The following is a 54,756-nucleotide window of genomic DNA, read 5'->3' on the forward strand; positions in this document are numbered from 1 at the left end:
CGAACGGAGACGTCCCTTGGCACGCATTACCCTTCGGCAACTGCTGGATCACGCAGCTCACCACGGCTATGCCGTTCCGGCGTTCAACATCAACAACATGGAGCAGGGCCTCGCGATCATGCAGGCGGCGGCCGAGGTCGATGCGCCCGTCATCATCCAGGCCTCGCGCGGCGCGCGCAGCTATGCCGGCGACCTCATGCTCTCGCACATGATCGACGCACTGGAGCGGACCTATCCGGACATCCCGCTCTGCATGCACCAGGACCACGGTAATGACGAGGCGACCTGCGCCAGTGCAATCGCCCATGGCTTTACCTCCGTCATGATGGACGGCTCGCTCAAGGCCGACGCCAAGACAGCCGCCGACTACGACTACAACGTCGCCATCACTCGCCGCGTCGTCGACCTCGCGCACTGGGTCGGCGCCTCCGTCGAAGGCGAGCTCGGCGTGCTGGGCTCGCTCGAGCATGGCGGCGGCGAGCAGGAGGACGGTCACGGCGTCGAGGGCAAGGTCGGCCACGACCAGTTGCTGACCGATCCCGACCAGGCCGTCGATTTCGTCCGCGCCACCAAGGTCGATGCGCTGGCGATCGCGATGGGCACCTCACACGGCGCCTACAAGTTCAGCCGCAAGCCGGATGGCGACATCCTGGCGATGCGGGTGGTCGAGGAGATCCACCGCCGGCTGCCGAATACGCATCTTGTCATGCACGGATCTTCTTCGGTGCCGCAGCCGCTTCAGGACATGTTCAACCAGTTCGGCGGCGAGATGCCGCAGACCTGGGGTGTACCGGTGGAGGAGATCGTTCGCGGCATCAAGAGCGGCGTGCGCAAGGTCAACATCGACACCGACTGCCGCCTGGCGATGACCGCGGTGTTCCGGAAAGTGGCCACGCAAGCGCGCTCTGAGTTCGACCCGCGCAAATTCCTGAAGCCTGCCATGGACGCGATGCGCGACCTCTGCCGAGAGCGCTTCGAGCAGTTCGGCACCTCAGGCCACGCCAGCAAGATCAAGGTCATTCCCATGAGCGAGATGGCGCGGCGGTACCGTGCCGGCGAACTGGACCCGCGCATCGACACCCGCGAATCCGTCGCGGCCTGATCAATCAAAGAGCAGAGAGAAGAACAGGAGAGAGACATGAACGCACATGCAGGCACGGTCCGCGGCAAAGAGCGCTATCGCTCGGGCGTCATGGAATACAAGCGCATGGGTTATTGGGAGCCCGACTATGTGCCGAAGGACACTGACGTCATCGCGCTGTTCCGCGTGACGCCGCAGGAGGGCGTCGACCCGATCGAGGCTTCGGCGGCCGTGGCCGGCGAATCCTCGACCGCGACGTGGACGGTGGTGTGGACCGATCGTCTGACCGCGGCGGAGAAATATCGCGCCAAGTGCTATCGCGTCGATCCGGTGCCGGGCACGCCGGGCTCGTATTTCGCCTATATTGCCTACGACCTCGACCTGTTCGAGCCGGGCTCGATCGCGAACCTCTCGGCCTCGATCATCGGCAACGTCTTCGGCTTCAAGCCGCTGAAGGCCTTGCGGCTCGAGGACATGCGCTTCCCGGTCGCCTATGTGAAGACGTTCCAGGGGCCCGCAACCGGCATCGTGGTCGAGCGCGAACGCCTCGACAAGTTCGGCCGGCCGCTGTTAGGGGCAACGGTGAAGCCGAAGCTCGGTCTCTCGGGCCGCAATTATGGCCGCGTCGTCTATGAGGCGTTGAAAGGTGGGCTCGACTTCACCAAGGACGACGAGAACATCAACTCGCAGCCCTTCATGCATTGGCGTGACCGCTTCCTCTACTGCATGGAGGCTGTCAACCGCGCGCAGGCCGCCTCGGGCGAGGTGAAGGGCACGTACCTCAACGTCACCGCCGCGACGATGGAGGACATGTATGAGCGCGCGGAGTTCGCCAAGGAGCTCGGCTCGGTCATCGTCATGATCGACCTCGTGATCGGCTACACCGCGATCCAATCCATGGCGAAATGGGCGCGCCGCAACGACATGATCCTGCATCTGCACCGCGCCGGTCACTCGACCTATACGCGGCAGAAGAGTCACGGTGTGTCGTTCCGCGTCATCGCCAAGTGGATGAGGCTTGCCGGTGTCGACCACATCCATGCCGGCACGGTGGTCGGCAAGCTCGAGGGCGACCCCAACACCACGCGCGGCTATTACGACGTCTGCCGCGAGGACTTCAACCCATTGAGGCTCGAGCACGGCCTGTTCTTTGACCAACCCTGGGCGAGCCTGAACAAGATGATGCCGGTCGCTTCCGGCGGCATTCATGCCGGCCAGATGCACCAGCTCCTCGATTTGCTGGGTGAGGACGTCGTGCTGCAATTCGGCGGCGGCACGATTGGTCATCCCATGGGGATTGCGGCGGGCGCGACAGCCAACCGCGTGGCGCTGGAAGCGATGATCCTCGCCCGCAACGAGGGTCGCGACTACGTCCATGAAGGGCCGGAGATCCTGGCCAAGGCGGCACAGACTTGCACGCCGCTGAAGGCCGCGCTCGACGTCTGGAAGGACGTCACCTTCAACTACCAATCCACCGACACGCCGGACTTCGTGCCGACCGCGCTGGAATCCGTTTGAGGAGACATGAGATGAAGTTGACGCAAGGGTGTTTTTCCTTCCTGCCTGATCTCACCGACGATCAGATCTACAAGCAGGTGCAGTACTGCCTCGCCAACGGCTGGGCCGTGAATATCGAGTTCACCGACGATCCGCATCCCCGCAACACCTATTGGGAGATGTGGGGCCTGCCGATGTTCGATCTTGCCGACGCCGCCGGTGTGATGATGGAGCTCGCCGAATGCCGCAGGGTGTATGGCGATCGTTACATCCGCATAAGTGGCTTCGATTCCAGCCATGGCTGGGAATCGGTGCGGATCTCGTTCCTCGTGAACCGGCCGAAGCAGGAGGCTGAATTCGAGCTGGTGCGGCAGGAGGGACGCGCGATCCGGTACACCACCGTCCGCAAGCCGGTTGAGCACGCTTCGGCCTAGACAGCATTCGTTTCCGCGCGGAGCTCTCCCTGCTCCGCTCCCTTGGCGGACAACTGCTTCGCCGCCTGTTCGCGGCGAAGCCCCTTTCTTCGAGATGCCCATGCTTGATGTGCCGCAAAAGACAGAGACCAGTGAAGCCGCATTCGATCTCCGCAAGGAGGCTGAAGCCGCAGGAATCACCGAGACGCTGCGCGAGCTCGATCAGGAGCTGATCGGGTTGAAGCCGGTCAAGAACCGCGTGCGTCAGATCGCCTCGCTCCTCCTCATCGAGCGGATACGGCAGCGTGCGGGCCTCGTCGCCGCGCCGCCGACCTTGCACATGTCCTTCACCGGCAATCCCGGCACCGGCAAGACCACAGTCGCGCTGCGCATGGCAAAGATCCTTCACGGTCTCGGCTTCGTGCGGCGCGGGCAGGTGATCTCGGTAACGCGCGACGATCTCGTCGGGCAATATATCGGCCATACTGCGCCGAAGACCAAGGAGATATTGAAGAAGGCGATGGGCGGCGTGCTGTTCATCGACGAGGCCTACTACCTGCACCGGCCCGACAATGAGCGCGACTACGGCCAGGAGGCGATCGAGATCCTGCTCCAGGTGATGGAGAACCAACGTGAGGACCTCGTGGTCATCCTCGCCGGGTATGGCGAGCGGATGACGAATTTCTTTGCCTCCAATCCAGGCTTCCGCTCGCGCATCGCCCACCACATCGAATTTCCCGACTATTCCGAACAGGAATTGCTCTTTATTGCGGACTTGATGTTGCAGGAGCGGGGATATCGCTTCTCGACTGCCGCGCGCGAGGCTTTCGAAAAGTATATCGCGCTGCGCCGAACGCAGCCGTTCTTCTCAAATGCGCGCTCGATCCGCAACGCCGTCGACCGCATCCGGTTGCGCCAGGCCGACCGGCTGGTTGCCGATCTCGACCGCATGCTGGGGGTCGCGGACCTCGAGACCATCGATTCCTCGGACGTGCTGGCCAGCCGCGTGTTCAGCGGCGGATCTGACGCGCGGAGCGCAAAGCCATGACAAGGGAAATCATCATTGCGCCGTCGATCCTGGCGGCGAATTTCGCGAGGCTCGGGGAAGAGATCGCTGCGATGGATGCGGCCGGCGCCGACTGGATCCATTGCGACGTGATGGACGGGCATTTTGTACCCAATATCAGTTTCGGTGCCGACGTGATCAAGGCGATCAGGCCGTTTACGAGCAAGACGTTCGACGTCCATCTGATGATCGCGCCGGCGGATCCCTATCTCGAAGCTTTCGCGAAAGCCGGTGCCGACATCATCACGGTCCATGCCGAAGCGGGGCCGCATCTCGATCGCTCCTTGCAGGCAATCCGGGCGCTCGGCAAGAAGGCCGGCGTGAGCCTGTGCCCGGCAACGCCGGAATCAGCTATCGAATATGTGCTCGATCGCGTCGACCTCATCCTTGTGATGACGGTCAATCCGGGCTTCGGCGGGCAATCGTTCCTCGGATCGCAGATTACGAAGATCCAGCGCATCCGCGCGATGATCGGCGACCGGCCGATCCGGCTCGAGGTCGATGGCGGCGTCACGCGCGACAACGCGGCCGCCGTTGCGGCTGCCGGCGCGGATACGCTGGTGGCGGGATCGGCGGTGTTCCGCGGCAACGGCAGCGCCGACTACGCGAACAACATCGCCGCGATCCGCGTTGCTGCGCAAGCTGGCCGGGTTCCGAAGCTGCAACTGGGTTCGGCTTCGCTGGCGCGGGCTGGCGAGAGCGAATTGGTTCGATAACCGCGGGTCACGCGACGCCTTCGGGGCGATGCAGGGCTACTTGGTCGGGCATCCACGTGATGGAAAGGTATTTGGATGCGATAGACGCGATCGCCGCGCTGCAACAGCGCCGTCACGGCCATCACCGCTCCAAATGAAAAAGCCGCCGGTTCCGGTTCCGTGCGGCTCGAGAAGTCGCGAGCTGCGTGCCTGTCGCAGCACCAGTGTACCGCCGTTACCTTGTTTGCGGCCATACGGAGGAACTCATAGCCAAAATTGCTGCATTTGGCTGTGACTTGCCCCACAGATGCCGCAACTTTGTGGCATGATCAAAATACAGTCTCGGCGAAACTTTCCCCAAAGTTTGACCCAGGGCAATGCCAACGGGCCGATGTCCGCGTTAACTCTTTCAAGGAAAGAGTGGTCCACGCAGCAAATGTTTCGCACGAGTGCAATCAGTGTGACGCAAACCGGCGAAATAAGCCGGGCGTAGCCAAGGTGGGAGATTCTCATGGAGAACGTGCGTCGGTACCGTGCTCTGGCGTCCTTGTGCCGTCAGCAGGCGGCATATCGACCCCTGCAGAGCTGGGATCTTCTCGGCCAGGCCGAGCATTTCGAACATCTCGCCGAAGCGGAGCTGAAGGCTCACTTCGACGCCTGCAATACGCAAGGCGCTGACGACGCAGCAGCCCCGGCAGAGTGGCAGCACACTGCCGCCGCGTGAAGCGCAAAGTTCGCGCTAATGCGACATCAGCGTCGGGATCGTCATAGTTTGCAGCATCGCGCGGGTGACGCCGCCTAGCACGCGCTCTTGCAAGCGCGAATGGCCATAGCCGCCCATCACCAGCAGATCGAGGCTCTCGTCGGCCGCGAGCGACAGGATCGTCGGCTGAATGTCGGCGCGGCTCGCCGACAGGCTGACGATGCGGGCTTCCAGCCCGAGCCGTGCCAGATGTCTTGCAAGCTGATCCGCCGGAGCCGCGCCCGGCGCTGACGTCGCCTCGTTCACCGTCATGATGACGATCTCCGCGGCCCGCGACAGGAACGGCATCGCGTCGCGCACTGCGCGCGCCGCAACGCGGCTGCCATCCCAGGCGATGCCGATTCGCCGTGTCTTGAAGGTGCCGCGGAAGATATGTGGCAGGAACAGCACCGGTCCGCCCGCCTGGAACAGAATCTCCTGCGGCAGGTCGCTGTCGAAGGATCCATGATCTGCATCGGGCTGCAGCACGACGCTGAGATCGTGGAGCCGTGCCATCGCGCCGACCATGTCGATCGCATCCGCCGGGATCGCACCGACCGGGTGGCAGCTATGGGAAATGCCGGCATGCCCGGCTTCCGTCTCGAATACCGCGAGCGCCGTCTCGGCGCGCTCCGTCGCTCGTTCGCGCTCCATCTCGAACACCGCGGCCACGGCCGCGCCGCCTTCCATCACATAGGCCGTGCTGGTTGCGACATAGCCGACCGAGACCGCATCGAGATGAGCGTTGAAGCCGGCGGCGAGCGACACCGAGCCATCGATGACCGGGCGCATGGGTCGTTCGGTCGGGATGTGGACGAGAATGTCCTTGATCATGGCGGCGCCTCCGGCGGAGATCATTTCCACGCCGTAATTTTTCACCGATCCCTCGATGTGCGTTGACCTGCATCAAGCGCCGTCACCCGCGGCTGCTCGTCGCAGCTTTCTTTGCCAAGAATTAATCGCGTGGACGGGACGTCGTAATGTTGTGTCGTCAATGTTGGGAGCAAGGCGACTGCTACCAACATGGACATTTCGACATGAACGATCACATCAATCCCGATTCCGCCAGGCCGCGTGCGATCCTGAAACCCCGGCGCCTCGCGCTGCTCGGTACCGTGGCCGCGCTCGGCGTTGCCGTGCTTGCCGGTGCTTCGAACGGATACTCGCCGTTTGCCGGCGCGTCCTTCACCTCGCCAGCGCTCGCCGCCGAGACGACGCCGACCCCACCCGGTTTTGCCGATCTGGTGGCCAAGGTGAAGCCCGCCGTGATCTCGGTGCGCGTCAAGATCGACCAGACCGACAAGAATGCGATGCTGCAGCAAAACCGGATGGATTCGGATGAGGATTCACCTTTCGATCAGTTCCCGAAGGAGTTCGGCTTCCGCCTGCCGAAGGGCATGCAGCAAATGCCCAACGGCATGCCGCAGCGCCACCGCGTGATCACCGGCGAAGGCTCGGGCTTCTTCATCTCGGCCGACGGCTATGCGGTGACCAACAATCACGTCGTCGACCACGCCCAGTCCGTGCAGGTGACGGCGGACGACGGTACGATCTACACGGCCAAGGTCGTCGGCACCGATCCGAAGACCGACCTCGCGTTGATCAAGGTCGACGGCAAGAAGGATTTTCCGTTCGTAAAATTCTCCGAGCAGCGCCCGCGGATCGGCGACTGGGTGGTTGCCGTCGGTAATCCGTTCGGCCTCGGCGGCACGGTGACGGCGGGTATCGTCTCGGCCAACGGCCGCGACATCGGCGCCGGCCCCTATGACGACTACATCCAGATCGACGCGCCCATCAACAAGGGTAATTCCGGCGGTCCCGCCTTCGACATGAACGGCAACGTGATCGGCGTGAATACTGCGATCTTCTCGCCGTCCGGCGGCTCGGTCGGCATCGGATTCGACATCCCGGCCAACACCGCAAAGCTCGTCGTCGCCCAGCTCAAGGACAACGGCTCGGTCACGCGTGGCTGGCTCGGCGTCCAGGTGCAGCCGGTGACGGCTGATATCGCCGACAGCCTCGGGCTGAAGGAAGCCCGCGGCGCGATCGTCGATACCCCGCAGGACAACAGCCCGGCGTCCAAGGCCGGAATCGAGGCCGGTGACGTCATCACCGCCGTCAATGGCACCGCGATCAAGGACTCCCGCGATCTCGCCCGTACCATCGGCACGATGGCGCCGGGCAGCTCGGTGAAGCTCGACGTCTGGCACAAGGGCGAGAGCAAGACCGTGAGCGTGAATCTCGGCGAGCTCCCGAACGAGCGTCAGGCCAAGGCGAATGGGAAGGCGAATGACAAGGCGGACGAAGGTCAGTCGACCGCCGGAACGCCGCGTCTCGGCCTCAGCCTCGCACCGGCCGGCGACGTGCAGGGCGCGGGCCAGAAGGGTGTCGTCGTCACCTCCGTTGATCCGGAAGGCCCGGCGGCAAGCCGCGGCATCCAGACCGGAGATGTCATCCTCAATGTCGGCGGCAAGGCCGTCGCCAGCATCGATGACGTCCGGACTGAGTTGAAGCAGGCGAAATCCGCTGGCAAGCGCAGCGTGCTGCTGCAGGTGAAGAGCGCGGAGGCGACGAAGTTCGTCGCGGTGCCGCTCGCCTAAGCAAAGAGAGATCACGCAACAATAAAAGAGGCGGCCTCGCGGCCGCCTCTTTCGTATCGGCTGTGCTTACTAACAGCGGTGTCGCAAGCCGTCTGGGCCTATATAGGTCATGCCGGGTTCGCAATACCCGCCGCGGAACGGTGCGGTCGCAATCGCGCCTGCCGTTCCGATCGCGCCGCCGACCACGCCGGCGGCTACGTCGCCCGGCCAAAAGCCTGAGCCCTCATGATAGTAAACCTGCCCATGGTGCCTTGCGCTCATCGATCGCGCGTGAGGCTCCTGCGCCAATGCAGGCGCCGCCATTGCGGTGGTGAGGACTGCGGCTGCGGCCAATCGTTTCCAGTTCATGTGCTGTCTCCGTTGTCTTCACACGGCAGGTCAACACCTGCCGCGGACAACCGTTTCGGGAACGTCACGAGTTTCATCCGGAGATTGGCCCGCGTTCCGCGACGGTCGCGCGAACCTGCGGAGAGCCGTCCATTTGAGGGGATAAGCCGGCACCGCCCGATAACATTCGCGTTAACGGATCTGTTGCGGACAGGGTTCGGCCCAAAAATTCACATTCACTCAAGCAGGTCGTGAGTCGCCTTTTGCGGCTCGACGGGCGAGGATGGTTGCATCAGCGGAACTCCAAGAGGGGGGGGCGCTTTGTGGAACCGGACCTCGTCAGGAATCGGTGCCAACGATGGATCGATTGAAGGCCTTCAGCAGGGGCGCGTTACTGCTGGTGCCGCTTGTGCTCTGCACCCAAAGTGCGCTGGGTCGCGACGACGGACGTTATACGGATTCCCCGCTCAAGCCATGGTTCGACAGCCTGCGCAGCCACCTCGGTCCATGTTGCTCAGATGCCGATGGCGTGGCGGTCGCTGACCCCGATTGGGAATCGTATGGGGGGCACTATCGCGTGCGCATCGACGGTCAGTGGGTCGAGGTGCCCGATGAGGCCGTCATCACCGAGCCCAATCGGGCCGGGCGAACCATGGTATGGCCCGTGAAGACTGCGTTCGGGATTTCGATCCGCTGCTTCATGCCCGGCACCATGATCTAAAGGACACGTATCGACCTCGGGCGGCGCACGGGAGCTTCGCGCGCCACCGAATTTCGTCTCACCGGGAGCGCTTCTTGCTCGACTTCTTCTTCGAGCCCTGCGCTTCGACGTCTTCTTCTTCGGGACCTTCTTGCCCTTCTTGCGCGCCTTCGACAGGCCGATTGCGATCGCCTGCTTGCGGCTCTTCACGCGTCCACCGCGTCCGCCACGACCGCTCTTGGCCGTGCCTTTCTTGTAGCGGCGCATCTCGCTTTCGACATCCTTGCCGGAGCTCCTCGAATAGCGCCGTTTCTTTGCCTTGCGTGCCATGAGCATCCTCCCATGGCGAGAGAACCGCTTTCGCCTGCGCATGGTTCCTTGTCACTTGCCTAGAGCATGATCCGGAAAAGTGTGAAGCGGTTTTCCGAAAAGATCATGCTCAAACAATAACCTAAAGCGCGATGACGATTCAGCCCAATCTCATCGCGCTTTAGCCGGACGCGGTGACAGGATTCCTCAATAGCGACAACGACACGCGTGACTGCCGGCGGCTGACGCGCGACAGAGAACAAAATCACCCCGCGGGGAACGGACTGGCAGCAGCGCGAATTGTTCGCCATGGTCACGATCAATATCCTCGACAAGCCGATCGAACGCATCCGCGAGACCTGCGAGATGATGGGCGCGCGCGACAAATTCGAACGCACCCTCCCTGAGCTCGAGACCTTCCTCGAATCAGAGATTGCCAGAGGCGAGACCGGCGAGGCGCGGCTCACCTATGACGGGCTCTGCTTCCTCAAGGGAGCCTTTGCGCGGAAGTGATCCGGCACCTCAGAACGAGTTGGCAAGCTCGATCTCGGCCTCCAGCGCCTGGATGCGTTTTGCGGCCTCGTCGAAGCTGAGATCCCTCGCATACTGGCTTGGCTGATAGGCCTCCTCGCTCAGCCGCCGCAGCCGCAGGACCTGGGCCCGCGTCATCTGCGCGGCGAGGAAATCCTTGGCGTCGTATTTACCTTCCACTCGCATTTCCACTCTCCATCCCTGAATCGTGACTTGACTATATGTTCTTATTTTGTTCTAACAAGCCATGGACAACAGAATTAATGAAATTCGTCGTAAAATCAGTACATTAAGGTCCGAGATGGTGGACCTTGAGGCGTCGGTGCGCGACCTCGTCAACCGTGATCGCGATTGCAACGAAAGCGCGCTTCGATTGCTCGGACTGCGCCAGGACATGAAGCGGCTGATCGCTGACTGGAAGGCGGCCGGCGGCGGCGATCTCCTGCCCAATATTGGCGAGCGGATGAGTCTCCGCGCGAACGTCAAGAACGATCCCAAGAAGAACGGTCACAAAGCGGCCCACATGGCCGTGCGCCGGTGAAGCCGGGGGCTCGCCGTGGATGAGGACCCGGACGCGTACCGGATTCTGAAACTGCGCGCCGAGATCCTCGAACTTGGGTTGGCCATCCGCCAGTTGCAGCGTGCCGGCCTCGACGATGCCGCAGCCCAGCTTTTGATCGCGCGCAAGCGCGCGATGCTCGAAACGCTCGTGAAGCGCGAGCCGCAAAGCGCAGCGCAGGACCGATCCGGCCTTAACATTCCTGACATCCGACGCGGCTAAGTCAGACACGTCACGCGACGTGCCGGAGCCTTCCGATGTCGGATACCGAGACGACAGCTCTGCTGCGCGCGGTTCTTGATGAGGTCTGCACGGACATCCCCACATCCGAGACGGCCGCGCGCGAGCGCGTCGCCGCGACAGTTCTCGAGATGATCCGGATGGGGTGCTGCTCGGCCGACGACCTCAGGCGAGCTGGCCGCGATGCGCTCAACCGCGCGCCGACGATGTGGCGCTAGCGGCGTCGCTCGCATCCGCCGATCAAGAAGAAAGCCCCGCGGCGCGCGGGGCTTCTCAAAGGCGTAAATGGGCTCACTTGCTGGGCATGCTGCCGGCTTGATTGGTGCCCGGGCCGACATTGCCCTGGCTCGACGGATTGGCGGCACCGCCGCTGGACTTCATGTTCGCACCGGTCGTGGTCTGCGACGACGTCATGGACTTATGATGCTTGGTCTTGTTGGACATCGCCTCGGCGGCAAACGGCGCGGCGGCGAGGCCGGCTGCCACGATTACGGCTAAGCCGAGATGGGTCTTCTTCATGCGCGGAACTCCCTTGAGTTAAATTGACGCAGGGAGCCAACAGCGATTGGGTGCGAGAGTTCCAGCGCGAGCGCGACATGCGCCGTTGCGCGTGCTTCAAGTTTCCTTGTCATCCATCAAAACGAACACGGCGCCCGTCAGCGTTGCGCCGATCGCAAAGCTCGTCACGAGCGTGATGACGAACACGAAAATGGTCGGGCTTCCGCCAGCCTTGAGCAGCGCCGCAACGGCAGGATTGATGAGCACCAGCGCGAGGCCAAAGATAAGCCCGAGGGCCGCACCCATCATCGCCTGCGTCATCAACGTGATGGCGCCTGCCGTCGAAACCAAACGTGGCGATTTTCGCGCTCGCATTGCCGTCCTCGACAATCATCCTGAAAACGCACCGGATCATCGCGAGTTCCTCGAACACCGCATCTTCCTGAACAAATATTCATAGTGCGCGATCTTCAGCTGGCGTTCATGCGAGGTCTGAGAGGATCGAGACTGAAGCAACGACATGGAAAGCTCGATCATGGGAAAGGTGATCTTTCTGTACCGCTCGCTTGCCTATCGCAACGCGGCGGCGGAAATGTTGCGCAAGGCGCGCACGCTGCCGCGTGGCGCGGAGCAGCGCGCAGCGCGATGCTATGCGATGGCCTTGCGCGATCTGGAACGGAGCGAAGCCTGGCTCGAGGGGCGCATCGCGGATGCGCCGTTGCAGATGCAGGCGGTAAGGGTGCGCGCCCGCCGCTAGCCTGAGGCGCGCTGCAATTCGCCGGCGATCGCAGCGTCGAAATTTTCGGCCGCCGGCAGTGTCGCCTTTCGCGTCAGGGGCACTTCGAGGCGGCACAGCAGGCCCTCGGCGCGCCAATCGAATTGCGCCTGTCCGCCGAGCTGGGACTCTACGCTCGCGAGCAAGCTCTTGGTGCCGAAGCCGCGCGCCTTCGGCTGCCTGACCAGCGGCCCTCCGGATTCCTCCCAGGTCAGCGCGAGCATCTCGCCATTCACCTCCCAGCCGATCGCAAGCCTCCCCGACCGCGTCGACAGCGCACCGTATTTGGCCGAATTGGTGAACAGCTCGTGCAGCGCCAGCGCCAGCGTTTGCGCGGTAGCAGGCACGAGCTGCACTTCGGGACCCGATAGACGGATCTGGCCGCCGAGCGAATAGGGCGCGAGCTCCTCCTCGATCAGCTTGCTGATCTCGGCGCCTTGCCAGCTCGACAGCGACAGAATGGTGTGCACGCGTGCCAGCGCATTGATGCGTCCTTCGACGGCATTGACGTAGGTCTTGACGTCGTCGGCGCGGGTCAGCCGGACGATTGATTGCGCGAGTGCCAGGGCGTTCTTGGCGCGGTGATCGACTTCGCGGGCGAGCAGGTTCTGCCGCTCCTCGGCGCGCTTGCGCTCGGTGATGTCGACCGTGACGCCGCTCACCCGCACCACGCGACCGTTTCCGTCCAGCGTTGCCGCCGCCGTTCCGACACACCAGCGCACCTCACCATCCGGCCGCTGAATGCGGAATTCGGCTTCATAGGCGCGCGCGCCCGTGTTGAATTCGGCGATCGCCTTGCGGAATTGATCGACATCGTCGGGGTGCAGCAGCGCCTGCACGTTGGCCGAGGTGACGTCGAAGGTCTCCGGGCTGACGCCGAAGATGCGATACTGGCCTTCGTCCCACATCCAGTCGCCGTTGATCCAGTCCCAGTCCCAGGATCCCATCTTGCCGGCGGCGATCGCCATGCTGCGCCGCTGCTCGCTCTCGAGCAGCTTGGCGGTGGAGCTTTCGAGCTCGGCGGTGCGTGCGCGAACGCGATCCTCCAGCTCCTGGTTCAGCCGCTCGAGCTCGCGTGTCTTGCGATAGAGCTCGGCGAATACCTTGATCTTGGCGCGCAGCACCTCCGGCACCACCGGCACCGGAACGTAGTCGACCGCGCCCATCTCGTAGCCGCGCAGGCGATCGATGTCGGACACCTGGATTGCCGAGATGAAGATCATCGCGATCTTCTGGAAACGCGGATGCTCGCGGATCATCGCCGCGAGCTCGAAGCCGTCGAGCTCGGGCATGCAGACGTCGACCAGGATCACCGCGATTTCGCTCTTCAGCAAAATCTCCAGTGCCTCGCGACCGGACGAGGCGATCACGAGGTTCTCGCCGAGGTCCTTCAGGATCACCTCATAGGCGAGCAGCTTGGCCGGCTGGTCGTCGACAAGGAGAATGTTGACCTTTTCGTGGTCCATACTCGGATCCCACTCAGCGATGCAGCCACATGCGGATCGCAAGCAGCAATTGATCGGTGTTGACGGGTTTGGCGAGATAGTCGGAAGCGCCCGCTTCCAGACATTTCTCCCGGTCGCCCTTCATCGCTTTCGCAGTCAGCGCGATGATCGGCAGGCGCAAAAAGGCCGGGTTCTCCCGGATCACGCCGATGGTCTGATAGCCATCCATCTGCGGCATCATGATGTCCATCAGCACGATCGCGATATCCGGATTGGACTGCACGAGCGCCACTGCCTCGCGGCCGGTGGTGGCGGTCAGCACCTTCATGCCGCGCCGTTCCAGCACGCTCGACAGCGCGAAGATGTTGCGGGCATCGTCGTCGACGAGCAGCGCGGTCTTGCCGATCAGGTCCTCGTCGGAACTGTTCAGCTTCTCCAGCATGCGCTGCTTTTCGGTCGGCAGCTCGGTGATCACCCGGTGCAGGAACAGGGCGGTCTCGTCGAGCAGGCGTTCGGGCGACTCCACGCCCTTGACCACGATGCTGCGCGCCATGGTGTGGAGCTCGGCATCCTCTTCGGCCGATAGTTCTCGACCGGTGAAGACCACGACCGGAATGTTCGACAGTGCCTCGTCGCTGCGGATCTGGTCCAGCACCTCGAAGCCGCTCATGTCCGGCAGACGCAGGTCCAGCACCACGCAGTCGTAAGGAGCGTCGCGCAGCGTCGAGAGCGCGCCGGCACCGGTTTCGGTCGCCACGATCTCGATGTCGTCATGATGCAGCAGCTCGCGGATCGAGAGCTGCTCCGCCTCGTTGTCCTCGACGATGAGGAGCCGCTTGCGCCGCGGCCTTGCATATTCCTTGATCTGGGTCAGCGCGGCGGAGACGCCCTCGGTCGTGGTCGGCTTGTTGATGAAGGAGAAAGCGCCGCGGGCGAGCGCGTGCTGGCGATCCTCGTCCAGCGTGATGATCTGAACGGGGATGTGGCGGGTCAGCGGATTGTGTTTGAGCTGGCTTAGCACCGTCCAGCCCAGCATGTCCGGCAGAAAGACGTCGAGCGACACCGCCGTCGGTTGATATTGCTTGGCGAGCTCCAGGGCTTCAGCGCCGCGTGCCGCGACCAGCACCTTGAAACCCTTGTCGCGGGCGAGATCGACCAGCACGCGAGCGTAATGCGGATCGTCCTCGACGATCAGCAGAATGGTATCCCCCGGTTCGAGATTGAGCCGGTCGTCGGGCAGTTGCTCGATGACGCGCTCGGGCGCAGTTGCCTGCACCTGGAGCGCGGGCGGCTGGTTGGCCGCGGGCGCGGTCCGTGGCGCGAGTGTCGGTCCTGAATATTTGAGCGGCAGGTACAGCGTGAAGGTGGAACCCTTGCCGGTCGCGCTGCGCAGGTGGATCTCGCCGCCGAGCAGGCTTGCGAGCTCGCGGCTGATGGCGAGCCCAAGGCCGGTGCCGCCATATTTGCGGCTGGTGCCGGCGTCGGCCTGCTGGAAGGCCTCGAAGATCAGCTTCTGCTTCTCCAGGGGAATGCCGATGCCCGTATCGGTGACCTCGAACGCGATCACTGCCGGCGCAGCGTTGAGCACGGGATGATCCGGCGTCCAGCCGCCTAGCGCGCAGGCGACCTTCAGTCGTACGCCGCCGTCGGCCGTGAACTTGAAGGCATTCGACAACAGGTTCTTCAGCACCTGTTGCAGCCGCTTGGAGTCGGTGACGATGCTGCGGGCGAGGTTCGGATCGACTTCGACGTTGAAGGACAGGTTACGGTTCTCCGCCTCGTGCCGGAACGGACGTCCGACGGTCTCCAGCAGGTTCGCGGTCAAGATCTCCTCCGCGTCGACGGTCACCGTGCCGGACTCGATCTTGGAAAGATCGAGAATGTCGCTGATCAGGTTCAACAGATCAGTGCCGGCACCGTGGATCGTGCGGGCGAACTCGACTTGCTTGGCCGAGAGGTTGCCATCCGGATTGTCGGTGAGCTGCTGGCCGAGGATCAGGATCGAGTTCAGCGGCGTGCGCAGTTCGTGGCTCATATTGGCGAGGAATTCGGACTTGTACTTCGAGGTCAGCGCGAGCTCGGTCGCTTTTTCCTCCAGCGCGCGGCGGGCCTGTTCGATCTCCTGGTTCTTGCGCTCGACTTCCACGTTGCGTTCGGCGAGCTGCTGCGCCTTCTGCTCGAGCTGATCGTTGGTCTGCCGCAACTCGCGCTGCTGGGCCTGGAGCTCGCCGGCGAGCTGCTGCGACTGCTTGAGCAGGCCCTCGGTCTGCATCGTTGCCTCGATCGAGTTGAGCACGATGCCGATGGAGTCCGTGAGCTGCTCCAGGAAGGTCATTTGCGAGGTCGTGAATGAGGCGAGCGAGGCGAGCTCGATGACCGCCTTGACCTGGCTCTCGAACAGCACCGGCAGTACCACCAGGTTCTTCGGCACCGCGCGCAACAGCGCCGAGTTGATCGGCACCACGTCGGTCGGGATGTCCGCAACCACGCGCGGGCGCTTGTCGAGGGCACATTGCCCGGCGAGACCGTCACCGAATTGCAGCACCTGCGGATAGGGATAGGCACCGTCGCCGGCATAGGAGGCAAGCAGGCGGAGCTGCGGGCTGTCCTCGTTCTCGATCTGGTAGATCACGCCGGTATGGGCGTTCACCAGCGGCGACAGCTCGGAGAGCAGGAGACGGCCGACGGTGGTGAGGTCGCGCTGGCCCTGGAGCATGTTGGTGAATTTGGCGAGGTTCGTCTTCAGCCAATCCTGCTCGGTGTTCACGTCCGTGGTGAGACGCAGATTGGTGATCATGGTGTTGATGTTGTCTTTCAGCTCCGCGACCTCGCCGCGGGCATCGACCTGAATCGACCGGGTCAGGTCGCCCTTGGTCACGGCAGTTGCGACCTCCGCGATGGCGCGCACCTGCGAGGTGAGGTTCGCTGCCAGCAGGTTGACGTTGCCGGTGAGATCCTTCCAGGTGCCGGCGGCGCCCGGCACGTTGGCCTGGCCGCCAAGGCGTCCCTCGACGCCGACCTCGCGCGCCACCGACGTCACCTGGTCGGCGAAGGTCGCCAGCGTCTCGGTCATGTTGTTGATGGTGTCGCCGAGAGCGGCGACCTCGCCCTTCGACTTCACGGTGAGATTCTGCTTGAGGTCGCCGTTGGCGACGGCGGTCACGACCTTGACGATGCCGCGCACCTGCTCGGTGAGGTTCGCCGCCATGAAGTTCACGGTGTCGGTGAGGTCCTTCCAGGTGCCGGCGACGCCGGGCACCTGGGCCTGGCCGCCGAGCTTGCCTTCGGTGCCGACCTCACGCGCCACGCGCGTGACCTCGCCGGCGAAGGCGTTGAGCTGGTCCACCATGGTGTTGATGGTGTTCTTCAGCTCGAGGATCTCGCCCTTCACGTCGACGGTGATCTTGCGGGACAGGTCGCCGCGCGCCACGGCAGTCGTGACCTCGGCGATATTGCGCACCTGCGTGGTGAGGTTTGCGGCGAGCAAGTTGACGTTGTCGGTGAGGTCCTTCCAGGTACCACCGACGCCGGGCACCACGGCCTGACCGCCGAGCCGTCCCTCGGTCCCGACTTCGCGCGCCACGCGCGTCACTTCGGCAGCGAAGGAGCGGAGCTGCTCGACCATCGTGTTCAGCGTGTCCTTCAGCAGCAGGATCTCGCCGCGGACGTCGACCGTAATCTTCTTCGAAAGGTCACCGCCCGCGATCGCAGTCGCCACCTCGGCGATGTTGCGGACCTGCGCGGTCAGGTTGGACGCCATGAAGTTGACGTTGTCGGTGAGGTCCTTCCAGGTGCCGGCAACTTCAGGCACTTGCGCCTGGCCGCCGAGCTTGCCTTCGGTGCCGACCTCGCGCGCGACGCGCGTCACTTCCGATGCGAAGGCATTGAGCTGGTCCACCATGGTGTTGATGGTGTTCTTCAGCTCGAGGATTTCGCCGCGCACGTCGACGGTGATTTTGCGGGACAAGTCGCCGCGCGCCACGGCAGTCGTCACTTCGGCGATGTTGCGGACTTGGGCGGTGAGGTTGCCCGCCATCGAGTTCACGCTATCGGTGAGGTCCTTCCAGGTTCCGGCGACGCCGGGCACGTTGGCCTGGCCGCCGAGACGGCCTTCGGTGCCAACCTCGCGCGCCACGCGCGTCACCTCGCCCGCGAAGCGGTTGAGCTGGTCGACCATCGTGTTCAGCGTGTCCTTGAGCTGAAGGATCTCGCCGCGCACGTCGACGGTGATCTTGCGCGAGAGGTCGCCGCCTGCGATGGCAGTCGCCACCTCGGCGATGTTGCGGACCTGGGCGGTGAGGTTGCCCGCCATCGAGTTCACGCTCTCGGTGAGGTCCTTCCAGGTGCCGGCGACGCCGAGCACGTTGGCCTGGCCGCCGAGCTTGCCTTCGGTGCCGACCTCACGCGCGACGCGCGTCACTTCGCCGGCGAAGGCGTTGAGCTGGTCGACCATGGTGTTGAGCGTTTCCTTGAGCTGAAGGATCTCGCCCGACACGTTCACGGTGATCTTCTTCGACAGGTCGCCCTTGGCCACAGCGGTCGCGACCTCGGCGATGTTGCGGACTTGGCCGGTCAGGTTCGAGGCCATCGAGTTGACCGAGTCGGTCAAGTCCTTCCAGGTGCCGGCGACGCCACGCACCTGAGCCTGACCGCCGAGCTTGCCTTCGGTGCCGACCTCGCGCGCCACGCGCGTCACTTCGCCGGCGAAGGCGTTGAGCTGGTCCACCATGGTGTTGATGGTGTCCTTCAGCTCCAGGATTTCGCCGCGCACATCCACGGTGATCTTCTTCGACAAGTCGCCGTTCGCGACCGCCGTCGTCACCTCGGCGATGTTGCGGACCTGGGCGGTGAGGTTCGACGCCATCGAGTTGACGCTCTCCGTCAGGTCCTTCCAGGTGCCGGCGACGCCGAGCACGTTGGCCTGGCCGCCGAGCCGCCCTTCGGTACCGACTTCGCGCGCCACGCGCGTCACTTCGCCGGCGAAGGCGTTGAGCTGGTCGACCATGGTGTTGAGCGTTTCCTTGAGCTGAAGGATCTCGCCCGACACGTTCACCGTGATCTTCTTGGAGAGGTCGCCGCTCGCGATCGCGGTCGCGACGTCGGCGATGTTGCGGACCTGCGCCGTCAGGTTCGAGGCCATGAAGTTGACGTTGTCGGTGAGGTCCTTCCAGGTGCCGGCCACACCAGGCACCTGGGCCTGGCCGCCGAGCTTGCCTTCGGTGCCGACCTCACGCGCGACGCGCGTCACTTCGGATGCAAAGGAGTTGAGCTGGTCCACCATGGTGTTGATGGTGTCCTTCAGCTCCAGAATTTCGCCGCGCACGTCCACGGTGATCTTGCGGGACAGGTCGCCGCGCGCCACCGCCGTCGTCACGTGGGCGATGTTGCGCACCTGTGCGGTCAGGTTGCCGCACATCGCGTTGACGGAGTCGGTCAGGTCCTTCCAGGTGCCGGCGACGCCGGGCACGATGGCCTGGCCGCCGAGCTTGCCGTCGGTGCCGACCTCGCGCGCCACGCGCGTCACTTCCGAGGCGAAGGAACGAAGCTGGTCCACCATCGTGTTGATGGCTTCCTTGAGCTGCAAAATCTCGCCGCGGACGTCGACCGTGATCTTCTTGGAGAGGTCGCCATTGGCCACCGCGATCGTCACCTCTGCGAGGTTGCGCACCTGGTTTGTCAGGTTGTTCGCCATCGAGTTGACGCTCTCGGTCAAATCCTTCCAGACGCCGGTCACTTCCGGCACCTGGGCCTGGCCGCCGAGTTTGCCTTCGGTGCCGACCTCGCGGGCCACGCGCGTCACCTCGGAGGTGAACACGCCGAGCTGCTTGATCATGGTATTGACGATGGTCGCCGATTGCAGAAATTCGCCGCGCAAGGGGCGGCCGTCGACGTCGAGCTTGACGGTTTGCAGCAGGTCGCCCTGCGCCACCGCCGCGACCGCGCGCGTCACCTCACGCGTCGGCCACAGAAGATCGTCGATCAGCGTGTTGACCGAGCCTTCCATATCGGCCCACGAGCCGCTCGCAAGCCCGAACTTCACGCGCTGGCGGGTCTTGCCTTCGCGACCCACCACCTGGCCGACCAGCTCGAGCTGCTGTGCCATGCGCTGGTTGGCGGCGATGATTTCGTTGAAGGTGTCGGCGATCTTGCCGTCGATGCCGAGATAGTCGCCGCTCATGCGCACGGAGAAATCGCCGCTGCGCATGGCTTGCAATGCAAGTAGCAACTCTTGCCGGGGGTCGGCTTCCGGAGTGGCATTCACTTTTCGTTTGGGGACGCGGCGACCAGATTGCGAAACCGGTCCGGGATCGAGATCGCTCATGTCATTCCCCCCGCAAGTGCGTATCCGAATCCAAAGCTAGTACGCAGTCTTGGAAATAGAACGTCAGCGAAATTCCAAATCAAGCCGCACCATTGGAGCATGAAAAACTGGAACCTGCCTCGCTCAGCCCGGCCGAAACAACGCAGCGGCGGGAACAGGGTTCCATCCGATTCAGGAATTTTTTCTTTGCCTTGCGATGACCGTTCCAGATGCGGAACGGCGGTGACGGGTCGTTCGGAACGGAGCGCGCGACCTCCGGTTAGCCCGCGAAGAGAAGGAGCCATTATGAGAATAGTAACCGTAGCCATCGCTGCCACCTTGCTGATCGCCGGCGGGGCCTATGCGCAGAACGGTGCACCGAGCGGCCGTGGGGCCGTCACCGGTGATCCGGCGGCGAGCTCGGCCACGCCCGGCTCCGCGCCGACGACGGGGGCTGCGACGCGGCCAAGCCGGAGCGGCAGCGGCACATCTACCTCGGGCGGCCGGGACGACAATGGCGACCGGGGCAGGGACAAGATGCCCGAGAGCAATCGTATCGTGAAGCCGGAGAGCGAGCAGCATCATCCCGAACGGTGAGTGCCTACTTGTCGGCCATCGTGCGCGCAGCGTCCCGGAGCTGCGATCGCAGGATAGGCAACTGCTCGCGCGCGAAGGCGCTGAGCGCGTCATTGTCGGGTGCTCGCAGATAGCGCTCGAGCAGGGCGATGGTCTCTTCATATTCGGCGACCTGCGCCGCGTAGAATTGCCTGACATAGGCCGGCCCTTCGGAGTCGTCGGGACCGGTGAGTGCGGCGTCCGCGGTCGAGGTTTTGCGAACGTCGGGCTCGGCGCCGATCGCTTGCTGGATTCGCTTCAGCGCCTTGTCGCGCTTGGCTGCGTCCTCGGCCCGCGAGATCGCGAGGGTCTTGATCTCCTGATTGCCCCTAAGGTCGGCGCTCTCGAGCAGGCCTTGCTGGAATCGCCCGAACGCATAAAGACCACTGATGACGTCAATTGCCGTCGGCGTGCGCACGGAATCGTGCCCGGCCCATGTTCGCTCGCCGCTGTTGTCGGCGAGTACAGCGGTGCTCATGAGCAACAGGACGGTGGCGACGATGATGCGCATGGATCGTCAATGGCGGGCTTACGCCGAAGTTCCCGCGACATTACGATCCGGTAAGGGCGGTTGCGCGCAGCACCGTGGCTTCCCAACTCTTCGACATGAAGCAATCTGATATCTTCAGGGAAAACGCCGAGAACTGCCTGCATCTCGCCGAGCGGGCCGAAGGGCAACCCGCCTTCAAACGCTACCAGCGGATGGCGGAAGCCTGGTCTGCGCTGGCCGAGGAACAGGACTGGCTCGACGGCGAAATCCCGCCCGTCGCCCAACGCGTGCCGCAAAAGAAGCAGACATCATAGCCGCTCTCGCGTTCGTGAGCCCTCGTGTGAGACCGCTCACGGACAATGCGCGACCAACTGACGATGATCCGATGAAAGGTCGCAACAAACCGCGTTTGTTCCTTTCAGCAGGAGGATTGCAATGGCTCCCCGTCTGGCTCTGTTCGTCCTCATCATGGCGTTTGGTATTTCCGCCACCTTCGCGACGGTAACGACGCTGCGGCAAGTCCATTTGGCGCATTCGTCGCCGCCGGTCGCGCAGCATGCGCGCAGCTAGGCGCGCTTGACCTTCCGGATTCCCCGCTGATCCGGAACCATTGCGGTTGTGGCGCGTAAGCGTCTTGAAGACAGACGAAAAGCGGGAAGTGCAACCATGACGTATTCCAACCATGGCATTGTTCGCGACAAGCGCGCCGAGGAGCAGCCACGCGACAAGCAGCGCGCGCAGACCGTGCACAAATCCGGTGCGAAGGGCTCGCCGTCGAAGGAAGCAACGCGCGATCCCGAGCTGAATGATCAGGACAAGACTCCGGGCTCGGGCATGACGCCAGATGATTCCGGCACGCCCCCGACCGGTTGAGATTCAGAGGAACGAATCCATCTCGGACGCGTAAGTGGATTGCTTGCGGCTTCATACCCCGGTGGGCCGGAAGCAATCTCCAAGGACGGCCCTGGCACCCCCGTGCCGGGGTCGTTTGCTGTTGTGCTCTCCCAATTGCGTTCAATCCTCGGCGTCGCCGTCGGCTGCGCCCGGCGTGTGGCCCTCGGGGCCGCGACCGAACACGCCATAGTCGCTCGACTTGACGCCCGCCAGCCCATCGATGCCGGCACGGGCGAGACCAAGCTTGAGAAGTTCGCGCACCGCGGCGGCGCGTGTCGGCATGCGGTGGCGGAAGCGGAAATCGTCGACTGCACTCAGTTCTTCAGGCGAGAGCATGACCTGCAGTCGCTCGGCGCGAAGATCGTTCATGTTCAGCCACTCAAAGTTGGCAAGGTGAGTAGTTTACTCAACGAACCAACTCGGTGCGGGTTCCGCAAGCTCCTCAAATGTCACCAAATGAGTGAAAATATCACGGAAAATCAATAACTTATGTAATTGCGGGGCAACTGCAGAGGTTCATACTGAAGCTCAATATCGCTCCAAGAACTGGAGAGACACGATGCCCGATCAGGTCAGATTGCCGCGCAAACTGTCCGAAGAGCCCGAGGCGCCGGAGCCGCGCCGGCCGAGTCATCGGAGGGTGATTGAGCAACTCGATCGCTGGGCCAATAGCCCGGGCCTGCAACCCCCACGAGGTCGCGATGCGGAAACGGAAACGTTCTGATCCCCACACGTTCGAGCAACGGCTTGAAGAGCACCGACTTCGGCTCGAAGACGAGCTCGCAAAATTGCAGGGTGCAAAACTGCAGGATGGGCGGCAGCGCGAGCTGCTTGTGGCGCGTCTCGAGCAGCTTCAGGCCGCCGCCGAGATGCACGAGTTTCTGTCGCTACGACGCTAGCCGGTTGGCCGATGCGTGGTCGTGCTGCCTCTGATGGCGCACGACGCGCAGCTTGCGACGCAGCCACCACATCGACACGGCGACGGTTCCCCACGCAACCAGCGCAACTGCAAAGGCTACTGCGACGCTTGCCGGGATCGTGAGGTAGAATACGGCTGCGAAGGCTGCGAGGCCGATGCTTCCCAATCCCGGGCCTGCGGCATCGAGCGCGGCAGCCTGCGGGCCGCGCCTCCCGCCGTTCAGTGCAACCCTCTCCTTCTTGCGGCATTCGTGGCGATCGATCAGCGTGGCGCTGGCACAGAAGATTGCGGGAAGTGCGAGGAACAGGCCGCCAACGGACGTGCCGAATTGCTTGCCGATGAGACCGGCCAGAACAGTCGCGGCACCACCGAGCACGAAACGGATGAGATATTCGTGCCAATGCGTCTGCTTCAGAGACGACAGTGACAGCTTGACGGGCATCACGTGGATCCTCCGAAGCTCGCCAGCAGGCCGAACGCGACAGCGAGCCAGGCCGCGAACGAGACGATCGTTGCGGACAGCGCCGCCATGCGCCAACGCATCAGTAGTTGGCACACGACAAGCTGTAGCAGGCGAGCGCAACGGAGCCATAGATCATCGTCCAGCTTTCGGCAGCGGCGTAAGTCGCGCCATGCTGGGCGACAGCAATGCCGAGCGTCGCCAGTGCGACCGCGGGCGCGGCGCCGAACAGGCCAGCAAAGCTCTTCGGCCGCAGCATGTCGCTCAGGATCGCGAAGGCGGACACGATCAGGCCGCCCGCGATGAAGCGTAGGATGTGCTCGGTCACGGCCGTACCCGCGCATTGCGCTTCACGAGCGCGCGCGGTCTCAACAGCCGCTCGACCGCGGCGCCGAGCGCAAAGCCGGCCACGACGTCGCTCGCCCAATGCGCCAGCAGTACGATGCGCGTCAGCGACAGTCCGACGGCAACGGCGCGAAAGGCGCGGCGCGGACCGCGCGGCAACAGGCCGGCTGCGGAGGCAAGCGCACCCATGTGAACGGCATGTCCGGATGGAAAGGCGTCGTGCGATCGCCCCGATATCGGAATGCCGTGCCGATGGCCGCGGACGGTGAGCCTATCCGGCCTGGTCTGATCGAAGAACGATTTCAGAATATGCGGCAGCACTGCCGTCACGAGCGACACCGCAAGCACGTGGTTGGCAACCGGTCGAACTGATGGACGTCGCGTCCAGGCGTAGAGCCAGCCGGCGGCGGCGAGCGCCAGCAGCACGTGCTCGTCGGCGCCCCAAGTCAGGGCCTCCGCGGTTTCTTCTGCCCGGGTTGGCATGAGCGGCGATTTCATCGGCGATCGCGATATCGATCCGGGTCGGCTTGACTGTAACGAGCGCCATCGTTGTTCGGTCGGCGAGGGTGCACCGTGTCGATCTTGTAAAGCCAAGGCACGAGGGAAGTTCCGTGTCTGCGACTAGTCGGTCGGATTGCGGCCGGTGCGCGGGTTGAGCGGCCTGGTCGGCGGCCGCCGCAGCCGTTCGGGCAGGAACGGTTCGTTCTCTTGGGCGCTCGGCATCGCGCGGACGTCGGCGTAGCGCTGCGCCCGCTCATGCGGGGTCTCGTTGTTGTTGATCCGCCGTTTCACGTCGACGCCGCCGACGGGATCGTTGATGCCATGCTGGATGTCGCGAAAATCGCTCATGTCTCACTCCTTGCCAGGCAGGATGGATTCGAGCACTTGGCGCGCGGTGCCTCGAATTCTACCTGGAAAACTGCTGTTTTTCAGCGTTGTTCCAGGCCCGGCGGGGAACACGTGGCGAGAGCGCCGGAACGATCGTTTCGCGGCTTGGTTGATCCGCAAGAGCGAGTCTCAACGGAGATCTCACCATGATGGATCAAAGCGAAACAGGCACGCTGATCGGTAGCGACAAGGTTGAGGGGACTTCGGTCTATGGCGTCGACCACAACAAGATCGGTTCTATCGAGCGCGTCATGATCGACAAGAAGAGCGGCAGGGTGTCCTACGCCGTGCTCGGCTTCGGCGGGTTCCTCGGGCTCGGCCACGATCACTATCCACTGCCCTGGCAGTCACTGAAATACGATACCGACCTCGGCGGCTACGTTACCGGCATCACCGCCAATGAACTGCGCAACGCCCCGCATTATGGCGAGGCGGCCGAGTGGAACTGGAGCGACGACGCCAAGGTTCGTGCGCTGAACGCCTATTACGGCATGCCGATTGTCTAGAGCACCCGTCGCGCTATCGAGCAGGAGTTTCCGATGAGCAAGGAAAAGCCCACGGACGATCCCCGGCAGCAAAACGACTGGGGATCGCATGCACAGACGGACAAGCCATGGAAGGGCAATCCGGAGAAGGAACAGAGGTCGGGCGAGGCGAAGCCCGATCTGGAGAAGTGGCACGAGAGCAAGACACATTGAGTGTGTGAGGGCGGGGAGTTCGACCCCTCGAGCGAAAGCGCGCGCCACATTGTCGGTGTCATCGCCCGGCCTCGACCGGGCGACCCAGTATTCCAGAGACGGTTGTGGCTTCGCGGATGGGCCACGGCGTACTGGATGCCCCAGTCAAGCCGGGGCATGGCAGCGGTTGTACGCGTGCAATGCGAACGAGCTGTCGATGCATCTGAACTAATCGAGGTACTGAATCGTGGATGCTCAAACACGAGAGCGTGGGCCATCCGCGGAACAGCCGCAGCAGCCCCCGCGCAAGGACGCTCCCCAGGACGCCTCGAACGAGGTTCACGAGGCGTCCGATGCATCGCGTGCAACCTCGTTGCGCGACCGCCTGCGCGAACACTGGCTGATTGCGACCGCGGGTGCCCTTGTCCTGATCGCAGTGCTCGTGTCCGGCCTCGTCTACTGGCTGAACATCCGCCATTATGAATCGACCGACGATGCCTTCATCGCTGCGCGCAGCTTTTCCGTCGCCTCGAAGGTCGGCGGCTACGTTGCCGACGTCCCAGTCACCGACAACCAGCACGTCAACGCTGGCGATCTGCTAGCGCGGATCGACGAGCGCGACTATCGGATCGCGCTCGACCAGGCCGAGGCGCAGGTCGCGGCCTCACAGGCCAATATCGGCAATGTCGAGGCCCAGATCGAGTCCCAGAAGGAACAGATCAACCAGGCCAAGGCCCAGCTCGATCAGGCCCAGGCACAGCTCAAGTTTGCACAGGAAGAGGATGCGCGGGCGCAGGATCTCGTCCAGAAGGGCGCCGGTACGGTCCAGCGCGCGCAGCAGACCCACTCCGACCTTCAGGCGCAGCAGGCCAACACCGAGCGCGCGAAGACTGCGGTAGAGCCAGCGCCGAGCTCGGCATCAAGACGCTTGAGGCGCAGCTCGAAGGTGCGAAGGCGCAAGCGAAGCAGTCCGAGGCGCAGCGTGATCAGGCCAGGCTGAACGTCGACTACACCAGCGTGCTCGCAGCGCAGCCGGGGCGCGTCGTCAAGCTCAGCGGTGCCAAGGGCACCTGCGTTACGCCGGGGCAGAGCCTGATGATGTTCGTGCCCGACGATGTCTGGATCGTCGCGAACTACAAGGAAACGCAGCTCAAGGAGATGCGGCCCGGCCAGTCCGTCGAGATCCGCATCGACGCCTATCCCGACCGCAAGCTCACCGGTCGCGTCGCGTCGGTGCAGCCGGGCTCCGGCACGGCGTTCAGCCTGCTGCCGGCGGAAAACGCGACCGGCAATTACGTCAAGGTGGTGCAGCGCGTGCCCGTGAAGATCGTGGTCGATAGCTGGCCGGCCGATCTGCCGGTGGGGCCGGGCATGTCGGTCGTGCCCTGGACGAAGGTGCGATGACCGACATCACGCAGGGCGCCGCGGCGGCGGGCGGCTGGTCGCCGGAGCGCTCGGCGGCGGGCGGACACAATCCCTATCTGATCGCCTTTGTGGTCTCCATCGCCACCTTCATGGAGGTGCTCGACACCACCATCGCGAACGTCTCGCTGCGCCACATCGCCGGCGGGCTCGCGGTCGGCCTCGACGAGAGCACCTACGTCATCACGAGCTACCTCGTCGCCAACGCCATCGTGCTCTCGATCTCGGGCTGGCTCTCGACAGTGATCGGCCGCAAGCGCTTCTACATGATGTGCGTTGCGACTTTCTCGGCGGCATCGCTGCTCTGCGGCTTCGCCTGGAGTCTCGAGGCTCTGGTGCTGTTCCGCATCCTACAGGGTCTCGGCGGCGGTGGCATGGCGACCAGCGAGCAGGCGATCCTTGCCGACTCCTTTCCGCCGCACAAGCGCGGGCAGGCGTTTGCGATCTATGGCGTCGCGGTCGTGGTCGCGCCGGTGATCGGCCCGACGCTCGGCGGCTGGATCACCGATACCTATTCCTGGCACTGGGTGTTCTTGATCAACGTGCCGATGGGCCTCATCTCGCTGTTCCTGGTCGGCACGCTCGTCAAGGAGCCGTCGGGTGCTGAAGAGGAGAGGGGGAAGCTGCTCGCCAAGGGGCTGCGTGTCGACTATGTCGGCTTCATTCTTGTCGCGATCGGTCTCGGTTCGCTCGAATTCGTGCTCGATGAGGGCCAGCGCAACGACTGGTTCGGATCGACCATGATCGTTGTCTTCGCGTGTCTTTCCGCATTTTGCCTGCTCGCGCTGATCCCATGGGAATTGACGCGCGAGGATCCCATCGTCGACATCCGTCTGCTCGGGCGGCGACAGTTCGGCGCTTGCTTCGTGGTAATGCTGGGTACCGGCGCGGTGCTGATCTCGACGACACAGCTCATTCCGCAGCTTCTGCAGACCGAGCTGAACTACACGGCCATGCTTGCGGGCCTCGCTCTGTCGCCCGGCGGCGTCGCAACGCTGGTTCTGATGCCGGTGGTCGGGCGCCTGGTCGGCATGGTGCAGCCGAAATATCTCATCATGACGGGCGCGGCCATCTGCGCCGTCGCGATGTGGCATCTCACCGGAATCAACGGCGACATCACCTATGGCTATGCGGCGATGGCGCGCATCCTGCTCGCGCTCGGTCTGCCCTTCCTGTTCCTGCCGGTGACGACGGCGTCCTATGACGGCATGCCGCCGGACAAGACCAACCAGGCCTCTGCCCTCATCAACGTCGCGCGCAACATCGGCGGCTCTGTGGGCGTCGCGCTCGCGCAGACCATCCTGGCGCAGCGCCAGCAATTCCATCAGAGCCGGCTGATCGAGCATCTCGCGCCGTCGGATCTCGGCTATCAGCAGAGCGTGGACGCGATGACGCGGTTCTTCCAGGCACAGGGCTCGAACGCATCGGATGCGGCCTCGCAGGCGATCGCCTGGGTCGGCAGGACCTTGCAGCAGCAGGTCGACTTCCTTGCCTATATCGACGTGTTCTGGATGCTCGCGATCATCGCCGTCCTGATGATTCCCGTCGCTGCGATCCTTCGCCCGATCGACCTGCGCGCTCCGGCCCGCGGGCATTGATTGCTTTGCCAGGTTCGCAAGGTCCAACGCTATAAGTCTGAAAAAAGAACCTATCTGAAAGATCAGGACATTTTGGCATAACCTATAGCCAGTACAGCGAGAATTTGACAGTTCTATTTTAGAACTATAGCCTCGACCTCAATATCACCCAATGGCCCATCGCGTGGGCGGTCGACACCGCCGCGGCGCGGCCCACAGGAGGAGGCGACCTTGTCCAAGCGAAACGCCACGGCTGCCATCGTCGGCGCCGGCGACTACATCGGCGCCGAGATCGCCAAGAAGTTCGCATCTGAAGGCTTCACCGTCTTCGCCGGCCGTCGCAATGGCGACAAGCTCGCGCCGCTGGTGAAGGACGTTGAGGCGGCCGGCGGCGAGATTCACGCCCGCTCGCTCGATGCGCGCAAGGAGGAGGAAATCGTTTCCTTCCTCAACGACGCCGACAAGCACGCGCCGCTAGAAGTCTGCATCTTCAACGTCGGCGCCAACGTCAATTTTCCGATCCTCGAGACCACCGAACGGGTGTTCCGGAAGGTCTGGGAGATGGCCTGCTATTCCGGCTTCCTGGCGGGACGCGAGGCGGCGCGGCTGATGCTGCCGCGCGGCGGCGGCAACATCTTCTTCACGGGCGCGACGGCGTCCTTGCGTGGCGGCAGCGGCTATGCGGCTTTTGCCAGCGCCAAGTTCGGCCTGCGCGCGGTCGCCCAGGCGATGGCGCGCGAATTGGGACCGGAGAATATCCACGTCGCGCATCTCATCATCGATTCCGGCGTCGATACCGAATGGGTACGGCAGCGCCGCCTCGAGGCGCTCGGCCCCGATGCGCTCGACAATCCCGACCTCCTGATGCCGCCGGCCTCCGTCGCGGAATCCTATTGGCAGCTCTATCAGCAGCCCAAGAGCGCCTGGACCTTCGAGATGGAGATCCGCCCCTTCGGAGAGAAATGGTGACCGTGGCGCAGATCTACGGCTAAACTCGCGCCAGACAAACCATCCGGGAGGACGCTTACGTGAAGACCGCGATCACCGAACTGTTCGGCATCGAGCACCCGATCATCCAGGGCGGCATGCATTTTGTCGGGTTTGCCGAGCTCGCCTCCGCAGTCTCCAACGCCGGCGGGCTCGGCATCATCACCGGGCTCACCCAGAGGACGCCGGAGCTGCTCGCCAAGGAGATCGCGCGCTGCCGCGAGATGACCGACAAGCCGTTCGGCGTGAACCTCACTTTTCTGCCGACCTTCTCGGCGCCGCCTTATCCGGAATACATCGCCGCGATCGTCGAGGGTGGCGTCAGAATAGTGGAGACTGCAGGCCGCAGCCCGGAACAATACATGCCTGCGTTGAAAGCGGCCGGCGTCAAGGTGATCCACAAATGCACCTCGGTGCGCCACTCGCTGAAGGCCGAGCGGATCGGCTGCGATGCGGTCAGCGTCGACGGCTTTGAATGCGGCGGCCATCCCGGCGAAGACGACATCCCCAACATGATCCTGCTGCCGCGCGCGGCGGAGGAGTTGACGATTCCCTTCGTCGCCTCCGGCGGCATGGCCGACGGGCGCAGCCTCGTCGCAGCACTTTCGCTCGGCGCCAGCGGCATGAACATGGGCACGCGCTTCATCGCCACCAAGGAGGCGCCGGTGCACCAGAACGTCAAGAACGCGCTGGTCGCGGCGACCGAGCTCGATACCCGCCTGATCATGCGCGCGCTGCGCAACACCGAGCGGGTGCTCACGAACGCCAATGTCGATCGCCTACTCGAGATCGAGCGCGAGAAGGGCGAAAAGCTGAAGATCGACGACATCCACGACCAGGTCGCGGGCGTCTATCCCAGAATCATGATCGAGGGCGAGATGGATGCCGGCGCCTGGAGCTGCGGGATGGTCGCAGGCCTCATCAACGACATCCCCTCGTGCAAGGAACTCGTCGATCGCATCATGAGAGAGGCGGACGAGATCATCCGCGGCAGGCTGATGGGCTTCCTCGACGGCAAGGCGGCGGCGCGCAAGGTCGCGTGACGTCGTATTTGCGGCTAAAACGATGAGGATCGCAATCAGCATCCTCATCGCGCCGCGCGACGGCGCGCCGATCAACAACGCGTGTGTTGCCTCGCTCCGCGGTGTGCTGTTTGCTGACGGCTCAGGACTGGGCCCTCTCCCGTAACGCCATGCAAAGCGAACCCGTGACCGTCAGGCGACGTGATCTTCTTGCGCTGATCGGTACGGTGGCCGGCAGCGCGGCCATGTATCATGCGATGACGAGCCTCGGGCTCGCGTCGGAGTCGCGCTACAAGGGCCCGATTCGGCTCGAAGGCGATCCCAGAGGCGCCTCCGTGCTCGTGCTTGGCGCGGGCCTTGCCGGTATGACCGCGGCGCTCGAGCTACGCAAGGCCGGGTACACTGTCCAGATCCTTGAATTCAACGCTCGCCCCGGCGGCCGCAACTGGACGCTGCGGGGCGGCGATGCCTTCACCGAGCTCGGCGGCCACAAGCAGGTGTGCGAGTTCGAGGATGGTCTCTATCTCAATCCGGGGCCGTGGCGTATTCCCTATCATCACCGCGCGCTGCTCGATTATTGCAGGCGCCTGGGCATCGCGCTCGAGCCGTTCAATCAGCTCAATCACAACGCTTTGCTGCATTCGGTGCGCGCCTTCGGCGGCAAACCGCAGCGCCTGCGCGCCGTGAAGGCGGATTTCCAGGGCCAGATCGCCGAGCTGCTCGCAAAGGTGACGCAGCAGGGCAAGCTCGACGAGACCGTGTCGAAGGAGGACCAGGAGATCCTGCTCCAGGCGCTGCGCTCCTGGGGCGCGCTCGACAATGGCTATGGTTACAAGGCCAATCTGATCTCGGCGGAATTTCGCGGCTACACCAAGGATCCCGGCGGCGGATTGACGGCGATGCCGGAGCCGAGCGAGCCGGTTGGTCTGTCGGAGGTGCTGAAGTCGCGGCTCTGGCGTTATTTGCGCGGCTTTGCGCACTACAATTTCCAGACCACGATGTTTCAGCCGGTTGGCGGCATGGACATGATCGGCAAGGCCTTTGCCAAGGAGGTCGGCGATCTCATCCGCTACAACGCCAAGGTGACGCAGATCCAGCAGGACGCGCGCGGCGTCACCGTCAGCTATGTCGATGCCAAGAATCCTGGCGCGGTGCAGCAGGTGCACGCCGACTGGTGCGTCTGCACCATCCCGCTGACGATCCTGAGCCAGTTGCCGCTCGACGTCAGCGCCGCAATGAAATCGGCGATCGATGCCGTTCCCTATGCCGCGTCCGTGAAGATCGGCCTGCAATTCAAGCGCCGATTCTGGGAGGAGGACGAGGCGATCTATGGCGGCATCAGCTACACCGACCTGCCGATCCGCCAGATCGCCTATCCCAATTACGACTACAACCGCGCCGGGCGCGGTGTCCTGCTCGGCGCCTATCTGTTCGACGGTCCGAACTCCTACGAATTCACCGCGATGTCGCCGGCCGAGCGGGTCGCGCGCGCCGTCGAGTTCGGCGCCGTCATTCACCCGCAATACAAGAGCGAATTCGAAAACGGCATCGCGGTCGCCTGGCATCGGGTGCCCTTCGTGCTCGGTTGCGCCGGCGACTGGAGCGACGAGGCGCGCGCCGCGCATTACAACAACCTCTGCCAGATCGACGGCCGCATCGCGCTCGCGGGCGAGCACGCCTCCGCGCTTCCAGCCTGGCAGGAGGGCGCGATCCTCTCCGCGCTCGATGCGATTGCGCGGCTGCATGACCGCGTGGTGAGGACGTGATGGGTCAGGGCTTTCGACGGGTGCGATGGCCGGTGCGGCTTGCCTTGTCGGCAGTCATGATGCTGTCGGCAACCGCGCGGGCGCATGACGGCCCCGAAAACCGCATCTTCAGCTCGGGCTTCAATTTTGCGGAGACCACGGGCGAGGAGCTGTTCACCAATGTCTGCCAGGGCTGCCACATGCCTGATGCCGGTGGGGCCTCCGGCGCCGGCGTCTATCCGTCGCTCGTCGCCGACAAGAATCTGGAAGCACGCGGCTATCCCGTCTATCTCGTGCTCAACGGCCGGCGCGCCATGCCGCCGTTCGGCGAGATGATGACGGACGCGCAGATCGCTGCCGTCGTGAATTATCTGCGTACGCATTTCGGCAATGCTTACGATGATGCAGTGACGGCGAACGAGGTGAGGGACGCGCGTCGCTGACGTCCTGGCAAGAGGGGGAACCAATGAATTTCAGAACCGCCGCCGTCATTGGCGCGTTGCTTGCGATTGCCCATGCGGGCACGACTCACGCCGAGGTCATCCGGCATCCCATTCCGAACTCGACCTTTCCGATCGCGCAGGCCGTGCAAGTCACCGGCAATGCCACGACCTATTATGTCAGCGGCCAGGTGCCGCCGGTCGCCAACAAGGATGCCGATCCGCAAAGCCGGGAGGCCTATGGCGACACCAAGACACAGACGGTCGGCGTGCTCAACCGCATCAAGGGCATTTTGGAGGGGCTCGGCCTCACCATGGGCGACGTGGTGAAGATGCAGGTCTTCCTGGTGCACAATGCGTCGGCACCGATGGACTTCAAGGCCTTCATGGAGGGCTACACCCAGTTCTTCGGCGGCAGCCAGCCCAACCTGCCGGCCCGCTCGGTGGTCGGCGTCGCCGCGCTCGCCAATCCCGGCTTCCTGGTCGAGATCGAGGTGATCGCTGTCAAGGACGCGAAATAGGCCGGGGGCGGTTGCAAAAACGGCAGAACGATCTCGCTTGCCAAAGCGCGCCTTCCGCTGTCTGAATTCAGCGAGGCCGCATTTCGGGAGCGCGCGATGAAGAAGACGATCACCAAGAATAATATCTCGTGTAGGAAGGCTCTACTCTCAACGGCCGTCGCGGCCCTGCTACTCGCCGGCGGAGCGGCCGCCGCCGAAGGCCTGAGCCCGCAACAGCAGCTCTCCCACGACGTCTACAAGGAGCTCGTCGAGATCGACACCACCACCGCGACCGGCGACACCGCGCGCGCGGCCGAAGCGATGGCGACGCGGCTGAAGGCGGCGGGCCTTCCCGATTCGGACGTGCAGGTCTTCTCGCCCGCGCCGCGCAAGGGCAACCTGGTCGCCCGCCTGCACGGGAGCGGTGCGCGCAAGCCGATCCTGCTGGTCGCGCATCTCGACGTCGTGCCGGCGCTGCGCGAGGACTGGTCGGTCGATCCGTTCAAGTTCACCGAGAAGGATGGCTACTACTACGGTCGCGGCACGGCCGACGACAAGCACATGGCGTCCGCCTTCATCACCAGCCTGATTCGGTTCAAGCAGGAGGGCTATAAGCCCGACCGCGACATCATTGTCGCGCTGGAGACGGACGAGGAGATCTTCGACCGCGACGGTCTCGGCATCCAGTGGCTGATCAAGAACAAGCGGGACCTCATCGACGCCGAGTTCGCGCTCAACGAGGGCGCCGGCGTTGGCCTGAAGGACGGCAAGCCGATTCGCGTCGGCGTCCAGACCAGCGAAAAGATCCCCGTCAGCTTCCAGCTCGACGTCACCGATCCCGGCGGCCACAGCTCGGTACCGCGCAAGAGCAACGCGATCTACAAGCTCGCCGAAGGCCTCGTGCGTCTGTCCAAGTTCAACTTTCCGCTCAAGCTGAACGCCACCACGCGCGGCTATTTCGAGAAGAGCGCGCAGTTCGAGAACGACCAGACCGCAGCCGACATGCGCGCCGTGATGTCCGACAAGCCCGATCCGGCGGCGCTGTCTTTCGTGCGGCTCGCTGCGAACCCCGTCTACAACGCTCAGCTCCGCACCACCTGCGTTGCGACCATGCTGCAGGGCGGGCATGCCATCAACGCGCTGCCGCAGTCGGCGAGTGCCAAGGTCAATTGCCGCATCATGCCGGGAGAGCCCGTCGAGGAGGTCAAGGCGACGTTGGAGCAGGTGCTGGCGGATCCCGACATCAAGCTGACGCAGATCGATACGGCGGTCATCAGCGCGCCCAGCGAGCTGCACGAGGAGATCATGGGCGCGATCGAAAAGCTCTCGGGCGAATTCTTCCCCGGCGCCATCGTGCTCCCGGTCATGAGTTCCGGCGCCACCGACGGCAGCTACCTGCGCAATGCGGGCATCCCGACCTACGGCCATTCCGGCATGGCGATCGACATCGGGGAGAACCGCATCCACGGCAAGGACGAGCGTGTTCCCGTGGCGTCGTTCTACAAGGGACAAGAGTACCTTCACCGGCTCGTCAAAACGCTGGCAGGCGGTTTCTGAGCCTGCGAAAGGCTTGTGAATCGGGGATCGGCTTCGGTAGCTGGTAACCCTGATGACAATCTGCCGCTGGAAATCCGCCTCGCGCCTCCTAAATAAGGGTAAAATTGCCCTTAATTGAATTTCAGGAGGCGTCTCTTGGTCCTGAAAAGCGTTTCATTCGGCCTCGCCACCGCGCTCATGCTCGCATGCGGCAGCGCGGCGATGGCCGACGACTATAAGCCTGACGAATATCTCGGCCTCGATCTCTCCAAGGCGGTGCTGTCGCCGAAGCGGCTTGGCCCTGCGACGCAATTCGCGCCGGTCCAGGTGGAAGCACGAAGTGATGCGGCGCGTGCCGTGCCTGACGTCACGCCGAAGGCGGTCGTGACCGAGCACGTGAAGGCGCCGGAGCCGCGGGTTGCTCAAACGAAGAGGGCGCAACCGCGTGGCGCTGCCCGCACCAGGCTTGCGCATCGGCACGCGAATCCGCTGGACGCGCAGGCGATGGACACGCGCATCCAGACCTGGCCGTGCAGGTCGGGCGGCATCTGCAACTGGAAACATTAGAGCATGATCCGGACCCGAAGGGCCGCGCTAGCGCAAAGTGTGAAGCGGTTTTCCCTCGCGACAAACGCGGAACGCGTTTGCGCGGAGATCATGCTCAAATAATTAGGCGTCATCCGCCCGTCGCAAAACGGTAGGCGCGGAGTCAAAAAACCGTCGGCCTGGAGTCAAGGAGCACAGGCACCTTTCGTCGCGATTCGACGAAGGTTTCCTGAATGGCAACGCTCCGCGCCTCGCGCGCATGGACCCGGCGGCAGTTTCTGGTCCGCTCCACATCCTCCCTCGCGCTCGCTGGTCTCGGCTCTCGCGCCAAACCATATCTCAGCCGCGCCGCCGATCGTCCGCTGATCGCAGGCGGCATTCAGTCGGGCGACGTGTCCGAAGGCTCTGCCGTCATCTGGGCGCGCGCCGACCGGCCTGCGCGGATGCGGGTCGAATGTGCCACAGCCGAAAGCTTCAAGACGATCCTGTGCACGGCAACCACTGACGCGCTGCCAGACGCCGACTTCACCTCAAAGGTGCTGCTGCGTGACCTGCCGCCCGGACAGGACATCTTCTACCGTGTGCGCTTCGACGACATCGCGACCGGCGTTGCCGGCGAGACGCGTACCGGACATTTCCGCACTGCGCCGGCCGCAGGCCAGTCGATCTCGTTCGTATGGTCCGGCGATACCGCCGGGCAAGGATGGGGCATCGATACGTCTCGCGGCGGCATGCGCAGCTATCGTACCATGCTCGACAACCGTCCGGATTTCTTCATCCATTCCGGCGACCACATCTATGCCGACTGCACCATTCCTGCCGAGTTGAAGCTGCCGAACGGCAAGATCTGGCGCAACCTCGTCACCGAAGAGAAATCGGAAGTCGCGCACACGCTGGCGCAGTTCCGCGGCAATTACAAATACAATCACCTCGACGAGAATTTCCGCGCCTTCCATGCGGAGGTGCCGATGTTCGCGCAATGGGACGACCACGAGGTCACCAACGACTGGTCGCCCTATGGCAGCGTCGATGAGACCGGTTTTGATGCCGACGGCACCTCACGCCTGGTCGCGCGCGCGAGGCGTGCGTTTTTCGACTTCATGCCGATTCGCGAGATCCGGCAGCAGCAAGGCCGCATTTATCGGAAAATTGCCTACGGACCGCTGCTCGACGTCTTCATGATCGACATGCGCAGCTATCGCGACGGCACCTGGAACAAGGGCGAGGAGCACGACGGCTGGATCCTGGGCCGTGATCAGCTTGCCTGGCTGAAGCGGGAGCTCGCCGCTTCGCGCGCGACCTGGAAGGTGATCGCGGCCGACCTGCCGATCGGCCTGATCAGCCTCGATGCCGTCGCGCTCGGCGATGGTCCGCCCGATCGGCGCGAGCACGAGATCGCGGACCTGCTCTCCTTCATCAGGCGCGCCGGCGTGCGCAACACTGTCTGGCTCACCGCTGACATGCACTACACCGCCGCGCATTACTACGATCCCAACCGCGCGGTGTTCTCCGATTTCGAGCCGTTCTGGGAATTCGTCTCAGGTCCCCTCCATGCCGGCACCTGGGGGCCGGGCGAACTCGACAACACCTTTGGACCCGTCGCGATGTACCAGCGCGGTTGTAGCGCCGAGCAGGGCGAGAACCTTGCGCCTTGCTTCGGGCTCCAGTTCTTCGGCTGCGTCGACATTGACGGCGGCACGGAGGTCATGACCGTGACGCTGAAGGACGTCGACAATCGCGACCTCTGGTCGGTCAACATCCTCCCGCGGCCGCAAGTGCGGCCCGCTTTGGTGGCACAGCATTCGTAAATGGAGCGCGGAGTCGTCATGCCCGGGACAAGACTGGGCATGACGATGTGAAGCAGCGGACACGCTAACCGGTTCTTGATTGGCTGCTCCGCGATCGGCTCGCTATAGTGCTCACCCCGCCATCGCTCTTCCACCACTGAAAACTCTGCTTGCGCGGCCTTTGCCGGGCGCATCCGGCGGGCTGGAATTCGTCAGGAGTGTCTCCATGGAAAATCTGAAAATCAAAAATCTGACAATCCACGGCATGAGCATGCCCAAGCTCGGCCTCGGCACGTTCCGCATGCAGGGCGATGCCTGCCGCGCCGCGGTCGAAAGTGCGCTGTCGCTCGGTTATCGCCACATCGACACCGCCGAAATGTACGCCAATGAGGAGCCGATCGGTGCGGCGATCGCCGCCGCCGGCGTGCCGCGCGGCGAACTGCACGTCACGACGAAGGTCTGGCACGAGAACCTTGCACCGGACGCGATCCGCCGCGCTTCTGACGCCAGCCTGAACAAGCTTCGGCTCGACCACGTCGACCTCTATCTCGTGCACTGGCCGTCGCGCAATGCGAACTGGCCTGCGGTTTTCGAGACGCTGATGAAGCTGAAGGAAGAGGGCCGCACCCGCGCCATCGGCGTCGCCAATTTCAACACCGCGCTGCTCAAGCTCGCGGTCGAGGAGATCAGGGCGCCGATCGCCTGCAACCAGATCGAATATCACGTGATGCTCGATCAATCGAAGGTCATCGACTATCTCACCGCAAAATCGATTCCGCTGGTTGCTTATTGCCCGCTCGCGCAGGGACGTATCGCCTCTGATGCGGTTTTGGGCGAGATCGGCCGCAAGCACAATGCGACCGCGGCGCAGGTCGCGCTGAAGTGGCTGCTCGATCCGAAAGGGGTCGCTGCAATTCCGAAGGCATCACGGCGAGAGAGCCAGCAGGCCAATCTCGACGCGCTGAAGATCACGCTCGACGACGACGATCGCAGAAAAATCGCGGCGCTGCCGAAGGACAGGCGCTGCGTCAATCCCGGCTTCGCGCCGGCGTGGGACTAGTGTCACTGCCTTCCCGTGTACGCAAGGAAATGGCCCCGTCGGGGCCATTTCAGCGTGCGCATCAGTAGTCGTAGTGGCGATGACCGCGCTTGATCACGACGACCCTGTCGCCGTGATGATGCCAGCCACGATGCATGCCGTAGTCACGGTGCTCGCGGAATTCGGCCCGGGCGCCGTAGGGGCCGTAATGGTGCTTCTTGATCACCACCGTCTCGGCGCTCGCCACCGTCGGTGCCACGATCGCAAGCGCGCCGAGAGCCGCGACGACATAGCCAAGCTTCCTCATGATGTCCTCCTCCAATGAACGCCAATTTAAACCGCGCACGCACGCGAACGTTCCGGAGGAACTGTGAGGAGAATTCTGAACGTCTGTTCAGCTTCGCTTACGCGCGCTCACGTGCTGTTGCCGCAGCGGTGCTGCGCAGGCGTCGGAGCGCCGGTCTTGGCGAACGTGCCATCGCGGATGGTGTAGTCGCTGCGCTCGCCGCGATTGTAGATCGCGCGCAGGCTGCCGTCCTTCTGTAGCGCGAGGCCGAACTCGCGCGTTTGATGCAGCGCTGGAAAGAACACCATGATGTTGAGCAGGCCGTCCGCATCGGTCGAGGCCGCCACCACCTCGTTCTCGTCCCTGGCATCACCGAAGTTGCGGCGGTACATCACGCGGCCGTCCGGCCTGACTTCGTAGGTGAGCACTGCACCCTTGTCGCGGTCGGGCGGGAGCGAGCAATCGATCGCCCAGGAGCCGAGCAGCCCCCAATTGACGATCGTCGCCGCCAGCGTCTCGGCGCCGGCTGTGGATACGAGCACAAGCCAGGCCATCGCGGCCAGCGCGCAGCGGTTCAAACAAAACATCATGTCTTCAGGAGCCCCGCCTCGAACGAGAGCGAAGTTTAGCATTTCCAGCCTAGTCGTCCACGCCGGTCGGCAATCGTACCGCTATTTGATCCGCGTCAATGAGCGGACCCGAAGCTGCGCCATAATGCCAGCTTCGGGAGGCGATCGTGGATAGATCAATGCTGGATGAAGTCACCGATTTTGCGGGCGAAGCGCTGCCGGGCGGCACTGCTGTGCCGCCATACTCCGAGACCGAATTCCTGGCGGAACTCGGCGAGCGGGTGCGCTCATCGCGCATGCGCTGCGAGCTGTCGCGGCGGGAGCTCGCGCGCAGGTCGGGAATTTCCGAGCGCTACATCGCGCAGATCGAGGCCGGCAAGGGCAACGTTTCGATCGTCCTCTTGTTGCGGCTGGCCTCCGCGATCCATGGCAGCCAGGCACAGGCGGCCTGAGGCTAAGACCCGGAGGTCATCGCCATGGGTCAGCTCGTGCTTGCGGCCAAGGTGACCCATGTTCCGTCGCTGATGCTGTCGGAAGCGCCCGGCAGCCCGTTGCGCGCGGCGCGCGAAGGCCCCGTCAATTCGCTGCGCGAGCTCGGGCGACGGGCGAAAGAGCGCGGTGTTACCAGCTTCGTGGTGTTCGATACCCACTGGCTTTCCAATTTCGGCTACCACATCAACGCCAATGCGCAGCATCGCGGCTCGTTTACCAGTCACGAGGCGCCGCAGATGATCCAGGATCTGCGCTATGACCTGCCGGGAGACACCGTACTCGCCCAGGCGATCGCGGGCAGGGCGGCCGAAGGCGGGCTCAACGTCATCGCGCACAGCGTTGCGAGCCTCGGGCTCGAATACGGCACCATCGTTCCGATGCACTACCTGAACGCAGGCGGCTGGGCGAAAGTGGTCTCGATTGCCTCGCCGCTGTTTACCTCGCTCGAGGAGAGCCGGGTTCTCGGCGAAGCGACGCGCCAAGCGATCGAAGATTCGGGCAAACGGATTGCGGTTCTTGCCAGCGGTTCGCTGTCGCACCGGCTCTGGCCGAACAAGAAGCTGGGTACGGAAGCGTGGACGTCGGTCGCCAGCGAGTTCAATCGTCAGGTCGATCTGCGCGTGCTCGAGCTCTGGCAGCAGCGTCGCTACCGCGAATTCCTCGACATGCTTCCGGACTATGCTATCAAGTGTAACGGCGAGGGCGGCATGGCCGACACCATCATGCTGTTTGCGGCGCTCGGCTGGTACGACTATCGCGGCGCGTCCGAACAGCTCTGCGAGTACTTCCCGTCGTCCGGCAGCGGGCAGGTGAACGTGGAGTTTCACGTCGAGGCGTGAAACTCCAGGAGTTCAGTCCAGGAGTTCTTTCCAAGCGCTCAGGCGCGCGCCTTTTCGACATTCGCGATTCGCGCCGGCACGCCGAACTCCCTGCGGCAGACCTCGGCGAGCACGGTGACGCCGTCGCGGATCTGCTGGTGCGTGGGGCTGGCAAAGCACAGCCGCAGCCGAGAACCCGAATAGCCCTTGCTGGTCGACCATTCCGGACCCGGATTGATCGAGACGCCGGCCGCGAGCGCGGCCTGGTAGAGCTTGAGCGTGTCGACATCGTCGGGCAACTTCACCCAGAGGAAGATGCCGCCTTTGGGCTCCTCGAACTCGGCAGCGGTTCCGAACTGCTCATTCAGCGCTTCCATCAGCGTGTCGAGCTTGGTGCGCAGCGCGCGCGTCAGCGCGGGCACGTGGGTCGCGAAATGCGGTCGGCAATATTCGGCGAGCACCATCTGCTCCAGCGCGCCGGATCCGGCGTCCGTCTTCAGCGCGAGCATCCGCGACATCACCTCCCAGGGCGCGACGATGAAACCGACGCGCAGCGCCGGCGCGATCGATTTGGAGAATGATCCAATATGGATGACACCGCCCTTGCCGCTCATCGCGTGGATGGCCGGCGGCCGTTCTCCTGACCAGACGAGGTCGGCATAGCAATCATCCTCGAAGATCGGGACAGCGTACTCGGCCGCAAGCCGCAACAGCTCGGCGCGGCGGCTTTCCGGCATGATGCTGCCGGTCGGGTTCTGCACTGTCGGGATGGTGTAGATGTATTTCGGCTGGATGCCGCGGCTCCTCAGGTCGGCAAGCGCGGACGCCAAAGCGTCCATGCGCATCCCCTCGCCGTCGAGGGGAACGCCGACCGTATTCACGCCGAGCCGCGTCAGGCGGTTCAGCGCGCCCTGATAGGTTTCCTGCTCGACGATCACGGTATCGCCGCGCGCAAGCAGCGTATGGTTGACAAGGTCGAGTGCCTGCAAGGAGCCCGAGACGATCAGGAGATCGTCGACCGTACATTTGATGCCAGCATCGCGTTTCAGCTTCGCGGTCAGGAATTCGCGTAACGGCAGGTAACCCTGCGGACCATGCGCCAGTCCGTAAGTGGCGAGGTTGCGGCCCTCGCGCCGGAGCACCGCATCGACCGCCGCGATCAGGTCATCGACCGGCACCTGCTCGGAATCATTGTTGCCGCCGACGAAGCTGTATTTGGCAAGCCCGGTCCAGCGCGCAGAAGGAGCCGGCAGCCCCGGCGGGAACAGGGGCGCGAAGTCGAAGCTGGCAGTCATGGGCAGTTTCCTCTGTTTTTGTTGAGCCAGCCGGCATTGCGCCGGCCGGCCTGTTACTTCTTGCCGACCGTCCGGGTCGGGCGGCCCTGGCTGATGAAAGCGTAATGCGCATTGGCGACGCCGCCAACCATCAAGGCCTCGACCACGGGCTCGGCGATCTCGCTCGCTGCGGTCCAGTCGACGATGAAGTTGGCTCCGGTCCCGCCGCGCACGTCCTCGGTCGGGATAACGACGGAGACCGTCGCGAGCGGCTTCAGCGCGACCGGCGATTTCAGATAGCTCTCGATCATCTTGCCGGTGGTGTCGAAATAGGCGATCCGCTTGAGCACCAGGGGGAGCGTTTCCGACGCATTGTGGACGCTCAGCGTCACCGAGAAGTCGACGCGCAGCTTGCCCTGGCTCATCGCGACGCTGGAATAGGCCGGCACGTAGAAGCCGCCGGAGACGGCGAGTTCCTCCTTCGGCATCGCCGTCAGCGAATCGGCAAAACCCTGTTCGATATTGACCTTCGGCTGTGCCACAGCAGGCAGCACCACGCCGAGCACGCCGCCTATCAATGCGAGCACGATCGACAGGACGATTGGCATGTGACGAATTGCTCGTTTGCCGCGCTGCACCGCGCCTCTAGGGTGCGGCAAAAAGGACTGCTTTGAGATGCACGAACTCATTGGCGATATCACTCTTTGTATTTTGTTCGCTTGGATGCTTGGGCTTTTGGCCCATTTCTCCCGCCAGCCGCTGATCCTGGCCTACCTTATCGCTGGCTTCTGCATAGGTCCATTCGGCGTCGGCTGGGTCAAGTCGCAGGAATCGATCAGCGTCATTTCCGAACTCGGCCTGATCTTCATGTTGTTCATGATCGGGCTCGAGATCGATCTGAAGAAGATCGTGCGGGCGGGACGGGTGATCCTGTTCGCGGCCGGCGGCCAGCTCCTCGGCGGCTGCCTGCTCGGCATCTCGTTCTTCGCCGCTATCGGCCTGACACTCGGCGGCGGTCATTTCGATGCGCTCTATCTTTGCGTCGCCTGCGCACTCTCGAGCACGGTCATCATCGTCAAGGTGCTCTATGAGAAGCGTGAGCTGGACACGCTGCCCGGCCGCATCACCCTTGGCATCCTGGTGCTCCAGGACATCTTCGCCATCCTGTTCCTCGCCGTGCAGCCGAGCCTTGCCGATCTGCAAGTGAGCGTCATCCTGCTCTCGATCGTGCGCGTCGCAGTGCTCGTCACGGCCGCGCTCCTCGTCAGCCGCTTCGTGCTGCCGCGCCTGTTCCACCAGATCGCCCGCCGCCCGGAGCTGATCCTTCTGGGCGCGCTCGCCTGGTGCTTCCTGGTCGCCGAGACCGCCGAGCGGCTGTCGCTGTCGCGCGAGATGGGTGCGCTGATCGCCGGCGTCTCGCTCTCGACCTTCCCCTACGCGCTCGACGTCACCGCCAAGGTCACCACCTTGCGCGATTTCTTCATCACGCTGTTCTTCGTCGCGCTCGGCATGACCATTCCGGTGCCGAACATGTCCGTGATCGGGCTTGCCCTGATGATCGCGCTCTTCACGGTCGTGAGCCGGCTGGTGACCACCTTCGTGCCGCTCTATCTGATGCAGCAGGGCCTGCGCGCGAGCCTGTTGCCGGCGATCAACCTGGCGCAGATCAGCGAGTTCTCGCTGGTCGTGATCCAGACCGGCGTCACCGACAACCACATCGCCCAGGAGACCGCCAATGCCGCCTCCTTCGCCTTCGTGGTGCTGGCCGTGCTCTCGACCTTCGTGATGGTGAGGAGCGACGAGATCACGCGCTGGGCGATCGGGCCCTTGAAGCGGTTCGGCCTGCGCGACCTCGATCACGCTCACGCCGAGGAGGGACACGTGGGCGGCCATGGCGAGGCACGGCGGATCGTCATCCTCGGCTTTTTCCGCGCGGCGAGCGCGCTGCTCGCGGAGATCGAGCGGCAGGCGCCGGTGCTGCTCGAGCAGATCACGGTCGTCGATTTCAACCCCAATGTGTACCGGACGCTGCTTTCGCGCGGCCTGCACGTCATCTACGGCGACATCAGCAACGTCGACACGCTCGTCCATGCCGGCGTCGGCAAGTCCGAGGTGATCATCCTCAGCGTGCCTGATGCGCTGTTGAAGGGGGCCACCAACGAGAAGCTGGTCCGTCACGTCCGCGCGCTCAACCCGAGCGCCCTGGTCGTGGCCACCGCCGATCTGTTGTCCGACGTCGGCGAGCTCTACGCGGCGGGCGCCAACTATGTCACCGTTACCCGCCTCAGCGATGCGCATGAGCTGTTCACGGTCATCGAGGCGGCTCAAGCCGGCCTTCTGGAGGATAAGCGGACGGAGCTTGACCTGCGATTGAGCGAGCGTCGCGAAGTGCTGCCATAGGCTCGCTCGGCGGCCTTCCACGCGGCCGGGCAGGGCCTATATCTCTGGTATTTCCGGTGCAAGCCGGGTGCTGGCGGGACCTAGCGAAGGCATAAGCGGTTGCGTCCGGGACACTAGCGCCCGGATCGAAGTCCGGCTAAGCCTCCGGCCACCATAGCCAGAGATTGGACATGCCCGATACCGTACAGGAAGTCTTGCAGGCCTTTGCCAAGGGTGAGCTCGTCGTCGTCACCGATGACGAGGACCGGGAAGGCGAGGGCGATCTGATCGTCGCCGCCTCGCTCTGCACCGCCGATAAAATGGCGTTCATCATCCGCCATACCTCGGGCATCGTCTGCGCGCCGGTCACCACGGAGGACGCGCGCCGCCTGCGGCTCGATCCAATGGTCGCCCACAACGACTCCGCGCACACCACGGCCTTCACGGTCTCGATCGACTACAAGCCCGACGGCGGCACCGGCATCTCGGCCGAGGAGCGCGCCTCCTGTTGCCGCGCGCTCGCCAATCCCAATGTCGGCGCCGGCGATTTCGCTCGTCCCGGCCACATCTTTCCGCTGATCGCCAAGGATGGTGGCGTGCTGCTGCGCTCCGGTCATACCGAGGCGGCCGTCGACCTCTGCAAGCTCTCCGGCCTGCCGCCCGTCGGTGTCATCAGCGAGCTGATGAACGACGATGGCAGCGTGATGAAGGGCGAGCAGGTCGCGCAGTTTGCCGCCCGGCACAAGCTCAAGCATGTCACGATTGCCGACCTGATCGCATACCGCCAGGCGCGCGAAAAGCTGATCGAGCGGGTCGCGACCTTCGTGACCGAAAGTCCGATCGGGCCGTTGCAGGGCTATGCCTACCGCTCGCCCTTCGATTCCATCGCCCATGTCGCCTTCGTCTACAACGGCGTCGGCGACGGCAAGAACGTGCTGACGCGCTTCCACAAGCCGAACATCGTCAAGGACATCTTCACCGGCCACAAGCGCATGCAGCTCGTGCTCGATCATTTCAAGAAGGCCGGCCGCGGCGTCCTGGTCTACCTGCGCGACGGCGCCGCCGGCGTTCCCGTAGAGCCCTTGCCGGACGAGTCGACGGCGGAGGCCGACCGCAACAGGCAGTGGCGCGAGGTCGGCGTCGGCGCGCAGATCCTGCGCGATCTCGGTGTCACCTCGATCCGGCATCTGACGTCTTCGGTGCATGACTATAAGGGCCTCTCCGGCTTCGGCATCGAGATCGTCGCCAACGAGCAGCTCGAGACCTGACGCACAGTCGTTCCGTGCGCGCGCCACGCCGGAACGACCGAAACCAGGACGCAATTGCAACTGGCGCTGCGGCGCTTTAATTTAACGGTCAATTAGACGGAACCAGACGCGAAAGGACGTTTCATGAGTGTGCGCCCTCAGGCCAAGGACAAGCCGGCTGCGGCTTCTTTCCAGTGGGACGATCCGTTCCTGCTCGACGAGCAGCTCACCGAAGACGAACGCATGGTGCGCGACACGGCGCGAGCCTACGCCCAGGACAAGCTGCTGCCGCGCGTCACCAAGGCTTATCTCGAAGAGAAGACCGATCGCGAGATCTTTAACGAGATGGGCGAACTCGGCCTGATCGGCATCACGCTGCCGGAGGAATATGGCTGTGCCAATGCGGGCTACGTCGCCTACGGCCTCGTCGCCCGCGAGATCGAGCGGGTCGATTCCGGCTACCGTTCGATGAACTCGGTGCAGTCCTCGCTGGTGATGTATCCGATCTATGCCTATGGCGACGAGAACCAGCGCAAGAAGTACCTGCCGAAGCTTGCCAGCGGCGAGTGGGTCGGCTGCTTCGGCCTCACCGAGCCTGACGCCGGTTCCGATCCGGCCGGCATGAAGACCCGCGCCGAGAAGGTCTCGGACGGCTATCGCCTCACCGGCAGCAAGATGTGGATCTCGAATGCGCCGATCGCCGACGTGTTCGTGGTCTGGGCGAAGTCGGCCGAGCACGACAACCAGATCCGCGGCTTCGTGCTGGAGAAGGGCATGAAGGGTCTCTCCGCGCCGAAGATCGGCGGCAAGCTGTCATTGCGCGCCTCCATCACCGGCGAGGTCGTGATGGACGGCGTCGTGGTGCCCGAGAGCGCGCTGCTGCCCAACGTGTCCGGCCTGAAGGGCCCGTTCGGCTGCCTCAACCGCGCCCGCTACGGCATCTCCTGGGGCGCCCTGGGCGCGGCCGAGGACTGCATGCACCGCGCCCGGCAATACACGCTCGACCGCAAGCAGTTCGGCAAGCCGCTGGCCGCGACCCAGCTCGTGCAGAAGAAGCTCGCGGACATGGAGACCGAGATCGCGCTGGGCCTCCAGGCAAGCCTGCGCGTCGGCCGCCTGATGGACGAAGGCAAGTTCGCGCCCGAGATGATCTCGATCGTCAAGCGCAACAATTGCGGCAAGGCGCTCGATATCGCTCGCGTCGCGCGCGACATGCACGGCGGCAACGGCATCTCGATCGAGTACCATGTGATGCGCCACGTCCATAACCTCGAGACGGTCAACACCTACGAGGGCACGCACGACGTCCACGCCCTGATCCTCGGCCGCGCCATCACGGGCATCCAGGCGTTTTTCTAAGCGCCAAGAATTCGGACGTGGTTGATTTGCTCCGCTGTCATCGTCCGCCTTGTGCGCAATTGCGCGCTGGAGCGGACGATCCAGTATCCCAGAGACCTCGCCTTCGCTTCGGGCGCCGCGGCGTACTGGATACCCCGCCTTCGCGGGGTATGACAAAGCGTGTGGCGGTACGCACAGGAAGACCAATGTCCGACAACGACGACGTCCCGTTCAACCGCAATTTTCCGCTGAAGCCCGGCGTCGTCGAGGAAGTCCGTCCCGGCGTGCGCCGCGTGCTCTGCAACAATCCGAGCCCGTTTACCTTCACCGGCACGGTCAGCTACATCGTGGGCCAGGGCAGGGTTGCGATCATCGATCCAGGTCCGGACAACGAGGCCCATGCGGCAGCGCTGCTCGATGCCGTCAGAGGTGAGACCGTGACCCACATCCTGGTCACTCATACCCATCGCGATCATTCGCCGAACACCGGCCGCATCAAGCAGGCGACCGGCGCGACCGTCTATGCCGAAGGCCCGCATCGCGCCTCGCGCCCGCGCTTCGAGAGCGAGAAGCACAATCCGGAATCGGGCGCCGACCGCGACTTCACGCCCGACGTGACGGTTGCCCATGGCGACGTCATCGAAGGCTCAGGCTGGCGGCTGGAAGCCGTCGCGACACCGGGCCACACCGCCAACCATCTTGCGTTTGCCTGGCCCGAACGGAAGTTCAGCTTCGTCGGCGATCACGTGATGGGCTGGTCGACCTCGATCGTGGCTCCGCCCGATGGCTCGATGATCGACTACATGGACTCGCTCGACCGGCTCGCTGCGCGCGAGGAGGAACTCTATTTCTCCGGCCACGGTGCCGAGATTCCCGAGGGGCCGCGCTATGTGCGCTTCCTGATCCGCCACCGCAAGGCGCGCGAAGCCTCGATCCTGCATCGCCTCGCCAAGGGCGAGGCCGACATCCCGACCATGGTGCGCGCGATCTATATCGGTATCGATCCAAGGCTCACGACAGCGGCCGGCTATTCCGTGCTGGCGCATCTGGAGGACCTTGTCGCCCGTGGCGTGGTGGCGACGGACGGCGATCCCGTGATCACGGGGACGTACAGGATGGCGGCCGCCTGATCCGTCATTCCGGGGCGATGCGAAGCATCGAACCCGGAATCTGGAGATTGTGGTGCGATTCCACAATGCGCAAATGCGCATTGGGGTTCGCACCTGACGGCGCGCCCCGGAATGACGGAAGGCTATTTCTTCACCGTCTTCGCCGGCGGCTTGACCGGGACGACCGGCGCCTTCTTCACCGGCTTCAGCGCATCGGTGTCGGCCGCGGTGTTGAGGTCGTCGATGAATTTGCTGACGCGCGCGGCGTTGCTGCCGAGGTCGCTGTCGAAATAGCGCGAGGCCGAGCGGATATCGACGCGGGAATCGTCGCCATCGGGCACTATGCGGATCGAGACATCCTCACGGAAGCCCATGATCGGCGTGCGGGCCACCGCCTCGATGCGGCCGATGCGGCGCGGCGGCTGCGGCGGACGCTCGTCGATGATCAGCCACTTTCGCTTGTTGGCGATCTGGAGCGATAGCGCGTAGGCCCGGTCGACGGAAATCTCGAGCTCGATCGGCTCGATGTCCGGATAGAAATGGCGCTGCTGCTCGGCCGAATAGAGGCCGGCATAGACGGCCGGATTGGCGCCGTCGCCGGTGCGAAGGCGCGCCAAGGCCTCGAAGCGCGGCGGGTCGATCGGATCGGTGGTGATGTCGTGGATCGCCGGCAGCCTACGGTATTGAAAGGCAAGATAGGCGGGATAGGCGAGGATCAGCGCATTGATCAGGAAGGCGAACAGGATGCGCGCCATTCCGCGCGAGCCGTTCTGCCAGATTGCCGCAAAGCCCGCGAGCCCGAACAGGATGGAGAGCACCGCGATCGCAAGCCCGCCGAAGAAGGTCGCCAGCGCCGGCTTGATCTCCAGAAAGCCGAAGCGGACGATGATGATCGAGACCAGGACCGCCACCACCGCGAACACGGCCAGATTGCGCGCCCAGCTGGCGAGCCCGGACACGGGCTCCGACTGGTAGGGAGCGGAAAACCTGCGGGCCATGCTGTTCCATCACCGATGTCAGTCGCCGGTTGCGGGGCACGGGCGACGGGAGCAAGCTGACCTAGCGCATTTTCCGCAGGCCTGTGAAGCGGTTTATCCCCCACCTTTATCTCCCGTTCCGGATCCTTGTGCGGTGGTCGAACCATCGGCCTCCGCAAACCACCAATCGTGTATGGCTGTTCAAGGGGGAGGCTCGACGCCGAGCGGCGTCGGGTCGCGCCTCGTCCATGCCTCCGACAACACCAACGCGCTCAATTTCCAGCGCTGGGCGATCGAGGATCGCAACGGGACGCCCTATGCGGAGACGCGCCTATTCAAGGCCATTGCGAAGGGCCTGTGCGGCACATTGCGCGACCGCAACCAGCTCGTGCCTATCGTGAAGGAGCGGCGGATGTTCTTCAGCCGGCGGGAGGCGGGCTCTCGCTGCTCGCAATTGTGAGCGTTCGAAGACGACGCGGCCCCAGCGATTCCGCAGGATTTGCAGGCGATATGGCAGAGAACAGGCGCAATTCTGCAACTTAATTGATTAACCATTCAATCTAAATGATCTTTAGTTGTAGATTGACTCGGTCGCAATTTCGCCCCAAGGCTCTACCGCAAGTTGTTGGAACCGCCCAAGCAAGGGACCGTCCCGGCGAAAGGGACTTCCGCGAACGGCAATTCAAAAAAGAACAACGGCAAGGGAACTACGGCGGGCGTCAGCCGGAAACGTTGCAAGAGTGACCTCAGCTCTCCCGGTTTTGCAGCAAAGGCTGACCGGATGTGCGCGGTTGCGCCTCATGAGCTGCAAGGATCGCAAACAGCGTAGCCGGTGCCGACCACCGCGGCTGGTGGCAGTCTCATCAGGGCGAGTGTTCAGTATGAGTGGTGGACCGGACGAAAGCCATATCGATCCGCACGATCCGATGTACTACGCGCCACGCAGCCCGCGCGAGCGGGCGGTGCAGCCGACGGGGGCGCCGAGACGGTCCACGGAACATCCATCGGCCGATGGCCCGCCCTCTCCATCGCCCGGCAACCCGCGTCGTCGTGACCATTCGGACGTGTTCTCCAAAGCCGTGGCCCAAGCCATGCACGAGGCGATGGAGCCCATCGAGGTGCCGACCGCCCTCCGTAACTCGGGAAGGCGCGCGCTGCTCAGCGTAGTGGTCAGGTTCGCGATCGCGGCAGCTGTTGCGGGAGGTGCCGCGCTGATTCTCGTCATGGTCATTCCGGCATCGCAAAGGCCCGGAGTTCAATCGAACGACGCCACATCGATCTCGTCGCTTTGGCAATCGGTGAAGGGCGCGATCGGTCCTGCACAGCAACGCAAGCAGGTCGCGACCCTTGCGCTCGAGGACAGCAGCGGGCCCGCCAACGTCCCCTTGCCGCTCGGGATGCGCGTGGGTGCTCCCCCTTCCGGCGCTATCGTTGCCATCAACGGACTGCTAGCGGATGCACGATTGACGTCTGGCAAGCGCGTCGCCAACGAATGGCGCGTGCCCGCGTCGGAAATTTCCGCCGTGTCGGTCATTCCGCCAGACGGTTTCGTCGGCCAGATGGTCGCGATGGCAGAATTGCGTGACACCAACGGCGCAGTGCTCGTGGTTGGCTCGAGCCGACTTTCCTGGAAAGCCGCTGCCAGTGTCGTTCCGCAGCCGTCAACAGCCGTCACGGCCGTCCCGCCGGCGCGCTCCTTGGTGCTCTCTCCACCGCCGCAGACCGAAGCTGTGCGCAACCTGGATCCGAAGGAAATTTCTGGACTCGTCAAACGTGGACAGGATTTGCTCACCAGCGCCGATGTCTCGGCGGCGAGGCTACTGCTGCTGCGCGCAGCTGAAGGAGGAGACGCGCGCGCAGCGCTGCTGGTGGCCAGGACCTACGATCCGACCGTGCTCAAGCAGTTGGGCGCCAGTGGCCCGCTCGCGGATCTCGCGCAGGCCCGCAACTGGTACCAGAGAGCAAAAGAATGGGGTGATCCCGAGGCGCAGCGACAGCTTGATGCGCTCACGCCCACCCGCTGATCCCAGCACCGTGCGTCGCGCGTGCCTGTCAATCTCGACCATCCGGAGCTTCAAAATGGCAGAAGAGCACCGGCCAGGCAGACAAAACCGAGCTTCCCCGCAAGCGGGGGAGGTGAAGCGAATTCGCAACCGCAGGACCGAACAGGTCCTGCGGCAAGCTATTCCGGTCATGCCGCAGCGTTCGGGAAGCGATAATCCTTGAACTGGTCGCGCAGTTCGGTCTTCAGGATCTTGCCCGTGGCGGTATGCGGGATGCCGTCGACGAAGGCGACATCGTCGGGCATCCACCATTTGGCGATCTTGCCGTCCATGAACTTCAGGATGTCCTCGCGCGTGGCCTGCTGGCCCTGCTTGAGCTGCACGATCAGAAGCGGACGCTCGTCCCATTTGGGATGGTAGACGCCGATCACTGCGGCCTCCGCGACGGCGGGGTGGCCGACCGCGAGGTTCTCGAGGTCGATCGAGGAGATCCACTCGCCGCCGGACTTGATCACGTCCTTGGAGCGATCGGTGATCCGCATATAGCCGTCCTCGTCGATGGTCGAGACGTCACCGGTGTCGAAGAAGCCCTCCTCGTCGAGGATGTTGGCATCGACCCGGTAATAGGCCTTGGCGACAGCGGGACCCGAGACCTTCAGGCGACCAAAGGTCTTGCCGTCCCAGGGCAGTTCCTTGCCGGAATCGTCGGTGATCTTCATCTGCACGGCGAACGGCGCATAGCCCTGCATCTGGAGCACGTCGAGCCGTGCATCGCCGGTCGCGGCGCTGAACGGCGGCTTCAGCGCCGCGACGGTGCCGATCGGGCTCATCTCGGTCATGCCCCAGGCGTGACGCACGTTTGAGCCCATGTCGAGGAAGGCCTTGATCATCGAGCGCGGCATCGCCGAGCCGCCGCAGATCACCATCTTCAGATGGGGCAGCTTCAGATTGTTGGCGGCCATGTGCTGGAGCAGCATCAGCCACACGGTCGGAACGCCTGCGGTGTGCGTCACCTTCTCGGTCTCGAGCAGCTCGTAGACCGAGGCGCCGTCGAGCTTGGCGCCGGGCATCACCAGCTTGGTGCCCTGCGAAGGCGCGGAGAAGGCGATGCCCCAGCTGTTGGCATGGAACAGCGGCACCACCGGCAGCATTGTCTCGGAGGCGCTGGTGCCGAGCGCATCGACATTGTTGGCCATCAGGGCGTGCAGCACGTTGGAGCGATGCGAATACAACACGCCCTTCGGATCGCCCGTCGTGCCGGAGGTGTAGCACATGGCGGCGGCCGTGTTCTCGTCAAAATCCTTCCATGCGAACTTGCCGTCGGCCTTCGCGATCCACTCCTCATAGGCGACCGCGTTCTTCAACGTGGTCTGCGGCATATGCGCCTTGTCGGTGAGGACGACGTAGCGCTCGACGCTTCCCAGCTTGTCGGCGAGCTTCTCCAGGATCGGAACGAAGGTGATGTCGGTCATCACGATGCGGTCCTGCGCATGGTTGATGATCCAGGCGATCTGCTCGGGGAAAAGGCGGGGATTGATGGTATGGCAGATGGCGCCGATGCCCATGATGCCGTACCAGACCTCGAGGTGGCGCCAGGTATTCCAGGCGATCGTGGCGACGCGGTCGCCGAGCTTGATGCCGTCGCGCTCCAGCATCTGCGAAACTTTCAGGGCGCGCGCGTGGATTTCGGCATAGTTGGTGCGATGGATCGGTCCTTCGACCGAGCGGGTGACGACCTCCTGCCTGCCATGAATCCTGGCGGCGTGTTCGATGATCCGGTGGCAGAGCAGGGGCCAATCTTGCATCAAACCAAGCATTCCGACGTTCCTCCGAGTATGGCTGGACTTGTTATCGCTCTCAGCTCTGGGCCAAAGAATTGTCATGAATTTTAGCCTGCCGGACTTTTGCCGCAAATGGTCTTGTCGCGGCTATATGTCCGCCGGCGCGGCAATGGTTACCGTCGTGCTGGGGCTGTCGCTTGCGCCTGCCGAGGCGCGGAAATATCCCGCGCCGCTCGACCTGTTCGGCTTCGGTCCGCCGCGACCTCGCGGCACCGTTCATCCAGCCAGGATTCCGGCCAAAATTCCCTTGCCGAGACCGCGCCCGGAGGATGCGCCCAAGGAAGTGGCCAAGCCTGCACTGGGGCGGCCGGCGGCCGAAGAAAAACCTGTCGCCGACAAACCGGCCGGACCAGCGGCCCCACCAGAGAAGCAAGCCTCCGCCTGCCGGCTCGCCCTCACTGAGGAGATCGCAATTGCGCCCTCGATCCCCGACATTCATGGCCCGGGCGGCTGCGGCGGCGAGGATCTGGTGCGGCTCGAGGCGATCGTGCTGCCGGACAAGCGCAAGGTGCAGGTCAAGCCTGCCGCGATCCTTCGCTGCGGCATGGCATCGGCCCTTGCCGACTGGGTCCGCTCTGACGTGGCGCCGCTTGCCGCGAGCCTCGGGAGCACCATCAGCGACCTCGACAATTTCGATTCCTTCGAGTGCCGCGGCCGCAATCGCATCGTCGGCGCCATGCTGTCCGAGCACGGCCGCGCCAACGCGCTCGACGTGCGCGCATTCAAGCTTGCCAACGGGCAGTCGATCGGGCTGACCGACCGCACCGTGCCGCGGGAGCTGCGCGAGCGCGTGCTGCATTCGGTCTGCTCGCGCTTTTCAACCGTGCTGGGGCCGGGATCGGACTGGTATCACGAGGACCACATCCATCTCGATCTGATGCAGCGCCGCAACGACTACCGGATCTGCCAGTGGAACGTCTGGGATCCGTTGCCGCAGGTCGCCCCGCTGCTGCCGGCCGAGCGACCGGAGGAAGCCCCGCCACGCGAGGTGGCGGCCAAATCGGATGCCAAGCCGGATGCCAGGTCGGAGGAGATCAAGGAGGGGGCGGAGCAGGGTGATGCGGCGAAATCCGGCGCGCCTGCTGGCGCCACCCAAGCGCCCCGGAAGCCGGCAACAAAAAAGCGCCGGTAGCGAGCCGGCGCTTCTTCGAAAGCCTCAGGAAAGCTCAGTACTGTGAAGTGCTGTTGCCGCCGCCGCGAAGGGCGAGCTGCGAATTGTACGGGGAGTCGCCGTGTTTCGGCTCGAGCACGACCACGATGGTGCCGACCTTGACGCGGTTGTAGAGGTCGATCGCGTCCTCGTTGGTCAGGCGGATGCAGCCCGAGGAAATCGAGGCACCGATATATTCAGGCTGGTTGGTACCGTGGATGCGGAACAGCGTGTCCTTGCCGCCCGAGTAGAGATACATCGCGCGGGAGCCCATCGGATTGTCAGGACCCGGCGCCACATAGGTCGGCACGCCGAGGCGCGAGATTTCGCCGGGGGTCGGATGCCAGGCCGGCCATTCGGTCATGCTGCCGATCTTGGCGATGCCCGACCAGGCCATGGCCTCTTCGCCGACGGTGATGCCGTAGCGGATCGCCTTGCCGCCATCCATCACGTAGTAGAGGTAATGATTGTCGGAATCGACCACGATCGAGCCCGGCGACTCCTTGCGGTGGTATTCGACGATGGCGCGGCGGAACGGCTCTGCGACGGGGGTGTTTTCGTACCGAATCTTGGCAAGGAGTTCCTTGTCCTTCGGCTTGAAGGCCTTGGTATCGGTCGCCTCGAAATGCGTGGCCTGCATGCAGCCCGACAGCATCAAACCGGCGGCCAGAATACCCAACTTAACTTTCAGCGACGACATTGGCTTGGTTCCAATCGAAACAAATACCCATGCGCAGACCCTGAGCTTGCTGCCCAAGTTCCACGATTCCGATGGACCTATTATCGGTTGAAACCTGCCACAATTCCAGCTTTTAGGGCTTTATCCCGCGCTGCAAGGCCCAAGCTGTGGCTTTTTTGCCGCAAGTTTTGAGGCTCTGGGCCGATTTTTGGGCAAGAAATGCCCAGCTGTCGATTCCATGCCACGGTTGCGCCACCGGCCGGCCATAAATGCGAACGCTCCGTTAATGTGATTGTCATCCTGCACCTGTCAGAATCGCGCTAAGGGCCGTGAGCCCGCCTTTTCGGTCCCCCATTGGAGTAGTTCATGTTTTCGGTGTTCGTTCCCTCCGAGTCCTCCCTGAAGAAGGCCGTCGTCGAAGACCTCTCGATACTGCCGGAGAATGCGGTGTGGATCGACCTGTTCAATCCGACCGCGACCGAGGACAAGGCGGTGGAGCGGCTGGCGGGGATCGCGATCCCGACCCGGGAGGACATGCAGGAGATCGAGATCTCCAGCCGCCTCTATATCGAGAACGGCGCGCGCTACATGACGGCGACTCTGATGTGCCACTCAGATACCGACATGCCCCGGACCACGGCAGTGACCTTCATCCTCGGCGACCATCGCCTGGTGACGGTGCGTTACGACCTGCCCAAGCCCTTCGCGCTGGTCGAGGCCAAGCTCGCCCGCTCCTGCACCCCCGTCATTACCGGCGAGATGGTGCTGATGGAACTCCTGGACGCCGTGATCGACCGCTGCGCTGACATTCTGGAACGCTGCGGCGCCGACATCGACCAGGTCTCGCACGACATCTTCGAGCCCGAGAGCGAGCGCCACGGTCACGCCAAGCAATATTCCCAGATCCTGATCGCGATCGGCCGCAA

Annotated in this window: 59 protein-coding genes and 4 pseudogenes (1 of these 63 only partly in view); 41 read left to right on the top strand and 22 right to left on the bottom strand. The window is 63.8% G+C overall.

The annotated features are described in order from the left end of the window. Positions 1-16 precede the first annotated feature (16 nt). The 6 genes from fba to YUU_RS0121980 all read left to right on the top strand — a co-directional run bounded on the left by fba (position 17) and on the right by YUU_RS0121980 (position 5,476). The gene (fba, locus tag YUU_RS0121955; protein ID WP_027524343.1) at positions 17-1,102 is read left to right on the top strand and encodes a class II fructose-bisphosphate aldolase; all 1,086 of its coding nucleotides are present in this window, start codon (positions 17-19) and stop codon (positions 1,100-1,102) included. Positions 1,103-1,138: 36 nt separating this feature from the next. Then, entirely contained in the window at positions 1,139-2,599 is a 1,461-nt protein-coding gene (locus tag YUU_RS0121960) for a form I ribulose bisphosphate carboxylase large subunit (protein ID WP_027524344.1), read from the top strand. An 11-nt stretch (positions 2,600-2,610) separates the two neighbouring features. Next, on the top strand, positions 2,611-3,012 hold the full coding sequence (locus tag YUU_RS0121965; RefSeq protein WP_027524345.1) for a ribulose bisphosphate carboxylase small subunit: 402 nt from the start codon (positions 2,611-2,613) through the stop codon (positions 3,010-3,012). A 100-nt stretch (positions 3,013-3,112) separates the two neighbouring features. Then, positions 3,113-4,039 (top strand): CbbX protein, encoded by a 927-nt coding sequence (gene cbbX, locus YUU_RS0121970; RefSeq protein WP_027524346.1) that lies wholly within the window; start codon positions 3,113-3,115, stop codon positions 4,037-4,039. Beyond that, entirely contained in the window at positions 4,036-4,773 is a 738-nt protein-coding gene (rpe, locus tag YUU_RS0121975; RefSeq protein ID WP_027524347.1) for a ribulose-phosphate 3-epimerase, read from the top strand. The genes cbbX and rpe overlap by 4 nt, the downstream gene beginning before the upstream one ends. A 490-nt stretch (positions 4,774-5,263) precedes the next feature. Continuing rightward, complete coding sequence (locus YUU_RS0121980; RefSeq protein ID WP_027524348.1) at positions 5,264-5,476, top strand: hypothetical protein; 213 nt, start codon at positions 5,264-5,266, stop codon at positions 5,474-5,476. 15 nt (positions 5,477-5,491) lie between these two features. On the opposite strand, the gene YUU_RS0121985 is transcribed toward YUU_RS0121980, so the two are convergent. Further along, on the bottom strand, positions 5,492-6,328 hold the full coding sequence (locus YUU_RS0121985; RefSeq protein WP_027524349.1) for a universal stress protein: 837 nt from the start codon (positions 6,326-6,328) through the stop codon (positions 5,492-5,494). Positions 6,329-6,531: 203 nt separating this feature from the next. Between YUU_RS0121985 and YUU_RS0121990 the strand changes: the two genes are divergently transcribed. Continuing rightward, complete coding sequence (locus tag YUU_RS0121990) at positions 6,532-8,094, top strand: Do family serine endopeptidase (protein ID WP_027524350.1); 1,563 nt, start codon at positions 6,532-6,534, stop codon at positions 8,092-8,094. A 69-nt stretch (positions 8,095-8,163) separates the two neighbouring features. Here the strand turns inward: YUU_RS0121990 and YUU_RS56500 are convergent, their stop codons facing one another. Beyond that, positions 8,164-8,442, bottom strand: a complete 279-nt coding sequence (locus YUU_RS56500) for a hypothetical protein (protein WP_084801502.1) — start codon at positions 8,440-8,442, stop codon at positions 8,164-8,166. Positions 8,443-8,779: 337 nt separating this feature from the next. Between YUU_RS56500 and YUU_RS51355 the strand changes: the two genes are divergently transcribed. Further along, the gene (locus YUU_RS51355) at positions 8,780-9,142 is read left to right on the top strand and encodes a hypothetical protein (protein ID WP_035663003.1); all 363 of its coding nucleotides are present in this window, start codon (positions 8,780-8,782) and stop codon (positions 9,140-9,142) included. 95 nt (positions 9,143-9,237) lie between these two features. Here the strand turns inward: YUU_RS51355 and YUU_RS61295 are convergent. Both YUU_RS61295 and YUU_RS58820 read right to left on the bottom strand, forming a co-directional pair. Further along, positions 9,238-9,451, bottom strand: a pseudogene (locus YUU_RS61295) (DUF6496 domain-containing protein); the annotation flags it as partial. Positions 9,452-9,510: 59 nt separating this feature from the next. Beyond that, on the bottom strand, positions 9,511-9,747 hold the full coding sequence (locus tag YUU_RS58820) for a hypothetical protein (RefSeq protein WP_156944442.1): 237 nt from the start codon (positions 9,745-9,747) through the stop codon (positions 9,511-9,513). Between YUU_RS58820 and YUU_RS0122000 the strand changes: the two genes are divergently transcribed. Beyond that, positions 9,740-9,943, top strand: coding sequence for a hypothetical protein (locus tag YUU_RS0122000; protein ID WP_027524351.1), 204 nt, complete (start codon positions 9,740-9,742; stop codon positions 9,941-9,943). The genes YUU_RS58820 and YUU_RS0122000 overlap by 8 nt on opposite strands. A gap of 9 nt (positions 9,944-9,952) precedes the next feature. On the opposite strand, the gene YUU_RS0122005 is transcribed toward YUU_RS0122000, so the two are convergent. Beyond that, a complete protein-coding gene (locus YUU_RS0122005) occupies positions 9,953-10,147 on the bottom strand; it encodes a DUF3072 domain-containing protein (RefSeq protein WP_027524352.1) in 195 nt (64 codons plus the stop codon). 115 nt (positions 10,148-10,262) lie between these two features. On the opposite strand from YUU_RS0122005, the gene YUU_RS0122010 reads away from it, so the two are divergent. Genes YUU_RS0122010 through YUU_RS0122020 form a run of 3 tightly spaced genes read left to right on the top strand, consistent with a single transcriptional unit; the run spans position 10,263 to position 10,978 of the window. Further along, the gene (locus YUU_RS0122010) at positions 10,263-10,502 is read left to right on the top strand and encodes a hypothetical protein (protein WP_027524353.1); all 240 of its coding nucleotides are present in this window, start codon (positions 10,263-10,265) and stop codon (positions 10,500-10,502) included. 15 nt (positions 10,503-10,517) lie between these two features. Further along, positions 10,518-10,742, top strand: a complete 225-nt coding sequence (locus YUU_RS0122015; RefSeq protein WP_027524354.1) for a hypothetical protein — start codon at positions 10,518-10,520, stop codon at positions 10,740-10,742. Between the two features lie 35 nt (positions 10,743-10,777). After that, positions 10,778-10,978 carry a hypothetical protein gene (locus YUU_RS0122020; protein ID WP_027524355.1) on the top strand — a complete coding sequence of 67 codons (201 nt, stop codon included), beginning with the start codon at positions 10,778-10,780 and terminating at the stop codon, positions 10,976-10,978. A gap of 73 nt (positions 10,979-11,051) precedes the next feature. Here YUU_RS0122020 and YUU_RS0122025 read toward each other — a convergent pair whose 3' ends face one another. Together YUU_RS0122025 and YUU_RS0122030 are read right to left on the bottom strand one after the other, a co-directional pair. Continuing rightward, positions 11,052-11,279, bottom strand: a complete 228-nt coding sequence (locus YUU_RS0122025) for a hypothetical protein (protein WP_027524356.1) — start codon at positions 11,277-11,279, stop codon at positions 11,052-11,054. 96 nt (positions 11,280-11,375) lie between these two features. After that, entirely contained in the window at positions 11,376-11,633 is a 258-nt protein-coding gene (locus YUU_RS0122030) for a hypothetical protein (protein ID WP_027524357.1), read from the bottom strand. 160 nt (positions 11,634-11,793) lie between these two features. Between YUU_RS0122030 and YUU_RS0122035 the strand changes: the two genes are divergently transcribed. Next, positions 11,794-12,015, top strand: coding sequence for a hypothetical protein (locus YUU_RS0122035; RefSeq protein ID WP_027524358.1), 222 nt, complete (start codon positions 11,794-11,796; stop codon positions 12,013-12,015). On the opposite strand, the gene YUU_RS0122040 is transcribed toward YUU_RS0122035, so the two are convergent. Together YUU_RS0122040 and YUU_RS0122045 are read right to left on the bottom strand one after the other, a co-directional pair. Continuing rightward, entirely contained in the window at positions 12,012-13,499 is a 1,488-nt protein-coding gene (locus YUU_RS0122040) for an HWE histidine kinase domain-containing protein (protein WP_027524359.1), read from the bottom strand. The genes YUU_RS0122035 and YUU_RS0122040 overlap by 4 nt on opposite strands. 13 nt (positions 13,500-13,512) lie before the next feature. Then, complete coding sequence (locus YUU_RS0122045; protein WP_027524360.1) at positions 13,513-19,800, bottom strand: HAMP domain-containing protein; 6,288 nt, start codon at positions 19,798-19,800, stop codon at positions 13,513-13,515. Positions 19,801-20,085: 285 nt separating this feature from the next. Here YUU_RS0122045 and YUU_RS0122050 point away from each other — a divergent pair, with 285 nt between their 5' ends. Continuing rightward, entirely contained in the window at positions 20,086-20,376 is a 291-nt protein-coding gene (locus tag YUU_RS0122050; protein ID WP_027524361.1) for a hypothetical protein, read from the top strand. Positions 20,377-20,380: 4 nt separating this feature from the next. On the opposite strand, the gene YUU_RS0122055 is transcribed toward YUU_RS0122050, so the two are convergent. After that, positions 20,381-20,905 (bottom strand): DUF4142 domain-containing protein, encoded by a 525-nt coding sequence (locus tag YUU_RS0122055; protein ID WP_027524362.1) that lies wholly within the window; start codon positions 20,903-20,905, stop codon positions 20,381-20,383. A 95-nt stretch (positions 20,906-21,000) separates the two neighbouring features. On the opposite strand from YUU_RS0122055, the gene YUU_RS0122060 reads away from it, so the two are divergent. The 3 genes from YUU_RS0122060 (at position 21,001) to YUU_RS0122070 (ending at position 21,757) form a co-directional block, all read left to right on the top strand. Next, the gene (locus YUU_RS0122060) at positions 21,001-21,198 is read left to right on the top strand and encodes a hypothetical protein (protein WP_027524363.1); all 198 of its coding nucleotides are present in this window, start codon (positions 21,001-21,003) and stop codon (positions 21,196-21,198) included. A 121-nt stretch (positions 21,199-21,319) separates the two neighbouring features. Then, complete coding sequence (locus tag YUU_RS62375) at positions 21,320-21,454, top strand: hypothetical protein (protein ID WP_256375292.1); 135 nt, start codon at positions 21,320-21,322, stop codon at positions 21,452-21,454. A gap of 96 nt (positions 21,455-21,550) precedes the next feature. Next, positions 21,551-21,757, top strand: a complete 207-nt coding sequence (locus YUU_RS0122070; RefSeq protein WP_027524364.1) for a hypothetical protein — start codon at positions 21,551-21,553, stop codon at positions 21,755-21,757. A gap of 141 nt (positions 21,758-21,898) precedes the next feature. Here the strand turns inward: YUU_RS0122070 and YUU_RS0122075 are convergent, their stop codons facing one another. Continuing rightward, on the bottom strand, positions 21,899-22,147 hold the full coding sequence (locus tag YUU_RS0122075) for a hypothetical protein (protein ID WP_027524365.1): 249 nt from the start codon (positions 22,145-22,147) through the stop codon (positions 21,899-21,901). Positions 22,148-22,479: 332 nt separating this feature from the next. Between YUU_RS0122075 and YUU_RS56510 the strand changes: the two genes are divergently transcribed. Next, the gene (locus YUU_RS56510) at positions 22,480-22,677 is read left to right on the top strand and encodes a hypothetical protein (protein ID WP_084801503.1); all 198 of its coding nucleotides are present in this window, start codon (positions 22,480-22,482) and stop codon (positions 22,675-22,677) included. On the opposite strand, the gene YUU_RS0122085 is transcribed toward YUU_RS56510, so the two are convergent. The 4 genes and pseudogenes from YUU_RS0122085 to YUU_RS0122100 all read right to left on the bottom strand — a co-directional run bounded on the left by YUU_RS0122085 (position 22,666) and on the right by YUU_RS0122100 (position 24,351). Beyond that, on the bottom strand, positions 22,666-23,139 hold the full coding sequence (locus YUU_RS0122085; protein WP_027524367.1) for a DUF3147 family protein: 474 nt from the start codon (positions 23,137-23,139) through the stop codon (positions 22,666-22,668). The two genes, YUU_RS56510 and YUU_RS0122085, sit on opposite strands and share 12 nt — an antisense overlap. After that, positions 23,139-23,485 (bottom strand): annotated as a pseudogene (locus YUU_RS51365) (DUF3147 family protein). The gene YUU_RS0122085 and the pseudogene YUU_RS51365 overlap by 1 nt, the downstream one beginning before the upstream one ends. Continuing rightward, a pseudogene (locus YUU_RS51370) lies at positions 23,482-24,049 on the bottom strand (phosphatase PAP2 family protein). Before YUU_RS51370 ends, YUU_RS51365 begins: the two co-directional pseudogenes overlap by 4 nt. A 74-nt stretch (positions 24,050-24,123) precedes the next feature. Beyond that, positions 24,124-24,351 (bottom strand): hypothetical protein, encoded by a 228-nt coding sequence (locus YUU_RS0122100; RefSeq protein WP_027524368.1) that lies wholly within the window; start codon positions 24,349-24,351, stop codon positions 24,124-24,126. Between the two features lie 185 nt (positions 24,352-24,536). Between YUU_RS0122100 and YUU_RS0122105 the strand changes: the two genes are divergently transcribed. The 13 genes and pseudogenes from YUU_RS0122105 to YUU_RS0122170 all read left to right on the top strand — a co-directional run bounded on the left by YUU_RS0122105 (position 24,537) and on the right by YUU_RS0122170 (position 37,689). After that, positions 24,537-24,896 carry a PRC-barrel domain-containing protein gene (locus YUU_RS0122105; protein WP_027524369.1) on the top strand — a complete coding sequence of 120 codons (360 nt, stop codon included), beginning with the start codon at positions 24,537-24,539 and terminating at the stop codon, positions 24,894-24,896. 33 nt (positions 24,897-24,929) lie between these two features. Continuing rightward, complete coding sequence (locus YUU_RS60305; protein ID WP_198031797.1) at positions 24,930-25,088, top strand: hypothetical protein; 159 nt, start codon at positions 24,930-24,932, stop codon at positions 25,086-25,088. Between the two features lie 352 nt (positions 25,089-25,440). Beyond that, a pseudogene (locus YUU_RS51375) lies at positions 25,441-26,471 on the top strand (HlyD family secretion protein). After that, positions 26,468-28,087: a DHA2 family efflux MFS transporter permease subunit gene (locus tag YUU_RS0122120; RefSeq protein ID WP_027524370.1), complete on the top strand. Its 1,620-nt coding sequence runs from the start codon at positions 26,468-26,470 to the stop codon at positions 28,085-28,087. Before YUU_RS51375 ends, YUU_RS0122120 begins: the two are co-directional and overlap by 4 nt. Positions 28,088-28,297: 210 nt before the next feature. Next, entirely contained in the window at positions 28,298-29,035 is a 738-nt protein-coding gene (locus YUU_RS0122125; protein WP_027524371.1) for an SDR family oxidoreductase, read from the top strand. 59 nt (positions 29,036-29,094) lie between these two features. Then, a complete protein-coding gene (locus YUU_RS0122130; RefSeq protein WP_027524372.1) occupies positions 29,095-30,096 on the top strand; it encodes a nitronate monooxygenase family protein in 1,002 nt (333 codons plus the stop codon). A gap of 149 nt (positions 30,097-30,245) precedes the next feature. Continuing rightward, a complete protein-coding gene (locus YUU_RS0122140) occupies positions 30,246-31,841 on the top strand; it encodes an NAD(P)/FAD-dependent oxidoreductase (RefSeq protein WP_027524373.1) in 1,596 nt (531 codons plus the stop codon). Next, positions 31,841-32,263 carry a cytochrome c gene (locus YUU_RS55780; protein ID WP_063621730.1) on the top strand — a complete coding sequence of 141 codons (423 nt, stop codon included), beginning with the start codon at positions 31,841-31,843 and terminating at the stop codon, positions 32,261-32,263. Before YUU_RS0122140 ends, YUU_RS55780 begins: the two co-directional genes overlap by 1 nt. Before the next feature lie 23 nt (positions 32,264-32,286). Beyond that, complete coding sequence (locus tag YUU_RS0122150) at positions 32,287-32,781, top strand: RidA family protein (protein ID WP_027524375.1); 495 nt, start codon at positions 32,287-32,289, stop codon at positions 32,779-32,781. Between the two features lie 96 nt (positions 32,782-32,877). After that, positions 32,878-34,317, top strand: a complete 1,440-nt coding sequence (locus YUU_RS0122155) for a M20/M25/M40 family metallo-hydrolase (RefSeq protein WP_051389837.1) — start codon at positions 32,878-32,880, stop codon at positions 34,315-34,317. A gap of 135 nt (positions 34,318-34,452) precedes the next feature. Beyond that, positions 34,453-34,863, top strand: coding sequence for a hypothetical protein (locus YUU_RS0122160; RefSeq protein ID WP_027524377.1), 411 nt, complete (start codon positions 34,453-34,455; stop codon positions 34,861-34,863). 212 nt (positions 34,864-35,075) lie between these two features. Continuing rightward, complete coding sequence (locus YUU_RS0122165) at positions 35,076-36,650, top strand: alkaline phosphatase (RefSeq protein ID WP_027524378.1); 1,575 nt, start codon at positions 35,076-35,078, stop codon at positions 36,648-36,650. 205 nt (positions 36,651-36,855) lie between these two features. After that, complete coding sequence (locus YUU_RS0122170; protein ID WP_051389838.1) at positions 36,856-37,689, top strand: aldo/keto reductase; 834 nt, start codon at positions 36,856-36,858, stop codon at positions 37,687-37,689. A gap of 61 nt (positions 37,690-37,750) precedes the next feature. On the opposite strand, the gene YUU_RS0122175 is transcribed toward YUU_RS0122170, so the two are convergent. Both YUU_RS0122175 and YUU_RS0122180 read right to left on the bottom strand, forming a co-directional pair. Then, a complete protein-coding gene (locus YUU_RS0122175; RefSeq protein WP_027524380.1) occupies positions 37,751-37,975 on the bottom strand; it encodes a hypothetical protein in 225 nt (74 codons plus the stop codon). 107 nt (positions 37,976-38,082) lie between these two features. After that, complete coding sequence (locus tag YUU_RS0122180; protein ID WP_027524381.1) at positions 38,083-38,544, bottom strand: hypothetical protein; 462 nt, start codon at positions 38,542-38,544, stop codon at positions 38,083-38,085. Positions 38,545-38,702: 158 nt separating this feature from the next. On the opposite strand from YUU_RS0122180, the gene YUU_RS0122185 reads away from it, so the two are divergent. Together YUU_RS0122185 and hpaD are read left to right on the top strand one after the other, a co-directional pair. Further along, positions 38,703-38,975 carry a helix-turn-helix domain-containing protein gene (locus tag YUU_RS0122185; RefSeq protein ID WP_027524382.1) on the top strand — a complete coding sequence of 91 codons (273 nt, stop codon included), beginning with the start codon at positions 38,703-38,705 and terminating at the stop codon, positions 38,973-38,975. A 24-nt stretch (positions 38,976-38,999) separates the two neighbouring features. Then, entirely contained in the window at positions 39,000-39,854 is an 855-nt protein-coding gene (gene hpaD, locus YUU_RS0122190; RefSeq protein WP_027524383.1) for a 3,4-dihydroxyphenylacetate 2,3-dioxygenase, read from the top strand. Between the two features lie 38 nt (positions 39,855-39,892). Here the strand turns inward: hpaD and YUU_RS0122195 are convergent, their stop codons facing one another. Both YUU_RS0122195 and YUU_RS0122200 read right to left on the bottom strand, forming a co-directional pair. Continuing rightward, positions 39,893-41,128 (bottom strand): PLP-dependent aminotransferase family protein, encoded by a 1,236-nt coding sequence (locus tag YUU_RS0122195; RefSeq protein WP_027524384.1) that lies wholly within the window; start codon positions 41,126-41,128, stop codon positions 39,893-39,895. A gap of 53 nt (positions 41,129-41,181) precedes the next feature. Next, positions 41,182-41,715, bottom strand: coding sequence for a DUF3124 domain-containing protein (locus YUU_RS0122200; protein ID WP_198031798.1), 534 nt, complete (start codon positions 41,713-41,715; stop codon positions 41,182-41,184). A gap of 67 nt (positions 41,716-41,782) precedes the next feature. On the opposite strand from YUU_RS0122200, the gene YUU_RS0122205 reads away from it, so the two are divergent. The 4 genes from YUU_RS0122205 to YUU_RS0122220 all read left to right on the top strand — a co-directional run bounded on the left by YUU_RS0122205 (position 41,783) and on the right by YUU_RS0122220 (position 47,201). Beyond that, positions 41,783-43,507, top strand: coding sequence for a cation:proton antiporter (locus YUU_RS0122205; RefSeq protein WP_027524386.1), 1,725 nt, complete (start codon positions 41,783-41,785; stop codon positions 43,505-43,507). Between the two features lie 170 nt (positions 43,508-43,677). Beyond that, positions 43,678-44,754 carry a 3,4-dihydroxy-2-butanone-4-phosphate synthase gene (ribB, locus tag YUU_RS0122210; protein WP_027524387.1) on the top strand — a complete coding sequence of 359 codons (1,077 nt, stop codon included), beginning with the start codon at positions 43,678-43,680 and terminating at the stop codon, positions 44,752-44,754. 123 nt (positions 44,755-44,877) lie between these two features. Next, positions 44,878-46,092, top strand: coding sequence for an acyl-CoA dehydrogenase (locus tag YUU_RS0122215; RefSeq protein ID WP_027524388.1), 1,215 nt, complete (start codon positions 44,878-44,880; stop codon positions 46,090-46,092). A gap of 185 nt (positions 46,093-46,277) precedes the next feature. Then, positions 46,278-47,201 carry an MBL fold metallo-hydrolase gene (locus tag YUU_RS0122220; RefSeq protein WP_027524389.1) on the top strand — a complete coding sequence of 308 codons (924 nt, stop codon included), beginning with the start codon at positions 46,278-46,280 and terminating at the stop codon, positions 47,199-47,201. 122 nt (positions 47,202-47,323) lie between these two features. Here YUU_RS0122220 and YUU_RS0122225 read toward each other — a convergent pair whose 3' ends face one another. Continuing rightward, positions 47,324-48,178 carry a DUF1499 domain-containing protein gene (locus YUU_RS0122225; protein WP_027524390.1) on the bottom strand — a complete coding sequence of 285 codons (855 nt, stop codon included), beginning with the start codon at positions 48,176-48,178 and terminating at the stop codon, positions 47,324-47,326. 172 nt (positions 48,179-48,350) lie between these two features. Here YUU_RS0122225 and YUU_RS0122230 point away from each other — a divergent pair, with 172 nt between their 5' ends. After that, a complete protein-coding gene (locus YUU_RS0122230; RefSeq protein ID WP_027524391.1) occupies positions 48,351-48,617 on the top strand; it encodes a hypothetical protein in 267 nt (88 codons plus the stop codon). A gap of 421 nt (positions 48,618-49,038) precedes the next feature. After that, positions 49,039-50,181, top strand: a complete 1,143-nt coding sequence (locus YUU_RS0122235) for a hypothetical protein (protein ID WP_245288069.1) — start codon at positions 49,039-49,041, stop codon at positions 50,179-50,181. Positions 50,182-50,348: 167 nt separating this feature from the next. Here the strand turns inward: YUU_RS0122235 and YUU_RS0122240 are convergent, their stop codons facing one another. Then, positions 50,349-51,977 carry a fatty-acid--CoA ligase gene (locus tag YUU_RS0122240; RefSeq protein WP_027524393.1) on the bottom strand — a complete coding sequence of 543 codons (1,629 nt, stop codon included), beginning with the start codon at positions 51,975-51,977 and terminating at the stop codon, positions 50,349-50,351. Between the two features lie 64 nt (positions 51,978-52,041). On the opposite strand from YUU_RS0122240, the gene YUU_RS0122245 reads away from it, so the two are divergent. Beyond that, positions 52,042-53,133: an extensin family protein gene (locus tag YUU_RS0122245; RefSeq protein WP_027524394.1), complete on the top strand. Its 1,092-nt coding sequence runs from the start codon at positions 52,042-52,044 to the stop codon at positions 53,131-53,133. A 34-nt stretch (positions 53,134-53,167) separates the two neighbouring features. Here the strand turns inward: YUU_RS0122245 and YUU_RS0122250 are convergent, their stop codons facing one another. Further along, entirely contained in the window at positions 53,168-53,851 is a 684-nt protein-coding gene (locus tag YUU_RS0122250; protein WP_027524395.1) for a L,D-transpeptidase, read from the bottom strand. Positions 53,852-54,196: 345 nt separating this feature from the next. On the opposite strand from YUU_RS0122250, the gene YUU_RS0122255 reads away from it, so the two are divergent. Continuing rightward, a protein-coding gene (locus YUU_RS0122255; RefSeq protein ID WP_027524396.1) for a magnesium transporter CorA family protein crosses the window boundary here: on the top strand, positions 54,197-54,756 show its 5' portion. 418 nt of this gene lie beyond the right edge of the window; 560 of the gene's 978 nt are visible here — the first part of the coding sequence; its start codon is at positions 54,197-54,199; its stop codon lies off the right edge, out of view.

The sequence above is a fragment of the Bradyrhizobium sp. Ec3.3 genome (assembly GCF_000472925.1).
Taxonomy (GTDB): domain Bacteria; phylum Pseudomonadota; class Alphaproteobacteria; order Rhizobiales; family Xanthobacteraceae; genus Bradyrhizobium.

Coding starts and splice junctions, on each gene's coding strand:
- YUU_RS0121960 (WP_027524344.1), top strand. CDS start 1,139: ATGAACGCACATGCAGGCACGGTCCGCGGCAAAGAGCGCTATCGCTCG.
- YUU_RS0121965 (WP_027524345.1), top strand. CDS start 2,611: ATGAAGTTGACGCAAGGGTGTTTTTCCTTCCTGCCTGATCTCACCGAC.
- cbbX (WP_027524346.1), top strand. CDS start 3,113: ATGCTTGATGTGCCGCAAAAGACAGAGACCAGTGAAGCCGCATTCGAT.
- rpe (WP_027524347.1), top strand. CDS start 4,036: ATGACAAGGGAAATCATCATTGCGCCGTCGATCCTGGCGGCGAATTTC.
- YUU_RS0121980 (WP_027524348.1), top strand. CDS start 5,264: ATGGAGAACGTGCGTCGGTACCGTGCTCTGGCGTCCTTGTGCCGTCAG.
- YUU_RS0121985 (WP_027524349.1), bottom strand. CDS start 6,328: ATGATCAAGGACATTCTCGTCCACATCCCGACCGAACGACCCATGCGC.
- YUU_RS0121990 (WP_027524350.1), top strand. CDS start 6,532: ATGAACGATCACATCAATCCCGATTCCGCCAGGCCGCGTGCGATCCTG.
- YUU_RS56500 (WP_084801502.1), bottom strand. CDS start 8,442: ATGAACTGGAAACGATTGGCCGCAGCCGCAGTCCTCACCACCGCAATG.
- YUU_RS51355 (WP_035663003.1), top strand. CDS start 8,780: ATGGATCGATTGAAGGCCTTCAGCAGGGGCGCGTTACTGCTGGTGCCG.
- YUU_RS0122000 (WP_027524351.1), top strand. CDS start 9,740: ATGGTCACGATCAATATCCTCGACAAGCCGATCGAACGCATCCGCGAG.
- YUU_RS0122005 (WP_027524352.1), bottom strand. CDS start 10,147: ATGCGAGTGGAAGGTAAATACGACGCCAAGGATTTCCTCGCCGCGCAG.
- YUU_RS0122010 (WP_027524353.1), top strand. CDS start 10,263: ATGGTGGACCTTGAGGCGTCGGTGCGCGACCTCGTCAACCGTGATCGC.
- YUU_RS0122020 (WP_027524355.1), top strand. CDS start 10,778: ATGTCGGATACCGAGACGACAGCTCTGCTGCGCGCGGTTCTTGATGAG.
- YUU_RS0122025 (WP_027524356.1), bottom strand. CDS start 11,279: ATGAAGAAGACCCATCTCGGCTTAGCCGTAATCGTGGCAGCCGGCCTC.
- YUU_RS0122030 (WP_027524357.1), bottom strand. CDS start 11,633: ATGCGAGCGCGAAAATCGCCACGTTTGGTTTCGACGGCAGGCGCCATC.
- YUU_RS0122035 (WP_027524358.1), top strand. CDS start 11,794: ATGGGAAAGGTGATCTTTCTGTACCGCTCGCTTGCCTATCGCAACGCG.
- YUU_RS0122040 (WP_027524359.1), bottom strand. CDS start 13,499: ATGGACCACGAAAAGGTCAACATTCTCCTTGTCGACGACCAGCCGGCC.
- YUU_RS0122045 (WP_027524360.1), bottom strand. CDS start 19,800: ATGAGCGATCTCGATCCCGGACCGGTTTCGCAATCTGGTCGCCGCGTC.
- YUU_RS0122050 (WP_027524361.1), top strand. CDS start 20,086: ATGAGAATAGTAACCGTAGCCATCGCTGCCACCTTGCTGATCGCCGGC.
- YUU_RS0122055 (WP_027524362.1), bottom strand. CDS start 20,905: ATGCGCATCATCGTCGCCACCGTCCTGTTGCTCATGAGCACCGCTGTA.
- YUU_RS0122060 (WP_027524363.1), top strand. CDS start 21,001: ATGAAGCAATCTGATATCTTCAGGGAAAACGCCGAGAACTGCCTGCAT.
- YUU_RS62375 (WP_256375292.1), top strand. CDS start 21,320: ATGGCTCCCCGTCTGGCTCTGTTCGTCCTCATCATGGCGTTTGGTATT.
- YUU_RS0122070 (WP_027524364.1), top strand. CDS start 21,551: ATGACGTATTCCAACCATGGCATTGTTCGCGACAAGCGCGCCGAGGAG.
- YUU_RS0122075 (WP_027524365.1), bottom strand. CDS start 22,147: ATGAACGATCTTCGCGCCGAGCGACTGCAGGTCATGCTCTCGCCTGAA.
- YUU_RS56510 (WP_084801503.1), top strand. CDS start 22,480: ATGCGGAAACGGAAACGTTCTGATCCCCACACGTTCGAGCAACGGCTT.
- YUU_RS0122085 (WP_027524367.1), bottom strand. CDS start 23,139: ATGCCCGTCAAGCTGTCACTGTCGTCTCTGAAGCAGACGCATTGGCAC.
- YUU_RS0122100 (WP_027524368.1), bottom strand. CDS start 24,351: ATGAGCGATTTTCGCGACATCCAGCATGGCATCAACGATCCCGTCGGC.
- YUU_RS0122105 (WP_027524369.1), top strand. CDS start 24,537: ATGATGGATCAAAGCGAAACAGGCACGCTGATCGGTAGCGACAAGGTT.
- YUU_RS60305 (WP_198031797.1), top strand. CDS start 24,930: ATGAGCAAGGAAAAGCCCACGGACGATCCCCGGCAGCAAAACGACTGG.
- YUU_RS0122120 (WP_027524370.1), top strand. CDS start 26,468: ATGACCGACATCACGCAGGGCGCCGCGGCGGCGGGCGGCTGGTCGCCG.
- YUU_RS0122140 (WP_027524373.1), top strand. CDS start 30,246: ATGCAAAGCGAACCCGTGACCGTCAGGCGACGTGATCTTCTTGCGCTG.
- YUU_RS55780 (WP_063621730.1), top strand. CDS start 31,841: ATGGGTCAGGGCTTTCGACGGGTGCGATGGCCGGTGCGGCTTGCCTTG.
- YUU_RS0122150 (WP_027524375.1), top strand. CDS start 32,287: ATGAATTTCAGAACCGCCGCCGTCATTGGCGCGTTGCTTGCGATTGCC.
- YUU_RS0122155 (WP_051389837.1), top strand. CDS start 32,878: ATGAAGAAGACGATCACCAAGAATAATATCTCGTGTAGGAAGGCTCTA.
- YUU_RS0122165 (WP_027524378.1), top strand. CDS start 35,076: ATGGCAACGCTCCGCGCCTCGCGCGCATGGACCCGGCGGCAGTTTCTG.
- YUU_RS0122170 (WP_051389838.1), top strand. CDS start 36,856: ATGGAAAATCTGAAAATCAAAAATCTGACAATCCACGGCATGAGCATG.
- YUU_RS0122175 (WP_027524380.1), bottom strand. CDS start 37,975: ATGAGGAAGCTTGGCTATGTCGTCGCGGCTCTCGGCGCGCTTGCGATC.
- YUU_RS0122180 (WP_027524381.1), bottom strand. CDS start 38,544: ATGATGTTTTGTTTGAACCGCTGCGCGCTGGCCGCGATGGCCTGGCTT.
- YUU_RS0122185 (WP_027524382.1), top strand. CDS start 38,703: ATGCTGGATGAAGTCACCGATTTTGCGGGCGAAGCGCTGCCGGGCGGC.
- hpaD (WP_027524383.1), top strand. CDS start 39,000: ATGGGTCAGCTCGTGCTTGCGGCCAAGGTGACCCATGTTCCGTCGCTG.
- YUU_RS0122195 (WP_027524384.1), bottom strand. CDS start 41,128: ATGACTGCCAGCTTCGACTTCGCGCCCCTGTTCCCGCCGGGGCTGCCG.
- YUU_RS0122200 (WP_198031798.1), bottom strand. CDS start 41,715: ATGCCAATCGTCCTGTCGATCGTGCTCGCATTGATAGGCGGCGTGCTC.
- YUU_RS0122205 (WP_027524386.1), top strand. CDS start 41,783: ATGCACGAACTCATTGGCGATATCACTCTTTGTATTTTGTTCGCTTGG.
- ribB (WP_027524387.1), top strand. CDS start 43,678: ATGCCCGATACCGTACAGGAAGTCTTGCAGGCCTTTGCCAAGGGTGAG.
- YUU_RS0122215 (WP_027524388.1), top strand. CDS start 44,878: ATGAGTGTGCGCCCTCAGGCCAAGGACAAGCCGGCTGCGGCTTCTTTC.
- YUU_RS0122220 (WP_027524389.1), top strand. CDS start 46,278: ATGTCCGACAACGACGACGTCCCGTTCAACCGCAATTTTCCGCTGAAG.
- YUU_RS0122225 (WP_027524390.1), bottom strand. CDS start 48,178: ATGGCCCGCAGGTTTTCCGCTCCCTACCAGTCGGAGCCCGTGTCCGGG.
- YUU_RS0122230 (WP_027524391.1), top strand. CDS start 48,351: ATGGCTGTTCAAGGGGGAGGCTCGACGCCGAGCGGCGTCGGGTCGCGC.
- YUU_RS0122235 (WP_245288069.1), top strand. CDS start 49,039: ATGAGTGGTGGACCGGACGAAAGCCATATCGATCCGCACGATCCGATG.
- YUU_RS0122240 (WP_027524393.1), bottom strand. CDS start 51,977: ATGCTTGGTTTGATGCAAGATTGGCCCCTGCTCTGCCACCGGATCATC.
- YUU_RS0122245 (WP_027524394.1), top strand. CDS start 52,042: ATGAATTTTAGCCTGCCGGACTTTTGCCGCAAATGGTCTTGTCGCGGC.
- YUU_RS0122250 (WP_027524395.1), bottom strand. CDS start 53,851: ATGTCGTCGCTGAAAGTTAAGTTGGGTATTCTGGCCGCCGGTTTGATG.